The organism is Methylobacterium oxalidis (assembly GCF_007992195.1).
GTDB classification, from domain to species: Bacteria; Pseudomonadota; Alphaproteobacteria; order Rhizobiales; family Beijerinckiaceae; genus Methylobacterium; species Methylobacterium oxalidis.
In genome coordinates this window covers 1-55,409 of the sequence record NZ_BJZU01000061.1, presented here as the reverse complement: position 1 = coordinate 55,409, position 55,409 = coordinate 1, and the positions used below count along the sequence as shown (strand labels likewise).

The window sequence follows — 55,409 nt, the reverse complement described above, 5'->3', positions numbered from 1 at the left end:
GAGCGGCTGATGCGCAACTTCGTGGAGAACCGCATCAAGCCCTACTACCTGCACCACGGCGACCTCGCGCCCGGCACGGGGCACCTGCGCACGGGAATGGCGAAGGGACGCGCGCTGGTGCGCGGCCTGCGGGGCCGCCTCTCGGGCCTCGCCCAGCCCCTCTACGTCCTCGACATTCCCGGCGGCCACGGCAAGGTCCCGGTCGGGCCGGACTACCTGAGCAAGGACGAGGGCGGCTGGCGCGTCACCGACCCGTCCGGCGCCGAGCACGATTACCCGCCCGACCGCGCCGGGGAGTGAGCCGCGCACGGCCCGGCCCGATGAGGCAAGATTTCCCGCTCCCTCTGCAAGTTCACGGGCAAACGATTTGTCAGTAGAGAAACGGTACGTTTCTCGACAAGGCTTCCCGGGCGCGGCCTTTGCTATGGCTCGGAGCCCGTCCGGAGCGTATTCAAGGCAACGTATCGCAGGCCATCGTGTCCGGTCGCCCCTGTCGCGTCGCAGTCCGTTCCTCCGGCGCGCGCCGCAGGAGACGCCGCATCCTCCTCGTCCCGGTTGACCCTCGCCTGCGTCAAGCATGGAGCCCGGTCATGAGCGACGATCTGATGCGCCGTGCCACGGCGGAGTTTTTCGGCACCTTCTGGCTCACCTTCGGCGGCTGCGGCGCCGCGGTCCTCTCCGCCGCCTATCCGGGCCTCGGCATCGGCTTCCTCGGGGTGGCCTTCGCCTTCGGCTTCACGGTGCTGACCATGGCGTACGCGGTCGGCCACATCTCGGGGGGGCACTTCAACCCGGCCGTCACGCTCGGTCTGTGGTCGGCCGGGCGCTGCGCCAACCACCACGTCGTCCCCTACGTCGTGGCGCAGGTCGTCGGCGCAATCGTGGCGGCGGGCGTGCTCTACGCCATCGCATCGGGCAAGCCGGGCTGGATCCCGGAGGGCTTCGCCTCGAACGGCTACGGCGATCTCAGCCCCGGCAAGTACGGGCTCGTCGCCTGCGTGATGACCGAGGTGCTGGCGACGTTCTTCTTCCTGTTCATCATCATCGGGACCACCTCGAAGGGCGCGGCGGTCGGCTTTGCCGGCATCCCGATCGGGCTGACCCTGGTGCTGATCCACCTGATCTCGATTCCCGTCACCAACACCTCGGTGAACCCGGCCCGCAGCACGGGGCCGGCCCTGTTCGCGGGCGGTCCCTACCTGATGCAGCTCTGGCTGTTCTGGCTCGCCCCGATCGCGGGCGCGATCCTGGCCGGGATCGTGGCGCGCTGGCTCTACGAGCCCGCCGACATCGTCGACACGGTGGTCGTGGAGAAGCGGGCGGTGGCCTGAGATCGACCCGCGCGTCACACCGGGTTCCGCTCGCGCGGGCCCCGGAACGTCGGCGGGGGCTTGCGCGCGGGCGCCGTCCATCCGATTCCGGTCTCGCCGCCCTCCGCGGCGGAGACGGGAAGGATAGGGCATGCGCAGGCTCTGGGGCCGGGCCAACTCGGTCAACGTGCAGAAGGTGCTCTGGGCCCTCGACGAGCTCGGGCTGCCCTACGAGCGGGTCGACGCGGGCGGCGCGCACGGCGTCGTGAACGGCACCGCCTACCGCGCGATGAACCCGAACGGCCTCGTGCCGACCCTGCAGGAGGGCGACTTCGTCCTGTGGGAGTCGAACGCGATCCTGCGCTACCTCGCCGCGGCGCATGGCGGTCCGCTCGCTCTGCCCGGGGACGCCCGCGCGCGGGCGCGCATCGACCAGTGGCTCGACTGGCAGGCGACGAGCTTCACGCCGGCCATGCGCGACGCGTTCATCCAGACCTACCGGGTCGCGGAGGCTCAGCGCGACCACGCGGCGGTGACAGCCTCGCTCGCCCGCACGGAGGTTCATGCCGAGACCCTCGACCAGCACCTCGCGGGCCAGCCCTTCGTGGCCGGGGACCGCTTCAGCATCGCCGACATCGCGGTCGGCTGCGCCGCCCACCGCTGGCTGCACATGCCCCATGCCATCGGCGAGCGGCCGGCCCTCTCGCGCTGGTACGCCGGGATCGCGGCGCGGCCCGGAGCGGCCCAGGTGATCGCCGAGCCGATCTCCTGAGCCGGGCCGGCGGCTTGCCGGAGCCCTTCCGCGACCCACCTTGGGCGGCAGGCCCTGGCTGCCGGCGCGGAGACCTCTGACATGCCGATCGACTCGACCCTGCGGGACGCCCTCTCGGCCGTCACGACGGCGAGCCTCGCGCGGGCGCTCGCCCGGCGCGGGCTCGGCGCCTGCCTGCCCCGCGGCCTGCGCCGCCGCACCGGCGGCACCGCGGCGGTCGGCACCGCGGTCACCTTGCGGCTGATCCCGGCCCGCGACCAGGCGGGTCCATCGCTCGCCGAGGCGATCGAGGCGGTGCCGGAGGGCGCGGTCGTGGTGGTCGATGCGGGCGGTCCGGGCAGCGCCCTGCCCTTCGGCCCGATCCTGGCCGAACGCCTGCTGCGCAGGGGCGCAGCCGGCCTCGTCGTCTCCGGCGCGCTCACCCCCGGCAACGCCCTGCCGATCTGGGATTGCGGCGAGGCGCCCGCGCTCGCGGCAGTGAGCCTCGTCCTCGCGGGCACGAACGAGGCCATCGCCTGCGCCGGGGCGGCGGTCCATCCCGGCGACATCGTGGTCGGCGACGGGCACGGCCTCATGATCGTGCCGCCCGGCATCGCGGAGGCCGTCGCCTTCGAGGCCGTGGAGCAGCAGCGCCTCGATCTCTGGCTGCTGCGCGCCGTCGAGAACGGCGGCAGCCTCCAGGGCCTGCTGCCGCCCGACGACGCGGCGCTCGCCCGCTTCCGGGCGGAGACGGACGCCCGCTGAGCGGGCCGACCGAGACGCCCCCGCTCCCAACCTCCGAGCCGCGAGCCGCCGATGTTCTTCCCGCTCTCGAAGGTGATCTTCTTCGCGCTGACGCCCTCGAACTTCCTGATCATCGCCGGGCTCGCGGGAGTCCTGCTGCTCGCCGCCACGCGCTGGCGGCGAACGGGTGCGGGGCTCGCGGGGTTCGGCCTCGGCGGCCTCCTCATCGGCGGCCTCTCGCCCTTGCCCTACCTCGTGCTGGCGCCGCTCGAGGAGCGCTTCCCGGCCTTCGTCGACGACGGGACGCCGCTCGCCGGCATCGTCGTGCTCGGCGGGGGCATCGATTCCGGCCTGTCCGAGGCGAGGCGGCAGATCGTCACGAACGACGCGGGCGAGCGGCCGATCTACCTCGCCGACCTCGCCCGCCGCTATCCGAACCTGCGCCTCGTTTTCTCGGGCGGCAGCGGCAGCCTGAGCCAGGGCCTGTCCGAGGCCGAGTTGGTCGGGCGCATGAGCGAGGTGATCGGGGTGCCCCGCACCCGCCTGATCCTGGAGCACCGCTCCCGCAACACCCGCGAGAACGCGCTCCTCACCGCCGACCTCGTGAAGCCGAAGCCGAGCGAGCGCTGGCTCCTCGTCACCTCCGCCTGGCATATGCCGCGCTCGGTCGGCTGCTTCCGCAAGGCGGGCTTCTCCGTCGTCGCCCACCCGGTCGACTACCGGACGCGGGGCTTCGCGGACGCCCTGCGCTTCAGCAGCTACGCCTCGGACGGCCTGCTCCAGCTCGACCTCGCGGTGAAGGAGTGGGTCGGCCTCCTCGCCTACCGCCTCGCCGGCTACACGGCCGAGGGCTTCCCGGCGCCCGCGGACGCGTCGTCCTCCGAGCCCGCCTCTGGCCCGGCCGCCAGCCGGTAGACCCCGCGGAAATCGTCCGGGTCCGGCACCGGGCGGCCCTTGCGCAGGATCGCGACGCGGCCGGCCTTCATCAGGCGGACGGCGACGCGGCGCACCGGCTGCATCAGCGGCCCCCACCCGTCCGGATGCGGGCCGCCGAGGGCGCGGGCCACTTCCGAGGGGCAGATCGTCTTGCCCGCGCCCCGCTCCGCGACGAGGCGCAGCATCGTCTCGGAGATCGCCTCCTCGCTCGCCCGGGCCTTGAGCCCGTCGCTCTGCGGCTTCGTCATCGGTCTGGCTCCCGGAGGGTGAGCGGATCCTCCGAGAGCAGCGCGCTCCGGATCTCGGAGGCGAACTGGCGCCGCCACATCACGAGGACGACCGCGGTCGTCGTCAGCATCAGGATGATGGGGCTCACGAACCAGCCGAGATAGGCCAGCGCGAAGAAGAAGGCTCGCTGGCCGCGCGCGAAATGGCTGCCGGCGGCGATGTTCATCGCGGCTGCCCGGCGAGCCGACCGCAGCATGTCGGCCTCCGAGGCGGCACTGCCCTTCGGCGGCACCGCGCCGATGAGGATGGCGCCGTAATTGAACAGCCGGTAGGCCCAGGCGAACTTGAAGAAGGCGTAGACGAACACGACCGCGAGGCCCGCCACCTTGATCTCCCAGGTGGTTCGCGTGGTGACCGCCCCGAACGGCAGGGTCTGGAACAGGGTCAGGACGTCGTCGCTGGAGCGCGAGAGCGTCAGCACGCCGCCGAGCGCGATCAGCGACGTCGAGGCGAAGAAGGCGGTGCCGTTCTGCAGCGAGGCGTTGATGGTGGTGTCCACCACGCGGTTGTCGCGCACGATCATCTGCCGCGCCCAGACCTCGCGCTGCGCGTTCATGATCTGGGTCAGGCTGACGAGCCGCCCCCGCAGCCGCCCCACCGAGAGGCCGTAGCCGAACCACGCCAGGATGAAGACGATGAGCGCCGCGAGATCGAGGTGCGAGAAGGCGGCGTCGGAGGTGAGGCTCGTCATGCGGTCCGGTGCCGGGCGGCTCCCCGGTCGATCGCCCTCGGCCTGAGGGCGCGCGGCGTCGGCGTGGGCGTGCGTGTCGGAGCGGATCTGGGACCGCGCCCGATCGAGCGGGATGGGCCTCGGCTCTAGCCCGCCGGACCGCTTCCTGTCGAGGGGCGCGATCCGGCGCTCAGCCCGCGCGGACCTCGAAGCCCGCGAAGGTCTCCGTTCCCGTACGCTCGGTCACCGCGACGTCGTCGACACGCGCGCCGCGCGGGCCGGCCTCGCAGGCCCTCAGCATCGCGCCGACCGCCTCGGCCGGTCCCGAGAAGGTGGCGGCGACGGACCCGTCGTCGCGGTTGCGGACGTGGCCCGTCAGCCCGTGCAGCTGCGCCTGATGCTGCGTCCAGGCGCGGAAACCGACCCCTTGCACGCGGCCGCTGATCACGACGTCGACGGTTCTGGTCTCGCTCAAGCGCTGCTCCCGGGTTTCGCCGGCCGCCTCTCCGCCCGCGCCGGCAGCCGGGCGGGCCGATCACGGCGCCGGCTCCGCGGCGCCGGGCCGTCAGGTAGCACGCGGGCGGGACGATGAGAACGCCGCGGCAAGCGTGGCCGGGACGGCAGGTACCTCCTCGGTCGATCGATGCCTTGCCATGCCGACGTCGATCTCGCAGCTTGGTCGAACGTCGTCGCGACGTCCGTGTGGCAATACTCGGCGTCGACGCGCCGACCGCCCGGGCGGAGCCGGAGGGTCCGTCGTGACTCTCGAGGAGCTGGAAGGGAGCACCGGCCCCATCTTCCCCGCGGGGCGCCAGCTGAGCGTCGGACTGCAGAACGTACTCGACCGGCGCTACTTCACCCGCGCCGCCTTGGAGGACACCGGCGGCACCTACGCGGCCCCGCCGTCCGCGCGAGCGGGCGGCGCCCTCAGGCCGGGCCGCGCAGCCAGCCCCGCATCTCCCTCAGGTAGGCGGCCGGCAGCTGCGCCGCCTCGCCGGCCTGCAGCACGGCATCGAGGTAGCCCGGCCGCGGCATGCCGGGCGCCGTGCTGCGGCCGAGATAGATCAGCGCCCGCTTCACGCCCTCGCGCGTGGTCACGGGCAGCGCGGCCTTGGAGTAGAGGCCCGAGGCGACGCCCTCGTAGCGGTCGAGGGCCGGGATGTCGGCGAGCGCCAGGTCCCAAAGCACGCCCCAGACGGTGCGGGCAGGGTCGCGCACCACCGAGGCGTAGCCCTCCCGCATCACGATGAAGCGGTGCCGGTTGAGCCGCCCCTGCCCCACCAGCCGCGAGGCCGGGCAGCGCAGCGCCATCGCGGCGGCGTCCATGTTGGCGCCGTAGGCGAAGTAGAGCGGCAAGGACTGCCCGAGCCTCAGGCGAACTCCAGGATCACGGCGTCGACCGCGAGGCTGTCACCCTCCTTGGCGTGGATCTTGGAGACGGTCGCGTCGCGCTCGGCGCGCAGCACGTTCTCCATCTTCATCGCCTCGACGATGGCGAGCGGCTCGCCGTTCTTCACCTCCTGGCCGTCCTTGACGAGGATCTGCTTCACGAGGCCCGGCATCGGGCAGAGCACCTGCTTGCCCGAGCCCGACTGCTCCTTCACGGGCATCAGCGCGGCGAGCTCGGCCTCGCGCTTGGTGAAGACGCGGGCCTCGGCCGCCGCGCCCGCGTGCTGGAGCGCGACGCCGTTGAGGAGGCTGCGCACCTGGATCGCGACCCGCTGCCCGCCGATCGTGCCCTGCCAGACCGGCTCGCCCGGCCGCCAGGTGCTCGCGACGGTGAGCGGCGTGCCGTCGGCCTCGGTCACGACGAGGTCGGCGCCGTCCGAATCGACCGTGACCGGGTAGGCCTCGCCCGCCAGGATCACGACGCGGTCGCGCTCGAAGTGGAGGAGGCCCGGATCGCGCATCTGGCCCGAGATGCCGCGCTTGCGCTGGTTGAGCTTGTGATCGATGGCGGCCGCGGCCGCGGCCATCCGGCGGGCGATCTCGCCGCGTGGATCGGGCGCGCTGAAACCCTCGGGGAACTCCTCGGCGATGAAGCCCGTGGAGAGCCGTCCTTCGCGCCAGCGGGGATGGGCCATCAGGGCGGCCAGGAACGGGATGTTGTGGCGGATGCCGTCGATCGCGAAGGCGTCGAGAGCCTCGGCCTGCGCCTCGATCGCCTCGGCGCGGGTCGGGGCCCAGGTCACGAGCTTGGCGATCATCGGATCATAGTGGATCGCGATCTCGCCGCCCTCCTCGACGCCGGTGTCGTTTCGAACGATCGCGCTGCCCCGGCGGCCCTCCTCCGGCGGCTGGTAGGTGGTGAGTCGGCCGATCGAGGGCAGGAAGTTACGGGTCGGATCCTCGGCGTAGACGCGGCTCTCGACCGCCCAGCCGTCCAGCTTCACCTCCGCCTGGGTGAGGGGCAGCTTCTCGCCGGCGGCGACGCGGATCATCAGCTCCACGAGATCGAGCCCGGTGATCATCTCGGTGACCGGGTGCTCCACCTGCAGGCGGGTGTTCATCTCCAGGAAGTAGAAGGACTTGTCCTGGCCCGCCACGAACTCGACGGTGCCGGCCGAGTCGTAGTTCACGGCCCGCGCCAGGGCGACGGCCTGCTCGCCCATCCGGCGGCGGGTCTCCTCGTCGAGAAGCGGCGACGGAGCTTCCTCGATCACCTTCTGGTTGCGGCGCTGGATGGAGCACTCACGCTCACCCAGGTAGACGACGTTGCCGTGCTTGTCGCCGATCACCTGGATCTCGATGTGGCGCGGATCGGTGATGAACTTCTCCACGAACACCCGGTCGTCGCCGAACGACGAGGCGGCCTCGGACTTCGCGCGGGCGAAGCCCTCGGCGACCTCTGCCGCCGAGTGGGCGATGCGCATGCCCTTGCCACCGCCGCCCGCCGACGCCTTGATCATCACGGGATAGCCGATCTCGTCGGCGATCGTCACGGCGTGCTCGGGCGAGTCGATGACGCCGAGGAAGCCCGGCACGGTCGAGACCTTCGCGGCGGAGGCCGCCTTCTTGGACTCGATCTTGTCGCCCATCGCGGCGATCGCGCCCGGGTTCGGGCCGATGAAGACGATGCCGGCCTCGGCCAGCGCCTTCGGGAACGCCTCGCGCTCCGAGAGGAAGCCGTAGCCCGGATGCACCGCCTGCGCGCCCGTCTTCCGGCAGGCGTCGATGATCCTGTCGATCAGCAGGTACGACTGGGCGGCGGGCGCCGGGCCGATATGCACGGCCTCGTCGGCCATCGCGACGTGCACGGCGTCCCGATCCGCGTCAGAATAGACCGCGACGGTCTTGATCCCCAGACGGCGCGCCGTCTTGATGATGCGGCAGGCGATCTCGCCGCGGTTCGCGATCAGAATTTTATCGAACATCGAATACCGTATTCAATTCGAAGGAACTCGGCGGCGAAACCGGCGCTCAAGCTTCGCCCCCGTTAAAGCACTTGCGCGCGTTCTGGAAGGCGACCTTCGTCGGGCAGGCGCGGTTTCCCGCGCCGCCGGCCGCGCCCGCCCGCGATCCCCGGTTCAGGCGGCCCGGTTCCGGCCGGCCCAGTCGGGCGCCGGCGGTGCGGCCGGAGCCGCCACCACGCGGTCGCGGCCGAGCGCCTTGGCCTCGTAGAGCGCCGCGTCGGACCGCTGCAGCAGCGCCTCCGGGCCGCGGAGCTCGAACAGGGCGGGAGCGATGGCGGTCCCGACGCTCACCGTGACGCAGAGTCCCTCGGAGAGCCCGGGATGGGGATGCGCCAGCGCCGCGACGGCGGCGCGAATCCGTTCCGCCGCGGCCGCGAGCGTACTCGGGCTGGCGGCCGGCACCAGCACGACAAATTCCTCTCCGCCGTACCGGGCGGCGAGCGACGGGTCCGGGATCGCGGCCTCGATGGCCCTCGCCACCGCGACGAGGCAGCGGTCGCCCGCGGCGTGGCCGGCGCTGTCGTTGAAGCGCTTGAAATGGTCGACGTCGATCAGGATAGCGCCGATCGTGCCCGCTCGGGCCGCCTGAGCCGCCCAGTTCTGCGCGAGGCGCACCTCGAAGGCGCGGCGGTTCGGCAGACCGGTGAGTCCGTCCGTGTCGGCGAGGACGGCGAGCCGTGCGTTCGCGGCTGTGAGGGCGTCGGCCTGGATCCGGTTGCGGGTGCTCAGGACGAAGGCGTGCTCGAGAACGGTGTTCATGGCCTGCCGGGCCGGAATGAGACAGCCGATCACGAAGCCGAAGAAGATGGTCGCGATGATCGGGACCTTGGCCTCGACCGCCGGGTTGATCAGGCCGAAGGCGAGGAAGAGGGCCAGGATGACGGCGGAGCCGGCGATCGTCCAGACGCGGTCGATCGGGAACACGACGACCGCCGTCGATGTGGCGAACGCGCCGGCCAGGAGGTATCGCTCATGGATCGCTCCGGCGCCCGCGGTGCCGAGGATTCCCGCCACGAGCATCATGGTGGCCACCGTGATCGGCAGTGTCACGCCCTCGATCCAGGCAGCCCGGGGCCGCGACCAGATCCAGGCCAGAGCGGCGTAGCATCCGGGGATCATGACGGCGCGCGTCACGAGGGAGACGGGGAGCAGCGCCGGTTCCATGATGTAGTCGAGCGAGCATGTGACGATGCTGAAGACCGACACCCAGAGCAGCCAGAAGCGGATCGTCCGGCTGCGATGCCGCCAGCTCGCCGCCCGGTAGATCGCGCGCAGGCGGCCCGTCAGCCTGATGTCGCGGACCCGGCCGGCCAGGACCCGGTCGATCTCCGCGAGGAGGCTCTCGCGCTCCGTCGCATCCAGGCCGTCGATGATCGCGTATCGCGAGGCCGCGCCGGACTCGACGCCCGGTCCTCCGATCGCTCCTCGCGCCGCCGCCCCCGCGCCCATCCGATCTCGCCCGGTGCTCACCGAGACTCATTATCGGTTCGGTCCGGCGGAATTCCGTTACGATGCGCGGCCCGACACCCCTGCATTCCCGCGCGGCGTCTCGTTTTTCTGCTCAAGCTTCGGCGGGTTCGAGGTCGCCGAGCGCAGAATTTGGCTTCTGCTGCTGGGCGCGGATGGCGGGCCTCCCGAGCCCGTTCAGGCGGCGAGCAGCGTTCCGGGCACCTCGTCCGGCGAGGTCCGGCCGTTGGCGGCGAGCGCGAAGGCGATCAGGGTCTCGTCGGCCGACTGCGCCTCGCGAACGACCTCGACCGCGATGCGGGCGCCCGTCGCCGTCGGTCCCGTTCCGGCGCCGATCGAGGCCGCGAGCCAGCGCGCCGTCTCGGCGTTCACGTAGCCGGTCGGCCGCTCGCCCCAGACCGCGAGATCGACCACGCAGGCCACGAGGAAGTCGGCGAAGGCGGCGTTCGGCTGCGCGACCGCGCGGTCGAGGGCGATCAGCAGGTCGGCCTCGTCGCGCGTGACGAGGCCGTCCGGCAGGAGTTCGCCACTCAAGGTGGCGAGGTCGGCGGCAGTGATGCGGCCCGCAGCGACGATACGGTTACAGAAATCCTGCAGCGAAGCGTTGCTCATTTCTTGATGCTCCCCCGGCTTTTGCTTGTGCCGGTCTGTGTTCCTGTCTGAAATCGACTATGCGGGAGAGGATCCACTTCGCGGTTAACGGCAAAATCTGAACTGACGTTCAGGTTAAAGCGTGCTCACGAAGCAGCCTTTCGGGATTCTTGCCGCCGAGGCTTCGACATAGCCGGGACGGCGGGTTCCGTGGCACAGTCCGGGCGCGCCCCGCGCAGGCGCGTCGCGAGCGGTCCGCGCAGACGGGGCCGCCGCCGGGAGGACCCGCGTGAGCACCCTTTTCATGAGCCACCCCGCGGCCCTCGACCACGCGATCCCGGAGGGGCACCCCGAGCGGCCGGACCGGATCCGCGCCATCGAGCGGGCGCTGGAGGACGAGCGCTTCGCCGGCCTCGTGCGCGGCCTCGCCCCGAGGGCGGAGCCGGAGGTCGCGACCCTCGTGCACCCGGCGGCCTACGTCGAGGCGATCGTCGCGGCCTCGCCCGCGGAGGGCTACGTGCAGATCGACGCCGACACGCTGATGTCCCCGGGCACGCTCGAGGCGGCCCTGCGCGCGGTCGGCGGCGCGGTGCACGCGGTCGACGCGGTGATGGGCGGCGAGTGCGCCAATGCCTTCGTGGCGATGCGGCCGCCGGGCCACCACGCCGAGCGCGCCACCGCCATGGGCTTCTGCCTGTTCAACCACGCGGCGATCGCGGCGCGTCACGCCCAGAGGGCTCACGGCGCCGAGCGCGTCGCCATCGTCGACTGGGACGTGCATCACGGCAACGGCAGCCAGGACATCTTCTGGGACGACGGCAGCGTCCTCTACGCCTCGACGCACCAGATGCCGCTCTTCCCCGGCAGCGGCGCCGCCTCGGAGCGCGGCACCAAGGGCACGATCGTCAATGTTCCGCTCCGCCCGAACGACGACGGCGCGGTGTTCCGGGAGGCGTTCGAGGCCGGCATCCTGCCGAGGCTGGAGGCGTTCCGGCCGGATCTCGTCGTGATCTCGGCGGGTTTCGACGCCCACCGCCTCGACCCGCTCGCGAACCTGCGCCTCGACGACGCCGATTTCGGCTGGGCGACCCGCAAGCTGATGGACCTCGCCGACCGCCACGCCGGCGGCCGGATCGTCTCGGTGCTGGAGGGCGGCTACAGCCTGGAGGGCCTGGCGCGCTCCGCTGCCGCCCACGTGGACGCGCTGCTCGGGCGGTGAGCCCTCAGGTCTCCAGCGGCTCCTCGCCCAGCATCTCGATCCCGAAGCCCGACAGGCCGACATAGGACCGGGACGAGGAGGACAAGTTGCGGATCGAGACCACGCCGAGGTCGCGCAGGATCTGCGCACCGAGGCCCACCTCGCGCCACTGGCGCACCCGCTGCGCCTCCGTCCCCTCCTCCGCGAAGCGCGAGAGCGGCACCCCGGCCGTGCCGTCGCGCAGGTAGACCAGGACGCCGCGGCCCTCGCGGGCGAAGCGGCGCATGACGCAGTCGATCTGCTTGCCCCCCTCGATCACGTCGGCCACCACATTCGAGCGGTGGAGCCGCACCAGTACGTCGTGCCCGTCGCCGATCCGCCCGTGCACGAAGGCGAACTGCTGGATCGTCTCGAAAGGCGTCGTGTAGGCGTAGCCCGTCATCTCGCCGTGCTCGGTGCGGACTGGGAAGTGTCCGACCCGCTCCACCAGCTTGTCGCGGGCCTGCCGGTAGGCGATCAGGTCGGCCACCGAGACCCGCTTCAGGCCGTGGCGGTCGGCGAAGTCCTCGATCTGCGGGCCCTTCATCACGGTGCCGTCGTCGTTGGCGAGCTCGCAGATCACGCCGACCGGCGGGAGCCCGGCGAGGCGGCAGAGATCCACCGCGGCCTCGGTATGGCCGGAGCGCATCAGCACGCCGCCGTCCTTCGCGATCAGCGGGAAGACGTGGCCGGGCCGCACGAAGTCGGCCGCGCCCATGTTGCCGTTGGCGAGCGCCCGCACGGTATTGCAGCGCTGCTCGGCCGAGATGCCGGTGGTGAGCCCGTGCTTGACGTCGACGGTGACCGTGAAGGCGGTGCCGAGCGGCGCGTCGTTCGAGGCCACCATCGGGTCGAGGCGCAGCCGGCGCGCTTCGCCGAGCGTGATCGGCGCGCAGACGATGCCGCAGGTGTTGCGGATGATGAAGGCCATCTTCTCCGGCGTGCAGAGGGAGGCCGCGACGACGAGGTCGCCCTCGTTCTCGCGGTCGTCGTCGTCGGTGACGACCACGATCTCGCCGCGGCTGAACGCCTCGAGGGCTTCGGTGACGCTGGTATGGGACACGGGGGGTGACTCTTCTTCGGTTCGGGCCTACCGGCGGGCGTCGGGCTCGACGCCGATCTGACCCCGGTGGCGCAGATAGTGGTCGGCGAGCACGCAGGCCATCATCGCCTCGGCCACGGGCACGGCGCGGATGCCGACGCAGGGGTCGTGGCGCCCCTTGGTGACGAGGTCGACCTCGCGGTTGTCCCGGGTCACCGAGCGGCGGGGCGTCAGGATCGAGGAGGTGGGCTTCACGGCGAAGCGGCAGACGATCGGCTGGCCCGACGAGATGCCGCCGAGGATGCCGCCCGCGTGGTTGGCCAGGAAGGCGGGGCGGCCGTCGTTCGAGGCGCGCATCTCGTCGGCGTTCTCCTCGCCGCGGAGGGAGGCCGCCGCGAAGCCGTCGCCGATCTCGACGCCCTTGACGGCGTTGATCGACATCATGGCGGCGGCGAGATCCGCGTCGAGCTTGCCGTAGACCGGCGCGCCGAGGCCCGCGGGCACGCCCTCGGCCACGACCTCGATCACCGCGCCGACCGACGAGCCGTCCTTGCGGATGCCGTCGAGGTAGGTCTCGTAGAAGGCGGCGGCCCGGGCGTCCGGGCAGAAGAAGGGGTTGCGGGCGACCTCCTCCCAGTCCCAGTTCGCGCGGTCGATCCCGTGCGGGCCCATCTGGACGAGGGCGGCGCGGATCGCGACGCCGGCCGGCAGGACCTTGCGGGCGACGGCACCCGCTGCGACCCGCGCCGCGGTCTCGCGCGCCGAGGAGCGCCCGCCGCCGCGATAGTCGCGGATGCCGTACTTGGCGTCGTAGGTGTAGTCGGCGTGGCCCGGCCGGTAGCTGTCGCGGATCTCGGAATAGTCCTTCGAGCGCTGGTCCGTGTTCTCGATCATCAGCGCGATCGGCGTGCCGGTGGTGAGCTGGCGTCCGCCGGTGCGGTCGTCCGCGAAGACGCCGGACAGGATCCGCACCTGATCCGGCTCCCGCCGCTGCGTGGTGAAGCGCGACTGGCCGGGCTTGCGCCGGTCGAGCTCGGCCTGGATCTCGTCGGCCTCGAGCGGCAGGCCGGGCGGGCAGCCATCGACCACGCAGCCGAGGGCGACCCCGTGGCTCTCGCCGAAGGTGGTGACGCGGAAGAGGTGGCCGAACGTGTTGTGGGACATCGCCCGCCCGCTCTAGCGCGGGATCGCGCGGCCCACAAATCCGATCCGCGCCGGGCACCGAAAGCGTATTGCCCGTGCGGCCGGACACGCCCCGGCGCTTTTCCGCGCAACCGTACCTCGACGGCGGCCGCCGGCTCGGGTTCAGGTCCGCCACCGCGCGCCGGAGGCGGCGGCGCGGGAGGGAACCGATGACGCTGCGGGATGTTCTGACGGCCCTCCTCGTCGTCACGCTGCTCGGCGTCAACTTCGTGGCGATCAAGGTGGGGCTCGAGACCCTGCCGCCCCTGCTGCTCACCGCCCTGCGCTTCCTGCTCGCGGCGCTGCCGGGGGTGCTCCTCGTGCGACCGCCGAAGGCGTCGCTCGGCACGGTGGTGGGGTTCGGGTTCTCCCTCGGCGTCGTGCAGTTCGGGCTGCTCTTCCTCGCGATCGCCCTCGGCATGCCCGCCGGCCTGTCCTCGCTCCTGATCCAGATGCAGGTCTTCTTCACGATCGGCCTCGCCTTCGTGGTGTTCGGCGAGCGGCCGGGCGCGCTGCAGATGGCCGGCGGTCTCGTGGCCGCGCTCGGCGTCGCGGTGATCGGCGTGTGGAAGGCGCAGCACGCGCTCCTGACCCCGCTCCTCCTCGTGCTCGGGGCGGCGCTCGCCTGGGCCTGCGCCAACATCATCGTGAAGCGGGCCGGCCGCATCGACATGCTGGCCCTGATGGTCTGGGGCAGCCTCGCGGCGACGCCCCCGCTTCTCGGTCTGTCGCTGCTCGTGGAGGGGCCCGCCGCGATCGCCGAGGGCCTGCGCCGCGCCGACGCCCGCACACTCGCGGCGGTCCTGTTCATCGCCTACCCGACGACGATCCTCGCCTTCGCCCTGTGGAACCGGCTGCTCAGCCGCTACCCGGCCGCCACCGTCACCCCGTTCGCGCTGCTGGTGCCGGTCGTGGGCATCTCCAGCACCAGCGCCCTGCTCGGCGAGCCGTTCGGGCCCGTCGAAGCCGGGGGCGCCGCGCTGATCCTGATCGGCATCGCGCTCAGCGTCTTCGGGGGGCGCAGGCGGGCCGCGCCGCCCGGCTTCATCCCGGCACGGCCGCGAGACCGCCGCGCGCCCTGAGGGCGCGATAGGCCGAGAGGCCCGCGGCCAGATCCTCCGTCAGCCGGCGCTCGTCACCGAGATCGTCCAGCCCGTACGTCAGGCCGAGGATGTGGGCGGCCTCGTAGCCGCCGGGCAAGTCGCCCTCGGTGCCGAGGCGGATCGCCCGCTCCGGCAGGCGCTCCGCGAAGTCGGAGAGCGCGGCGCGCAGGCCATGGCCCGAGGCGCGCAGGGAGGCCTGCGCGCCGGGCCCGTGCTCGCGAATCGCCGCGACCGTGCCCTGGGCGAGGGAGAGGTGCACCGCCTCGCGGTCGGCGGGGAAGAGGTAGACGAGGTAGTAGCCCCGCGTCGCGCTCGTGGTGACGCCGGGGTCGAACACGGCGATCCAGGGCACGGCGGCCCAGCGGGAGCCGCGCCCGGCGCTGCCCTTCACGAGGAGGCCCGCCTGCGGTCCGAGGAGGCGCCGCAACTCGTCCGGCGCGCCGCGGCGGATGACCCAGCCGAGGGGATGGTTCGCCGGCGGTTCGAGCCGGGCGAGCGGGTACTCCTCGGCGATCCGCCGCAGGGCATGACCGAGGCTCACGGTCCGGACTGCGCGGCGATCAGGCCGGCCCCTCGTCGGACGCCGGGACCTCGGACGTGGCGTGATCGCGCCGATGCATGGTCGTCACGGGCCGCCGGCTCCAGACGGGAGATCGTCCGGGCAGGACGGCGAGTCGGATCTGAGATATTTCGGCGCCGGATCACGGCTGCGCCAGCACGCCCCCGCTGATCGGCTGCCTAACGCCCGTGGTCGACGGGAAGGTGATCGGCAGGCCCTTCAGCGAGCGCACGGCGAGGTGCGCGAACGCCTGCGCCTCCAGGTAGGCCGAGGACCAGCCGATCGCGTCGGCGGTCGTGATCTCGGAACGCAGGTGGTAGTGGAGCAGGCGCACCAATTCGCCGTTGCGGGCGCCCCCACCGGCGACGATCCAGCGGGTCGGGATCTCGGGGGCGTGATCGAGGGCGCGGGCGACCGCGCGGGCCGTGAAGGCGGTCAGGGTCGCCGCGCCGTCCTCCGTCGAGAGCTGGCCCGCGAGCTTGTGCGAGAACCAGTTCCGGTCGAGCGACTTCGGCGGCCTGCGCACGAAGAACGGGTGCATCAGGAGCCAGGCGAGGAGCGACTCGTCCGGCCGGCCCCGGGCCGCGGTACGGCCGCCGTCGTCGAGGTTCTTGTTCTCACGCTCCTGCATCCACTCGTCGATGAGGGCGTTTCCGGGCCCCGTGTCGAAGGCGACGATGCTGCCCTTCGAGTCGATCAGAGTCGCGTTGGCGACGCCGCCGATGTTGAGGATGCCGAACGGCCCGTCGAAGCCCGAGGCCTCGGCGAGGGCCTTGTGGAAGATCGGCACGAGCGGCGCCCCCTGCCCGCCCGCCTCGATGTCGGCCCGGCGCAGGTCGGAGACGACGGGGATGCCGAGCCGCCGCGCGAGCGCGGTCCCGTCGCCGATCTGGATGCTGATCCGGTGGTCGGGCCGGTGGATCACGGTCTGGCCGTGGAAGCCGATCACGTCGATGTCGCCGGCCGAGAGGCCGTTCTCGGCGAGGAAGTGCTCCACCGCCTCGGCATGGGCCTTCGTGACGAAGGCTTCCGCCTCCGGCAGGCGGCCGGGCCGGTCGTCGGGCGCCACCACGCTCTCGGCGTCCTTGGTGGCGGCGCGCAGCAGCGCCTTCTCCTCGTCGGAATAGCCGCGGTAGCCGGTCGGCCCGAGCGGCTCCAGGAAGTTGTTGTGGCCCTTGACGACGTGGACGCGCTCCCCGTCCGTCTCGATGAGCGCGATGTCGACGCCGTCGAGGGAGGTGCCGCTCATCAGCCCGATCGCGCGCATCATCGCCATTGCGTTCCGCCCCCGTGCCTTTCCCCCGCCGCCCTGCTAAGAGCGCGGCCATCCGTGCCGAAGCGCAGGAGCTAGCACGCGGGGCGCGATCCTGTCCCGCCCGGGCCGGCTCCCGCCCGGCGCCCCGCGAGACCGAACCGCCGCCATGACGTCCCCGACCCCGAACGCCTCCGAGAGCTTCAGCCCACGATCCGACTTCCTGCGGATCCTGACGGAGCGCGGCTACATCCACCAGGGCTCGGACCTCGCCGGGATCGACGCGTCGGCGCTGGAGGGGCGCCTCACGACCTATGTGGGCTACGACTGCACGGCGGCCTCGCTCCACGTCGGCCACCTCCTCTCGATCATGATGCTGCACTGGCTGCAGGCCACCGGCGGCAAGCCGATCGCGCTGATGGGCGGCGGCACGACGCGGGTCGGCGACCCATCCGGCCGCGACGAGGCCCGCAAGATCCTGACGCTGGAGCAGATCGAGGAGAACAAGGAGGGCATCAAGAAGACCTTCGCGCGCTTCCTCCGGTTCGGCGAGGGGGGCAACGGCGCCCTGATGGTCGACAACGCCGAGTGGCTGACGAAGCTCAACTACATCGAGATGCTGCGCGACATCGGCCGGCACTTCTCGGTCAACCGCATGATGTCGATGGACAGCGTGCGGATGCGGCTGGAGCGCGACCAGGAGCTCTCGTTCCTGGAATTCAACTACATGATCCTCCAGTCCTACGACTTCGTGGAGCTGAACCGCCGCTACGGCTGCATCCTGCAGATGGGCGGCTCGGACCAGTGGGGCAACATCGTCAACGGCATCGATCTCGGCCGCCGCCTCGGCACGCCGCAGCTCTACGGGCTGACCTGCCCGCTGCTGACGACCGCGTCCGGCGCCAAGATGGGCAAGACCGCGGCGGGCGCCGTCTGGCTCGATGCGGGCTTCCTCAGCCCCTACGATTACTGGCAGTTCTGGCGCAACACCGAGGACGCGGACGTCACCCGCTTCCTCAAGCTCTTCACCCTTCTGCCGATGGACGAGATCGCGCGGCTCTCCGCGCTCGCCGGCGCCGAGATCAATGAGGCCAAGAAGGTTCTGGCCACCGAGGCGACCGCGCTGATGCACGGGCGCGACGCGGCCGAGGCCGCCGCCGAGACGGCGCGCAAGACCTTCGTGGAGGGCACGCTCGCGGCCGATCTGCCGACCGTCACCGTCCCTCGGGATCTCCTCGCGGCCGGGCTCGGCGTCCTCACCGCCTTCGGGCCGGAGCACGCGCGGCTCGTCCCCTCGACGAGCGAGGCGCGGCGCCAGATCAAGAACGGCGGCCTGCGGGTGAACGACGTGGCGGTGAGCGACGAGCGCGCCGTGCTGCGGGACAGCGACCTCACGGCGGACGGCGTGATCAAGCTCTCCTTCGGCCGGAAGAAGCACGTCCTGCTGCGCGCGGAGTGATCCGCGGCTAGCGCTCCATCGGCGCGGCCTGCACGCCGTCGGCGAAGGCGTCCGAGCCGCCGCCGGCGCTGAACAGCTTGCGCAGGAAGCCCGGCGCCACCGCCGAGAGGGGGTTCACGCTCACGTCCGGCGCGCCGAGCTTGCCGGCGACGCGGAAGTTGACGGCGAACAGGCCCTCGTTGTGGCCGCCCGCGAGGAGGGGCCCGAACAGGGGCACCTGCGCCACCACGTTGTTGAGCCCGTAGAGTGGCACGAAGGTGCCGTTGATGTCCGTGCGCTCGCGACCCGTGTCCAGATAGCCGCTGAGCGTGAAGCCCATCGCCGCGTTCGAGATCGCGGCGTCCGCGAAGTCGACGCGGCTGCCGGTGCGCACGAAGTTCGCGCGCATCCGGTCGAAGGTGACGTCGCTCGCCTGACCCTGGACCACGCGGCGGCGCCCGCGGGCGTCCGTGACCTCGCTGCTGGCGGGGCCCTGGGCCATGATGCTCGACAGGGCGGGCTCGTTGCGCAGGGCGAAGTTGCGGATGTTCACCGCGCCGGTCTGCGGTCCGTCGTTCATCGAGACGTTGAGGAGCAGCCGGCCGCCGTACATGCGCTTGTAAATGTCGACGAAGCGCAACGTCGCGCCGGCATCGGCCGAGTCGACGTTGAGGACCGGAGCGCCGCGGTCGCCGCGGGCGATGCTCGCCGTGAAGGGGGCGGAACGGAAGCGGCCCTGGAAGCTCGCCTGCCGGACCTCCCGCCCCCGCATCGAGAGCTTGAGGCTCGCGCCCGTCAGCGCCTCCTCGTTGAAGCCGGTCAGGATGTTGAGGGCGAGATCGGCCTCGATCTCCTTCGGGTTCGCGTCCTTCGGACCCTTGCTGTCGGGCCCGGTGAGCGAGCGAAGGAAGGGCCGCGCGTCGGCGACAGCGCCCTTGACGCCGAGCCGGTACCCCGCGCCGCTGCGCTCGAGGGTGACGCGCATCTCGTCGCCGGGCGAGAGTTTGAGGCTGGAGAACTCCGCCCGGTCGATGCCGCCGTCCGCCCCGAGGCTTGCGCCGCCGCGAGCGGAGGCGGCCCCCGCGTCGAGGACGATGTCGCGCAGTTCCGTCGCGTTCCCGGGCCCGCCGTCGATCAGGGTGAAGGAGAGACGGCCCGGCTTGCCGGCGGGCTTCACGAAACCCGGCACCAGCCCGTCGATGCCGGCGCGGCCGAGATCCGCCTCGACCCGAACCGGGGCCTTGCCCGGACCGGGCCGACCGACCGGCACCACGGCACGCACCGCGATCGGCCCCGTGAGCTGGGGCGCGCCGGGCATCCCCTTGCGCACGCGCAGGGCCTCGTCGAGGGTCAGGCCCACGAGCGCCTCGCCGGGTGCGCCGGCCTTCGGCTGGCGCAGGTCGACCGTGATGGGCGAGCCGCCGATCCGCCCGTCGCCCTTCAGCGAGAAGCCGCCGCGGTCGTAGCTCACGGCGAACTTGCCGCTCTCAAGCCGCTCCTTGCCGAACACCTTGTCGACGCTGAGGTCGGTCAGGGCGCCGCTCAGGGTCACCGGCAGGTCGACGAGGTCGGGCAGGTGCTTGAGGTTGAGCGGGAAGTCGATGCGCAGGTCCGCGTTGCCGCGCACTGTCGCCGGATCGAGATCGGTGTTGGCGAGGCTGCGGAACATCTTGGTCTGCAGCAGGGCCGCCAGCGCGTCGGCGCCGCCGCCGAGATGGAGGCCGATCTGCGCCACGACCTTCTCGGGCGTGATCTCGGGGATCACGAAGCTGCCCTCGGTGATGGCGAGGCTGCGTCCGTCCGCCATGCGGATGTCGGCGGTGACCCCGCGGATCGTGGTGGTGCGGCCGGTGATCACGCCGGAGACCCGGCCGCGGGTGAGGGGCGGGGCGTCGGCCGAGACGTTCAGCGTCGCGTCCGAGACGCCGAAGGTGATGCGCACGGCGTTGTCGGGCATGGGGTCGCCCTTGGTGGCCGCCGCGAGCTCGGCGCCCGTCATGTCGACCGCGATGTCGACGCTGTCGACGCGTCCCCCGCGCAGCTCGTCGGCGAGGTAGTTGCGGGTCGGCGGCGCGATGTGCTCCGGCCAGAGGCGGAGCGCGGTGCGCACGTCGGTGTTCGTGGCGGCGACGTGCAGCGTCAGTCCGTCATCGTCGCCCGCCGTACCGATCGTGCCGGTGATGCGGCCGCCGAAGGTGTCGCCGCCCATGGTGAGATCGTCGATCGAGATGCCGCCGCTCCGTCCCGAGAGGCGGGCGTCGAGCGTCGCGATCCGCACCGGCTTGTCGGCGGCGCCCGCCCCCCGCAGCACCGCGTCGCGGCCGGTGAGCGTCGCCGTCCAGGCGGTGTCGGCGCCGGCCGGGCTCTCGGTCCAGGCGCCGGTGAGGCGCACCGCGTTGCCGGCGCCCGCGTAGTCGAGAGCGTCGAGCTTCAGGGCCCGGTTCGCCTCGTCCCAGCTCGCGCTGGCCTGCAGGCTCTCGATCGTGACCGGGTTGAAGTCCTTTTCCTCGATCAGGAAATTGCCGTCGCTCGTGCGCAGCGTCGCCTTCATCGCCTCGATGCGGCCGCCGTCGAGCGCGACGTCGGCCTTGGCCGAGAGCTTCAGGTCGGTGGTGATCGGCAGGCGCGACTGGCCCGAGAGGAGCAGGAGGTCCGTCACCGGCAGGTCGTCGAGAGTGATGATGCCCGTGCGTTTCGTGCCGCCCGCCTCGCGCAAATTGCCGCCGAAGCGCCACTCGCCGTGCGGCCCGTCGATGCGCAGTTCGAAGATGCGCGCGTCCTGGCTGGCGTCGCGGCCGAACAGGCCGTTCACCCGCTCGAACACCGCCCGCTCGCGGGCATCGTCGTCCACGAGGGTGAGCCGGGCATTGGTGATGCGAGCACGGTCGAGGGCGCCGACGACGCCCGCCGAGTCGAGCACTACGCCGAAGATCGAGGCGACGGCGGCCGAGAGCGGCGACACCGTGCCGCGGGCCGGATCGACGCTCGGCAGCGTGTGCGGTTTGGCCTCCCCGGGGTGCGCGGGCTCGGAGGCCGCGAAGGCGATGGAGCCGTCCCGGTGCACGAGGGCTGTCATCTGCAGGTCGCGGAACTCGATCGAGCGCGGCTGCACGGCGAGCCGCATCAGGCTCCAGGTGTCGAGGCTGACGACCGCGAGCGGCGCCCGCACCACGAGCGCGCCCTGCGGATTGCGGATGTCGAGCCCGGCGACGCGGAGCGCTAGCGACCGCTCGCTGTCGAGCTCCAGCGCGGAGTCGCGCAGGCTGATCTTCCAGCCAGGGCCGATCCGGTCGGCGATCGCCGAGGCGACCTGGGCGGAGAGGCCGTCGATCCGCAGCGGCCCGTAGGTCAGGCGGAGGACGGCGACGCCGATACCGAGGCCGAGCAGGAAGACGAGGGAGAGCGCGGTGAGGAGGCACACGCCGCCCCAGCCACGGGCCGGCGGCTTCGATCGAAGTCCCTGGGCCGTATCCTCAACCATTCCTACCTTGACCGCTGGATCGGTTTGCCCGCTCGGCCTAGAGATCGAGGGACATCCGTGTTTCGTGGCCGCCTCGTCGGCGTCTCGCGGATGGCGTTCCTCACCGGACACCCATAATCGGCCGAAAGGAAGGCATGATGGCGCTCGAGACCGGCGATCCCGCCCCCGATTTCGCTTTGCCCGGCGCGGGCGGCGAGACAATCCGGCTCGCCGACCTGAAGGGTCACAAGGTCGTGCTCTACTTCTACCCGAAGGACGACACGAGTGGGTGCACCCTGGAGGCGCAGGGCTTCAACGCGCTCCTCGACGCCTTCGCCGCCGCCAACGCGAAAGTGATCGGGGTCTCGCCGGACTCGGTGAAGAGTCACGACAAGTTCCGGGCGAAGTACGGCCTCACCTTCCCGCTCGCTTCGGACGAGGCCAAGACGATGCTCGAAGCCTACGGCGTCTGGGTCGAGAAGAGCATGTACGGCCGCAAATACATGGGCGTCGAGCGCACCACGGTGCTCGTCGACCGCGAGGGCCGCATCGGCCGGATCTGGACGAAGGTGAAGGTGCCGGGGCATGCCGACGAGGTCCTGCAGGCGGCCCGCGACCTGGCCTGATGGGATTGCCGGAGGGAGGAACTAGGTTCTTCCTCCCAGGCATTGTCGCTCCGTTAACCTTGACCCTGGCTTAATGCCGGCTCGCCTCACGGGTCGGTCCTGATGCCACTCACCACGCGGGCCGCGCCCTCGAATTCGCTCCGCGCCGTCTGGTTCGGCCTCGTGGTCACGACGCTCTGGGCGGCGGGCGCCACCTACGTGCTCGTCTTCCACGACGAGGTGCTGGCCCGATTCGTGGCGCGCCAGGCCGCCATGCAGGCGGCCTACGAGGCGCGCATCGCCGAGCTTCAGACGAGCCTCGATCGCACCAACACTCAGCGCGCCGTCGACCGCGACGGCCTCGAGAGCCGCCTCTCGGCCCTGGCGGAGCGGCAGGCCGGCCTGGAGCGGCGGCAGGCGGCGATCGCCGACCTCACGGGCGAGGCACCACCGAACGCCACCGATTCGATCGCCACGGGATCCCTGCCGGAGCCTCCGCCGGCCGCGCTCGAACTGCGCGGCGCAGAAGGGGCGCTCGGCCGGCGCTCCGCCCGCGATCTCGGGACCCGGCTCGCTGGCCTCGAGCGCGACCTCGACCGGTTCGGCGAGGCACAGTCGCGCGGCCTCGGCCGCCTTGCCGCCCGCGCCGGGCGCGGCGCCGAGCGGCTGCGCGGCCTCGTCGCGCGCACCGGCCTCGATCCGCACCGCTTCGACCGGCCGGCGCCGGGGCTCGGAGGCCCGCTCGTGCCGGTGAGCGGCGACCCCTTCGCGCTCGCCCTCGCTCAGGCGCAGCGGGCGCGCGGCGACGAGGCGCGCCTGCGCCGGATCGCGGCCGACCTGCCGCTGCGGCGGCCGATCCTCGGGGAGTTCAGCCTGTCGAGCGGCTTCGGCACGCGGCTCGACCCGTTCACGCGCGGGCTCGCCCTCCACACCGGTCTCGACCTCAAGGCGGAGTTCGGGGAGCCGGCGCGCGCCACGGCGCCCGGGCGCGTCACCGCCGCGGAGACGGCGGGCGGCTACGGCAACATGGTCGAGATCGACCACGGGCACGGCCTCGTCACCCGCTACGCGCACCTGGCGCGGCTTTCCGTGACGCCGGGCCAGTGGGTCCGAGCGGGCGACGTCGTGGGGCGGGTCGGCTCGACCGGCCGCTCCACGGGCAGCCACCTGCATTACGAGACCCGGATCGACGGGGAGCCCGTCGATCCGCAGCGCTTCCTGAGGGTCGGCGCCGATCTCGACGCCTGGCAGTTCAACGCGCCCTGAGGCGTCAGTCGATGTCGTCGACCGCCTCGGCGCCGCCGTAGACGCGCTGGGCGAGCGACGCCTCCATGAACGGGTCGAGATCGCCGTCGAGCACGTCGTCCGGGCTCGTGGACTGGGTGCCCGTGCGCAGGTCCTTCACCAGCTGGTAGGGCTGCAGCACGTAGGAGCGGATCTGGTGACCCCAGCCGATATCCGTCTTGGCGGCTGCCTCGGCGTTGGCCTTCTCCTCCCGCTTCTTCAGCTCGGCCTCGTACAGGCGGGCGCGCAGCATGTTCCAGGCCGTGGCCCGGTTCTTGTGCTGCGAGCGCTCCTGCTGGCAGGCCACGACGATGCCAGTCGGGATGTGCGTGATGCGCACCGCCGAATCGGTCGTGTTGACGTGCTGGCCCCCGGCGCCGGACGAGCGGTAGGTGTCGATCCGGCAGTCCGATTCCTTGATCTCGATCTCGATCCGGTCATCGATGACCGGGTAGACCCAGACGCTGGCGAAGCTCGTGTGGCGGCGCGCGCTCGAATCGTAGGGCGAGATCCGCACGAGCCGGTGCACGCCGGATTCGGTCTTGAGCCAGCCGTAGGCGTTGTGGCCCTTGATGAGGAGGGTGGCGCCCTTGATGCCGGCCTCCTCGCCTTCGGACCACTCCACGATGTCGACCTTGTACTTCCGGCGCTCGGCCCAGCGGGCGTACATGCGCTGGAGCATGTTGGCCCAGTCCTGGCTCTCCGTGCCGCCGGCGCCCGAATGCACCTCGAGGTAGGTGTCGAACCCGTCGGCCTCGCCGGAGAGCAGGCTTTCGATCTGGCGGCGCGCGGCCTCGGCCTCGACGGCCCGCACGGCCCGCTCGCCCTCCTCGATCGTGCCCTGGTCGTCCTCGGCCTCGCCGAGCTCGATCAGGGTGTGGGCGTCGTCGAGGTCCTGTTCCAGCCGCTTGATGGCGGAGACCGCCTCGTCGAGCTGGGTGCGGTCGCGCATCACCTTCTGCGCGGCCTCGGCGTCGTTCCAGAGTTCCGGGTCCTCCGACGCGGCGTTCAGCTCCGCGAGGCGTTTCTCGACAGTATCCCAGTCAAAGATGCCTCCTCAGCAGTCCGATCGACTGCTTGGCGGCATCCGAGGCTTGCTCGATCTCGGCGCGCATCTGGCGGGTTTCACTCGTGTGGCGAAGTCGGAGGGGCCTGATACCGGCCCGGCGATCCCCTGTAAACGCCGCCTCCCCTGCGACGCCCCGTCCGCGAAACCGCCGCGTGCTCAGGCGTTGGTACCCAACGTTGCAACCTGCGGGAGCATGCGCGCGATGGCGAAGACGGAGACCGACGACGCGAGGGCAGACGACGCCAAGACCTGGGATGCGTTCAACGAGGCCGTCAACATGACGCCGGCGGCGCTGCGCAAGCACCTCGATTCGGAGGCGAGCCAAGCCGTCGGCCAGAAGACCGACGGCGGCGAGTCCACCGGGCACCGGGAGGGACGGCGCATCCTGGAGATCAAGGACAGGAAGAAGGCCGACCTGACCGAGGACGACTACGCCCACATGCGCAAAGTGGTCTCCTACGTGCACCGCCACCTCGCCCAGGGCGGCAGGGCGCGGCAGGACCCGGATTCACCCTGGCGGATGTCGCTGATGAACTGGGGTCACGATCCTATGAAGGATTGAGCCGGCCGGAGCCTCAGCGGGCGACCACCGGCGGCACCGGGGCAGGCACCAGCACGAACACGCGCGGCCGGTGGCGGCGCCCCAGCGTCGTCTCCGTGTCGCTGTCGTAGTAGTAGGCGTTGCCGGTGAGGCCGAAGCCGCCGCCGTTCATCACATGCGGCACCGGCACCGCCGGCACGGCGAGCAGGTCCTGCCGGTAGGGCGGGGCCACCGGCCTGCCGGAATCCGGATCGACCTGCAGCACGGTCGGCCCCTCCCCACCCATGTAGTAGGACGGGACGCCCTGCGCCGAGGCGCCCTGCGGGGCGGCCAGGCAGAGGCCGAGAAGGCTCGCGGCGATGGCGGGTCGGATGTGGCTCACGCGGGGATCTCCGTCGCGGGCGCGGGGCCCGGCTCCCGGGAAGGGCCGGGCGAACCTATGCCCGTCCGCCTTTCCTGTCCGTTTCGGTCCCTCAGCCCTTCGAGCGCAGCACGACCTGCGGCTCGCGGGCGACGGGGGTGCACTTCGTGTCGAAGGCGTTGAGCACGAGGGGCCGGGAGTCGCAGACGTAGCCGACCTCCGGCCCCGGCGCCGGAACCGGATCGCGGGCGATGATCGGGTTCGGCGCACAGGCACCGGCGGCACCGGTGAGCAGGAGGGCGGCGAGCAGGTTCAGGCGGCGCATGCAACCCTCGGAACGCGGGTGTCGAAACAGTCCCGCCGAGCCTTGCGGTCAAGGCCCTCGCCTGACAAGCGCCGATGACCGCACGGTTCCGCTTTGCCGCCGCCTGTCGCCCCGCCGCAACAACGCGCGGCGGGGGTTCGTCCGCGATCCGCGGCGCCCGGATCAGACGGCCTTGGCCATCGGCACGACGTTGTGGAGCGTGCGGTCCGCCGTCTCGAGGAAGCGGCGGACGTTGCGGGCGGCCTGGCGGATGCGCTGCTCGTTCTCGACGAGGGCGATGCGCACGAACTCGTCCCCGTGCTCGCCGAAGCCGATGCCCGGCGCCACAGCGGTATCGGCCTTCTCCACGAGGAGCTTGGAGAACTCCAGGCTGCCGAGATGCTTGAAGCGGTCGGGGATCGGCACCCAGGCGAACATCGAGGCGGAGGGCGCCGGGATCTGCCAGCCGGCCTTGCCGAACGAATCGACCATGACGTCGCGGCGCTTCTTGTAGATCGCACGCATCTCCGCGATGCAGGCGTCCGGCCCGTTGATGGCCGCGGTCGCCGCCACCTGGATCGGCGTGAAGGCGCCGTAATCGAGGTAGGACTTCACGCGGGTCAGCGCCGCGAGCAGGCGCTCGTTGCCGACCGCGAAGCCCATCCGCCAGCCCGCCATCGAGTATGTCTTCGAGAGCGAGGTGAATTCCACGGTGCAGTCCATCGCGCCCGGCACCTGCAGCACGGAGGGCGGGGGCTCGCCGTCGAAGTAGACCTCGGCGTAGGCGAGGTCCGACAGGATGATGATCTCGTGGCGCTTCGCGAAGGCGACGAGGTCCTTGTAGAAATCCAGCGAGGCGACGTAGGCGGTCGGGTTCGAGGGGTAGCAGACGACGAGAGCCACCGGCTTCGGGATCGAGTGCTGCATCGCCTTCTCGACCGCGGGGAAGAAGGCGGGCGTCGGCTCGGCCGGCACGGAGCGGATCACGCCGCCCGCCATCAGGAAGCCGAAGGCGTGGATCGGGTAGCTCGGGTTCGGCACCAGCACCACGTCGCCCGGCGCCGTGATGGCCTGCGCCATGTTGGCGAAACCCTCCTTGGAGCCGAGGGTGGCGACGACCTGCGTGTCCGGGTTCAGGCTCACGCCGAAGCGGCGCTGGTAGTATCCGGCCTGGGCCCGGCGCAGCCCCGCGATGCCCTTCGAGGCGGAGTAGCGATCGGTGCGCGGGCGGCCCGCCGTCTCGACGAGCTTGGCGATGACGTGGCGCGGCGCGTCGAGGTCCGGGTTGCCCATGCCGAGATCGACGATGTCGGCGCCGTTGGCGCGGGCGGCGGCCTTGATCCGGTTCACCTGCTCGAAGACGTAGGGCGGCAGTCTCTTGATGCGGTGGAAATCGGTCATGGTCTTGGCGTTGTCCATCGGCGCGGGTCCCGTGATTCGCGCGTGCGGGTCATCGAATAGCGGGATCGGCCTGTCTACCATCTCGGGGCAGATCCGCCGACCCGGAAAATTCACTCGGCGCCGGCGCCCGGAGCGGCGCCCTGCCCCGTACTCTTGCCGGAGCTCTTGCCAGCGCCCTCGCCAGCGCCCTTGCCGGCCCCTTTGCCCTCCCCTTCCGCGGCGCGCCCGCGCGCCTCGTTGCGGCTGCGGGCGCCCTCGAGCTCGGCCGCGAGCGCCTTCTGGCTCTCCGCCGATTTCGCCCGCACGGGCCGCTGCGGGGCCGAGATGCCGACCGGCAGGTAGTCCCCGCCCCGGCGCGAGGCCGCCACGAAGTCCGGCGTCTCCGGATTCCGCTTCGCCGGCTCGGCGAGCCGCAGCGGGCTCGTGTCCGCGGAGCAGGCGGCCGTCAGCGCCGAAACGAGGAGCGCGACGGCGCTGAGGGCATGTCGGGCTGAGGCCATGTGCGTTCTGTAGCGGTAAACAGATCCGGCGGGGGTGGCGAAAACTTGGGGTGAAGCGTTAATTTGTCGGAAACGAGGCTCCCGGGACTGTAGCGGCGGGCGAGCGTGCCGCCGCGTCCTGAACGCGGCGGAGACAGGGAGAGACAAGCGCGTGACGGAGCATAAGACGCCGGCACAGATGCCCGACTTCGAGGCGCTGTCGCGCAACGCCAGCCAGTTCGTGGAGGAATTCGGCCGCACCGCCGCCACCTACTTCAAGCCGCTCGACGGGGACGGCGTGAAGCCGGGTGCCTCGGACGAGGTCGGCGACGTGGTCCGGACGCTCGGCACGGTGGCCGAGAAATGGCTGTCCGACCCGCAGAAGACGCTGGAGGCGCAGACCGCGCTGAGCGAGGCTTTCGTGAACCTGTGGGGCTCGACCTGGTTTCGGATGCAGGGCGAGAACGCCCCGCCCGTCGCCGTGCCGGAGCCGAGGGACAACCGCTTCGCCCACGCGGAATGGTCGACCAACCCGGTCTTCGACTTCCTGAAGCAGAGCTATCTCATCACCTCCCGCTGGGCGGAGGGGCTCGTGGAGCGGGCCGAGGGAATCGACGAGCACACCCGGCACAAGGCGCAGTTCTACCTGCGGCAGATCGTGGGCGCCCTGTCGCCCTCGAACTTCGTGATGACGAACCCCGAGCTGCTCCGCCACACGCTGGAGGAGGGCGGCGCCAACCTCGTGCGCGGCATGAAGATGCTCGCGGAGGACATCGAGGCGGGCAAGGGCGAACTGCGCGTGCGCCAGACCGACCCGTCCGGCTTCGAGGTCGGCCGGAACGTCGCCGTGACGCCGGGCGAGGTGATCTTCCGCAACGACCTCATGGAATTGATCCAGTACGCGCCCCAGACCGAGACGGTGCTGAAGCGGCCCTTCCTGATCGTGCCGCCCTGGATCAACAAGTTCTACATCCTCGATCTCAACCCCCAGAAGAGCCTCATCAACTGGATGGTCTCGCAGGGGCTGACGGTGTTCTGCATCTCCTGGGTCAACCCGGACGAGCGCCACGCCGACAAGGATTTCGAGAGCTACATGCGGGAGGGCATCGAGGCGGCGATCGACGCGATCGGCATCGCCACGGGCGAGACCGAGGTGGCGGCGGCGGGCTACTGCGTCGGCGGCACGCTGCTCGCCGTGACGCTCGCCATGCAGGCGGCGACCGGCAACCGGCGCATCAGGAGCGCGACGCTCCTCACCACGCAGGTCGATTTCACCCACGCGGGCGACCTGAAGGTCTTCGCCGACGAGGAGCAGATCCAGGGCATCGAGGCGCGCATGAAGCAGCGCGGCTACCTCGACGGCTCGCGCATGGCCAACGCCTTCAACATGCTGCGGCCGAACGACCTGATCTGGTCCTACGTCGTCAACAACTACGTGAAGGGCAAGGCCCCGATGGCCTTCGACCTTCTCTACTGGAATGCCGACGCCACCCGCATGCCCGCGGCCAACCACTCCTTCTACCTGCGCAACTGCTACTTGGAGAACAACCTCTCCAAGGGGAAGATGGTGATCGGCAACGTCCGGCTCGATCTCAAGAAGGTGAAGGTGCCGATCTTCAACCTCGCCACCCGCGAGGACCACATCGCGCCTGCGCGCTCGGTCTTCGAGGGCTCGGCGCGGTTCGGCGGCAAGGTCGATTACGTGCTGGCGGGTTCGGGCCACATCGCGGGCGTCGTGAACCCGCCCGCGAAGCCGAAATACGGCTTCTGGACCGGCGGCCCGGCCACGGGCCGCCTGGAGGACTGGATCGAGGCCGCGACCGAGACCAAGGGCTCGTGGTGGCCCTACTGGTTCGCGTGGCTCGAGAAGCAGGCGCCGGAGCGGGTGCCGGCGCGAAAGCCCGGCGGCGACGCCCTCCCCTCGCTCGGCCCGGCGCCCGGCACCTACGTGCGCATGAAGGCCTGAGGGCGCGAGGCGCGCTCAGCCCCGCGCCACGAGAAAGGCCGGCGGATCGCTCCGCCGGCCCTTCGTTCTCGGATGGGGCGCGGCCCTCAGTACTTGCGCACGAGGGGCGCCGCGGCGACCGGGGCGGCCGGCTCGCCGAAGACGTACCGGAAGCCCACCGAGACGATGTCGGCGCTGCCCTCCGCGACGCCCGCGAAGGTGATCGGGATCGCCGGCGCCGCGATGTAGCGGCTGTCGTAGTCGCGGCCCGGCCCGGCCAGCAGGCGGCCGCGATCCACGAACAGGTGGGAGTAGGCGGCGTTGAGGGTCAGCTTCTCGCTCCAGCGGTAGCTCGCGCCGATCGCCACGTTGATGCGGTCGGCGTCGGGCAGACGGGCCGAGCGGTTGGAGAAGTCGATCGGCGACTGCTCGTAGGAGACGCCGCCGCGCAGCGTCAGTGCCGGCGACCAGTCGTACTCGGCGCCGACCGAGTAGGTGTAGCCGTCCTTGTAGTTCAGCGGCAGGGCCTGGACGGCGGCGCCGGTCACGAGCGAGCGCACCGGGACCACACCGAGCCTCGACCAGTTGTCCCACTCGAAGCCGAAATTGACGCGGGCGACAGGGCTGATCGCCTGGGTGATGCCGAAGCTGAGCTTGTCGGGCGTGTCGAGCACGGCCTTCACGGCCGCCTTCGGCGTGATCAGCGGGTTGATCGGCGGCAGCAGCAGCAGGCCCTCGATGCCGTGGTTGACCGAGGAGCGGTAGCCCACGCCGATCGACGTGCCCGCCCGAGGCGTCACGAGCACGCCCGCCGTGAAGCCGACGCCCCAGGACTCGCCCTTCAGGATGGCGGTCGGCAGGTTGGCGGGCGGGATCAGCGGGCTGAACGGGAAGGCCGATTTCAGGTTGAGCTTGAAGTACTCGAAGGTCGGGCCGGCGGCGACCGAGAGCCACTCGTTGACCTTGTAGCCGATCACCGGGTTGATGTTCAGCGAGAAGATGCGGCTGGAGCGCGCGTAGACCTCGCCGGCCCAGACCGGGTTCGGCTTGGTCACGAGGCCGAAGGGCGCCCCGGTCTGCAGGCCGATCCAGAGCCTGTCGTTCAACTGGTAGGAGGTGGCGCCCGAAGGCACCACGGCGCCCTGGCCGATGTCGCCCGAGTTGCCGAGCGCGGCGAAGCCCGGGCTGGTGCCCGGCTGCGTGCGGATGTCGCCCGACAGGTTGATGAAGGTGAAGTTCTGCTCGCTGATCCAGCCCGGCCGCATCGTCACCGTGGCCGGGTTCCAGAACATGGAGGAGACGCCGCCGGCGCCGGAGGCGGCACCCGCATCCGCGAGGCCCGCCGCGATCGTGCTCTGCTCGCGGATGCCGAACGCACCCGCCGTCGCGTCACCCGCTCCGAGGACGAGCACCGCCCCCGATACACCCGCCAGCGCGAGCGCCCGCACGTTCCCCATCATGTCCGTTCCGCCTTGTTTGTGGCGCTCGACTGCTCCGTCCCCAGAACGGGCGCGACGCCTTAAAACGAAGATTACCGCGCGCCGCGAGACCTCGCAATCCCGCGTTGTGTGCGCTTTCGAACGCAATTATACTACAGAAATACATGACATTACTGAAGATGCTGCTAATCGAGGTGGCGTCTTTTCGCATTCGCGCGATTCGTTCACATCTAAACCTTCTGCACGATTATGCAGGGCGTTTCGCCGAAAGCGCCGGGTCCGGCGTTTTTGTGCAGGTCGTGTGTGGTTCGAGCAACAAACCGGCAACGTGGTCCGACGCGTGATCGCTTGACGGGCGCGACGCGGGAACCACTTGCCGCCGGAAGAGTCAGGGCAGGAGCCTGAAACCCGCCAGGCTGAAACGGTTCGGAGGGCCTCGACGATGAAGCTGGTGCGTCACGGTGAGATCGGGGACGAGAAGCCGGGGCTGATCGACGGAGAGGGCGAATTGCGCGACCTCTCGGGCGTGCTGCGCGACCTGTGCGGGCCGGCCCTCGCCCCGGCCGCACTCGACCGCCTGCGCCTGATCGACCCCGAGACGCTGCCGATGCTGCCGCCGGAGACCCGGCTCGGTCCCTGCGTCGGCGGCACGCGCAATTTCATCGCGGTCGGCCTCAACTACGCCGACCACGCGGAGGAGACCGGCGCGCCGATCCCCTCCGAGCCCATCATCTTCAACAAGGCGCCGTCCTGCCTGTCCGGACCGAACGATCCGGTGATCCTGCCCAAGGGCTCGGCGAAGACGGACTGGGAGGTGGAACTCGCCGTGGTGATCGGCACGCGGGCCTCCTATGTGCACGCCAACGAGGCGCTGAACTACGTGGCCGGAATCTGCGTCTGCAACGATCTCTCGGAGCGGGAGTACCAGTTCGACCGCGGCGGCACCTGGACCAAAGGCAAGGGCTGCCCGACCTTCGGGCCGCTCGGCCCCTGGCTCGTCACCCTCGACGAGGTGCCCGACCTGAAGCGGCTGAACCTCTGGCTCGACGTGAACGGCGAGCGGATGCAGTCGGGCTCGACCGGCACGATGATCTTCGACGTGCCCCAGATCGTCGCCTATCTCTCGCACTTCATGATGCTGGAGCCGGGCGACGTCATCACCACGGGCACGCCGCCCGGCGTCGGCCTCGGACGCAAGCCGCCGCGCTACCTGCAGAGCGGCGACGTGGTGACCCTCGGCATCGACGGCCTCGGCGAGCAGCGTCAGGAGGTGGTGGCCTTCGACGACTGGACCGCCAAGGTCGCGGCGGGCGAGCCCACGAACTGAGGGGCGAAGCGCGGCCGTCGGGCGGGGCCGGCTTGATTTTCCGGCCGAGTTCCGCTGGATGGGGCCATGACGCTCTCTCCGGCTCCCCTGCCCGCTTCCGCGCGCCCCGACATCCGCCACGACTGGACGGTCGCCGAGATCCAGGCCATCCACGACCTGCCGCTCCTCGACCTCGTCTATCGGGCGGCCGCGATGCACCGGGCCCACAACGACCCGGCCGACATCCAGCGGGCGAGCTTGCTCTCGATCAAGACGGGCGGCTGCCCCGAGGATTGCGCCTACTGCCCGCAATCCGCCCACCACAAGGGCGCCGGGCTCGCGCGCGAGCGGCTGATGCCGGTCGACGCCGTGCTGCGCGAGGCGGCGGCCGCCAAGGCGGCGGGCGCGCACCGCTTCTGCATGGGCGCGGCGTGGCGCCAGCCGAAGGACGGGCCTGAGTTCGACGCGGTGCTCGCCATGGTGCGGGGCGTGCGCGGGCTCGGCATGGAAGCCTGCGTGACGCTCGGCATGCTGACGGCCTCCCAGGCGCAGCGGCTCGCCGAGGCCGGGCTCACCTCCTACAACCACAACCTCGATACTGGCCCGGACTTCTACGGGGACATCATCTCGACCCGGACCTACGAGGACCGCCTGCGCACGCTGGAGAACGTGCGCGAGGCCGGCATCGGGGTCTGCTGCGGCGGCATCGTCGGCATGGGCGAGGGCGTGACCGACCGGGCCGCCATGCTGCAGGTGCTGGCCAACCACGCGCCGCATCCCGAGAGCGTGCCGATCAACGCCCTCGTCGCCGTCGAGGGGACGCCCCTGGCGGAGCGGCCCGCGGTCGACCCGCTCGACCTCGTGCGCATGTGCGCCACAGCCCGCATCGTGATGCCGCGCGCCCGCGTGCGCCTCAGCGCCGGCCGTCGGGATCTCACTCGCGAGGCGCAGATCCTCTGCTTCCTGGCCGGCGCCAATTCGATCTTCTACGGCGAGCGCCTGCTCACCACGGCGAACAACGAGACGGACGCGGACGCGGAACTCCTGCGCGACATCGGCGTGCGGGTGCCGGATATCACCCTCGCCGCCGCGGAGTGAGCGCTCGCGGGGGCGCCCTGCTCCGCCTCAGCGCGCCTCCTTCGGACCGGGCACCCAGTCCGGCACGGTGATCCGGAAGCTCGCGCCCGGAACCCCGTCCTCCAGGCGCAATGTGCCGCCGTTGAGCTGGACGAGCTCAGCCGCGATCGCGAGGCCGAGGCCGGTGCCGCCCGCCCGCATCGACCCCTGGAAGGGCGCGAACAGATGGGCCTTGGCCCGCTCCGGCAGGCCGGGGCCGTTGTCCGAGACGCGGATCGTCACGAAGCCCGAGCCGACGCCGCCGTGACGGGTGGCCGTGACCCGCACCTCCGGCGATTCCTGCCCGGCGCCGGCCGCGTCGAGGGCCTGCACGGCGTTGCGCACGAGGTTGGTCAGCGCCCGCGAGAGCTGTTCCGGGTCGGCGCAGATCTGGAGGCCGGGCGGCACCTGCTCGCGCACGTTCACCCGCGACATCGTCGAGAGGCCGGCGAGTTCGGGCAGCTCGGCCAGGATCGGCTGGAGGAGGACGAGGCGGCGCTGCGGGTGCCGCTCGGTCGCGCGTCCGTAGGCGAGGGTCGCCTCGCAGAAGCGGATCGCCCGGCCGAGCGTCGCCACGAGGCGCGGCGCAACGCGCTGCACCGTCGGGTCGGCGGCCCCTTCGAGCCGGTCCACCAGCAGCTGGGCCGTTGTGAGCAGATTCCTCAATTCGTGGTTGATCTTGCTCACGGCGAGACCGAGCTCGGCGAGCCGCCGCTTCTCGCGCAACTCGCCCGCGAGCGCCTGCTCCATGCGGGCGAGCGCCGTCTCGGCATGCCCGATCTCGTCCGTGCGGCGGGAGGGCTCGATCACCCGCTCCAGGCTCTCCGGATCGTCAGCGAAGGCGGTGATGTTGTTGGCAAGCCGGCGCACGGGGGCGACGATCACCCGCTGCAGCACGATGAAGACGAGGCCCGCCGCGGCGCCCGCGATGATCAGCGACGAGAGCAGGAGCCGGATCGAGAAGTCGACGATCGCCGTGCGCAGCGGCGCCTCGTCGATCAGGATCTCGACCACGTCGAAGCCGTCGCGCCCCTGCCCCACCACGCGCAGCGGCTCCTCGCCGGGGGCGATCAGGGTCCGCCAGGAGCCGTGGAACGAGTCCCACCAGGAATCGTCGCGCAGATCGACCGTCTCGACGACGCCCTCCGGCATCGCCTCGTTGGAGAGGAGGCGGCGGGTGCCGCCGCCGCTGACCACGATGGCCCGGGCGCCGACGCCGGCCAGGAGGCGGCGGGACAATTCCTCGGACACCGTCTGGCCAGGGGCGGCATCGAGGACGGTCGCGGCGACCTGCGCGGCCGCGATCCGGTCCGAGAGCCAGCCCAGGCGGTAGCTCGCCACCGCCGGCACGTAGATCAGGATCTCGGCGACGGCGACGAAGGCGACGGTGATCAGGAACAGACGGCCGGACAGGCCGAAATGACGCCCGAGGCCGCGCGCCGATGCGACCTCCGCCGGCGGGCCGAGGATCGGTGCCGTCTCGGTCTCCGAACTCGTACTCACGCCCATCTCGATCCCTGTCGGATCCTGTGTGCCCTCTTGCCTGCTGCCACCCGGAATGCACTGAGATGTGCGCGCCCTGCCGCGGTACACGGGCAATCGACCTACCCCCGCCCGCAAGCAATTGTCAGATCAGCGGGGACCTTCGTACGCGCCCGAAAGCGCGGCGTCGAGAGGCAAGCTCGACGGGAAAACAGCAGAACTGGTTTGAGCGTATTTCTACTGGTAAAACCAGGGGTTGATGGTACGTTTACATCATTTCCTTAGGTTGTATCAGCGTTCGCACGGGCGTCCGACCCGACACGCGAACCGGCTTCACGGCTCGCCGAGTGGATCCTTGGTGCCGAAGCGGCGCCGCAGGACGACCGAGAGGAGCGCGAAGGCCGCGAGGCTCGCCAGTCCCGCCACCATCTTGGGCGTCACGAGGGCCGAGACGGCGAGCGCCTCGTCGCAGGCGAGGCTGCCGGCGGCACGGCAGGCGGCCTTACCGCTCTCATGGGCTGCCACCACGTCCTCGATCGCGGCGCCTGTCGCCGCGTAGACGAAGGCTCCGGGCAGGAGTCCGAGCATGGTCGCGAGGACGAAGGTGCGCAGCCTGACGCCGCAGGCGGCCGGCGCGAGGTTTGTCATCCAGAACGGGAAGATCGGGAGCAGGCGCAGGAAGGCGATGTAGCCGAAGGCGTCGCGCCGGAACCCCTCGGCGAGGCGGCTCAGCCGCGGTCCTGCGACCCGCCGCAGGAGGTCGCCCGCCGGCCCCCGGCCGATCGAGAACACGATCGCCGCCCCCGTGGTCGCGGAGGCGACGGCGAGGAGCGCGCCCGTGACGATGCCGAACAGGAAGCCGCAGATGATCGTCAGCACCAGCGAGGCCGGCACCGAGAGCACGACCGCGCAGACGTATATCAGCCCGGCCGCCACCACGGCGCGGAAGCGGTCCGCCTCGACGAACCCCTGCAGCCAGGCGCGGGAGGCGAGCAGCCTATCGAGGCTCAGGAGGTGATAGGCACCGGACACCAGCATCGCCAGCGAGGCGAGTGCGAGAATCGCCAGCGGCAGCCAGCGCAAAGCGGCTCGGCCGCGCCTGCCCCCGGACGGCTGCGGCGCCACGGCCCTCAGCCGGCTTTACGCATCCGCAGGATCTTGAAGAACCCTCCCGGGAAAGTCGGGGCGACACCGATGAACTCGACGCCGTTGCGGCGCGCCCACGCCTCGATGCGGGTGGCCTTGAAGTCGGAGGACCAGCCGATCTTCGTGCAGAGAGGCGCCACGATCTCCTCGACGCGCGCCACCGGCCCGTCCGTCTGCCCGAAATGGTTCGCGAGCACGATCATGCCGCCGGGCCGCACCACCCGCAGGAACTCCGAGAGCGCGGCCTCCGGGTCCGGCACCAGCGTGATCAGGAACTGCGCCACCACCGCGTCGAAGGATGCGTCGGCGTAGCCGAGGCGGCAGACATCCATCACCTGCAGGCCGCGGACCTGCGTGAGGCGCCGGCGCTGCACCTTGCGGCGGGCCCGCTTCAGCATGTCCTCGGACAGGTCGACGCCGCAGACGAAGGTGCCGGCCGGGTAGTAGCCGAGCGAGAGCCCGGTGCCGACGCCGGCCTCCAGGATGCGCGGTCCGCAGGCCACGGCGGCCTCGACCGCTGCGCGGGCGGCGGGCTCCGTGAGCTTGTCGTAGACCACGTCGTAGACCGGTGCCCAGCGGGCATAGGCCTTGCGCATCAGGGCGGTGCTCGGCCCGGCCGCCTGCGGCTCGCTCAGCATGGTGCTCTCGGCTTCCTGTCTTCGTGGGGATCGGAACTCAGGCCGCGCGGGCGGCGCCTGCCTGCAACGCGTCGATGCGCCGGATGGTGCCGCCGCCGAGAACCCGCGCCCGGGGGTCGTCGTCGGCGTAGATCGCACAGGCCTGCCCCGGCGAGACCCCATCCTCCGGCGTGGCGAGCGTGACCTCGGTGGTGCCGGTCGTGGGGTCGTGGCTGAGCGTGGCCGGCCGCGGCTCCCGGGTCGAGCGCACGCGCACGGCGACCGGCGCGTCGGCGATCTCCGCGAGCGGCCGCTCGCCCAGCCAGTTCACCGCGTCGAGGCGGATCCGGCTGGTGGCGAGCGCGGCGCGCGGTCCCACGACGACGCGCGCGGTCTCCGGCTCCAGGCGGATGACGTAGAGCGGCTCGCCGACCGCGAGGCGCAGGCCGCGGCGCTGGCCGACCGTGTAGTGGATGATGCCGTCGTGCCGGCCGAGTACCCGACCGCCTGCGTCGACGATGTCGCCCGGGCGGGCCGCGTCGGGGCGCAGCCGCGCGATCACGTCGGCGTAGCGTCCCTGCGGCACGAAGCAGATGTCCTGGCTGTCGGGCTTCTCCGCCACCGCGAGGTCGAGCTCGCGCGCGAGGCGGCGGGTCTCGTCCTTCGGCAGCTCGCCGAGGGGGAAGCGCAGGAAGTCGAGCTGCTCCGGCGTCGTCGCGTAGAGGAAATAGCTCTGGTCGCGGGCCGGATCGAGGGCGCGGTACAGGGCGCGGCGGCTCGACCCCGGCGCCGCCGGCCGGCTCGCCACGTAATGGCCCGTGGCGAGGGCGTCGGCGTCGAGGTCGCGCGCGGTGGCGAGGAGGTCGCGGAACTTGATCGAGCGGTTGCACTCGACGCAGGGAATCGGGGTCTCGCCCGCGAGATAGCTCTCGGCGAAGCGGTCGATCACGGCGTCGCGGAAGCGGTCCTCGTAGTCGAGGACATAGTGCGGGATGCCGAGCCGCTCGGCCACGCGGCGGGCGTCGTGGATGTCCTGGCCGGCGCAGCAGGCGCCCTTGCGATGGGTCGCCGCGCCGTGGTCGTAGAGCTGTAGCGTGATGCCGACGACGTCGTAGCCCTGGCGCTTGAGCAGCCCCGCCACCACCGACGAATCGACGCCGCCCGACATGGCGACGACGACGCGCGTCTCGTGAGGGGGCTTCGGAAGGTCGAGCGAGTTCATCGGGCCAGGGTTCGACGGCGGCCGCGGTCCGCCGCTCCGCATGCCGGGATCTATAGTGACTGTCGCCCACAAGTTCCAGGGAGCGGGCGCAAGCCTTCGCATGTCGGGTGGGATCAGGGCGGCAAATCCTGCCCGGCAGGCGGCAGCTTCCGCCCGGACGCGCAGCCCAGGGGCGCAGACACGTGAAGGAAACTCCTTCCTCTGCAGTGGCTTGGCGCCGGAACCACATGGCCTGTCCCTTGCTGATCCCTCGGCAGGGAGTGTGGCATGGGCTTCTCGGCAGCGGATCTGATGGACGTCGTGGCGCGGCGGCCCGCGCAAAGCGCGGCGCAGGACGCGCGCCCGAGCCGGCCCGTCGCGGCCGCGCGCGAGCGCTTCAACCTCGACGTCGCCGAGCGCGAGCGCCCTGCACCGCGCGCCGCATCGGTCCCGGAGCGGCGGGATTCCGGCCGGACCGGCGACGCGGTCGGCGCGGCGCGCAAGGGCCAGGACGCAGCCGCTCCGAGACCGGCCTCGGCAGACCGCGCCCGCGGACCGGCCACGATCGCGCGGACGCGCGGAGAGCCCGCGTCGGAGCCGACGTCTCGCGCGCCTGCCGACACTTCGCGCGACGTATCGGCGGCTGCGCCGCGCACCGATGCGAATCCGTCCGTGGCCGCGGAGGCGGATCAGGCCGCCACGGTGCTGGCGGAGGCGGCCGAGGCTCAGCACGTCGCCGAGGGCGGCGCGCCCGAGGAGGACGAGGAGACGCCGGAGGCGGACGGGGCCGACGAGGGGCAGCCGGCGGGCGGTCTGTTCGCACTATTGGCCATTCTCCAGCCGTCCCCCGCGGCGCCTCCCCGGTTCGCGGCCGGCGCGGCGATGTCGAAGGCTCCGGCCGGGGAGACCCTTGAGGCGCCTCCGGCCGAGGCTGGCGCGCCGGCTTCGGGCCATCCCCAAACGGTCCCCGGCGCGAAGCCGGAGCCCGGCTCTGCCGCCACGGAAGCCGCGGGCGTCAAGGATCCGCGTCGGGCGGGCGACGGCGCCGACCCGGTGCCGGCCGGCACCGAGACGCAGGGGGAGCCGGGCAAGCTCGATTTCGCCGGACAGCTCGCCACGGCGACCCCCCAGGCGCCGCCCGCCGACCCCCAGTCCTTCGTGAAGGAGGGGCCGGCCGTGCCCGGCCTCCAGGCCCAATCCGCGCAGGGCGCGGAGCGGAGCGCGGCCCAGGCGCATTCCCCTCCGGTGCCGATCGGACAGGTTCCGATGACGATCGGCCTGCGATCGCTGTCCGGGTCGAACCAGTTCGAGATCCGCCTCGACCCTGTCGAGCTCGGACGCGTCGACGTGCGGCTGGAAATCGACAAGGAGCGCGGCACCGTGACGACGCACCTCGTCGTCGAGCGCGTCGAGACCCTCGCCCTGCTCCAGCGGGACGCGAACGGGCTTCAGCAGGCCCTCGCCCAGGCCGGCCTCGACCCGAGCGAGGGCGGCATCAACCTGTCGCTGCGCGGGGACGGGCAGCCCGGCTCCGGCGCCGAGCAGCGCGAGGGGCAGCGCCGTGGCGCGCCGCTCCTCGCTGAGACGCCCGAACTGCGGGGCCTCGACGCCGCGCCCCTGCGCAGCCTGAGGGGCCTGACCGGCCTCGACATCCGGATCTGAGGAGACGAGCATGGCCTCCAGCATCGGCAGCACCACGAGCAGCACCGCGTCGAGCGCCAGCACGACGAGGGCCGACGCGCAGCAGATCGCGGGCAACTTCACGCAGTTCCTGACGCTGCTCACGACGCAGCTCAAGAATCAGAACCCGCTCGACCCGATGGACACCAACCAGTTCACGCAGCAACTGGTGCAGTTCGCGCAGGTCGAGCAGCAGCTGAAGGGCAACGACCGGCTCGACTCGATCCTCACGAACGCGAAGGCCGCGAGCAGTGCCTCGGCCACGAGCTTCATCGGTCAGACGGTGACCTCCGACGGCAAGAGCGCGCAGCTCAAGGATGGGGCGGCCAACTGGACGCTCACCCCCGCCCGCGCTGTCACGAAGGCGACGATCACCATCCTCGACGCCAAGGGCAACGTCGTCGGCACCCAGACGAAGGCGCTCACCGCCGGGGCCCAGAGCTTCACCTGGAACGGCCGGAACTCGGCGGGGCTCTCGGCCGCGGAGGGGCAGTACACGATCAAGGTCGACGCCTTCGACGCCACCGGCCAGAGCGTGGCCGTCGACACGGCGGTGAGCGGCAAGGTGACGGGGGTCGATCTCAGCGGGAGCGAGCCGGTCCTGACGGTCGGTGCGGCGCGGGTTCCGGTGTCGAGCGTGCGCTCGATCTCCAACTTGTCCACATAGCTGGGGAAAATCGAATCATATCCGAGGGATGCGCTTCAACATATTTTAAGCGGACGCAAGTAGCGTCGGAGCACGATAGGTCAGTCGAGTGTAGAGCGTATCTGATGACCGAACCGCACCGCCCGAGAGTGAAGTACGTGATCGGGCCCGATGGCAGCCCCCTGACGATCGCCGATCTGCCACCGACCACGACCCGCCGCTGGGTCATCCGCCGCAAGGCCGAGGTCGTGGCCGCCGTCCGCGGCGGCCTCCTCAGCCTGGAGGAGGCCTGCCAGCGCTACACCCTCACCACCGAGGAGTTCCTGAGCTGGCAGTTCTCCATCGACCAGCACGGGCTCGCCGGGCTGCGCACCACGCGCATCCAGCATTACCGCCACTGAGATCGCGACCGGGATCGTCCTGGCGGGCGGCCCCGCTGGACGATCGCGCTGCGAGGCGGCACCGAGGCCGCGCCCGTTCTGGCGGGCGCGGCCTCGGCCGTTTCCGGCGCGGTCCGAGTGGCCCACCGTTAACCGGGCGCTAACCACGAACCGGGCAACTTTTGCCGAGCGAAGGCGGGCCGTCGGCTGCGCGGCTTGGGGTGGGTGCGTCGCGTCGTGAAGCCGGTTCTCGATCTGGTGACGAAGCTGGGGCCAGCGCGGCTCGCCGCGATGGCGGCGGTGACGCTGACCCTCGTCGGCTTCTTCGCCTTCGTGATCCTGCGGGTCTCGCGCCCCGACATGGGCGTCCTCTTCTCCGATCTCTCGATGCAGGATTCGGGCGCGGTGATCCGCGACCTCGATGCCCGCGGCATCCGCTACGAGACCCGGGGCGATGCCGGCCAGACCATCCTCGCGCCCCGTCCCGACCTCGCCCGCCTGCGCATGGACCTCGCCGGCAAGGGCCTGCCGACTCAGGGCGGCGTCGGCTACGAGATCTTCGACAAGGGCGACGCCTTCTCGTCCACGAACTTCGTCCAGAACGTGAATCACCTGCGGGCTCTGGAGGGCGAGCTCGCCCGCTCGATCCGGGCGATCGGCCGGGTCCAGGCGGCCCGCGTCCATCTCGTCCTGCCCGAGCGGCGCCTGTTCGAGCGTGACCGCGAGGCGCCGAGCGCGGCGATCGTGCTGAAGCTGATGGGCGACCTCGACGCCGGGCAGGTGCGCGCCATCCGCCACCTCGCGGCCTCGGCCGTGGAGGGGCTGAAGCCGGAGCGGGTCTCGATCGTGGACGAACGGGGCCGCCTGCTCGCGGACGGCGCCCGCGGCGCCGACGCCCGGACGGGGGCCGATCTCGAGGAGAAGCAGTCGGGCCTCGAGCGGCGGCTGCGCCTGCAGATCGAGGAGATCGTGGCCGGCATCGTGGGCCAGGGCCGGGCGCGGGTGCAGGTGAGCGCCGAGCTCGACATGAACCGCGTCGAGAGCCGCTCCGAGACCTTCGACCCCGAGAGTCGCGTCGTCCGCTCCAGCCAGACCCGCAACGAGAGCTCGCTCACCGGCGGCGCCGAGGGCCAGGTCACGGTCGGCAACGAGCTGCCCGGTGCAAACCAGCAGGACAAGGCCCCTGCGCAGAAGGACCAGACCAACAAGACCGAGGAGACCACGAACTACGAGATCTCCCGCGTGACGAAGACCGAGGTGGTGGAGGGCGGGCGCCTCAAGCGCCTCTCCGTGGCGGTGGCGCTGGACGGGATCTACGCCCCGGGTCCCGACGGCAAGCCCGCCTATCAGGCGCGGCCCGCCGCCGAGATCGAGCGGATCGCGGCCCTGGTCCGCACCGCGGTCGGATTCGACAAGGCCCGCGGCGATCAGGTCGAGGTGGTCAACCTGCGCTTCGCCGAGGCGCCGGCGGTGCCCGAGTTCGTCGAGACGTCCCTGGTGCAGTCGCTCCTCGCGCCGACCAAGGAGGACGTGCTGCGCGTCGTGGAACTCGGGGTGCTCGCGCTTCTCACGCTCATCGTGCTGATGGCGGTGGTGCGCCCGCTCGTCCGCCGCGTGCTGGAGGCCGAGGCGGCGCCCGCCGCCCTCCTGGCGGCCCCGGCACTCGCGGGGGTGGAGGGCCTGCCCGCCGAGATGCCGGCCCTGTCGCGGGACAATCCCACGGCCCGGCTCGTCGAGTTCGCGAAGATCAACGGGCAGGTGCAGGCCGAGACCGTGCAGCGCGTCGTCGACATGGTCCGTGCGAGCCCGACCGAGACCGTCGAGGTGCTGCGCAACTGGATCCAGGAAAACTGAGAGCGGAGCCGGGGTAGAGAGCGATGGCGGGCGGGCCGAACATAGCCAGGGTGATGGAGGGGATCGGCGGGACGGCGTTCGCCGCCATGCCCGGCCCCCAGCGCGCGGCCGCGCTCCTGCTCCTCCTCGGCGAGACCGAGGGCGCGCCGATCTGGCAGATGCTGGAGGAGGAGGAGATCAAGAAGGTCTCCCACGCCATGGTCCAGCTCGGCTCGCTCGACGCCGAGGTGGTCGAGAAGCTGATCGTCGATTTCGTCTCTCGCCTGTCCTCGGGCGGCGGCATCACCTCGAACTTCGAGCGCACCGAATCGCTCCTGCTCAAGATCTTCCCGACCGATCAGGTCTCCGCGATCATGGCGGAGATCAAGGGCGCGTCGGGCAAGCGCGTCTGGGCGAGCCTCACCCAGATCGATCCGGAGATTCTCGCCTCGTTCCTGCGCAACGAGTACCCGCAGACCGTGGCGGTGGTGCTCTCCAAGGTGCGCTCGGACTACGCCGCCAAGGTCCTCACGATCCTTCCCGAGGAATTCGCCATCGACGTCCTCAACCGGATGCTGCGGATGGAGACGGTGCAGAAGGAGGCTCTGCGCCACATCGAGGAGACGCTGCGCGTCGAGTTCGTCTCGACCATCTCGCAGGCGACCCGCCGCGACGCGCACGAACTGATGGCCGACGTGTTCAACGCCTTCGATCGCCAGACGGAAGGTCGCTTCCTGGCCGCTCTCGACCAGGCGAACCGCGGCTCGGCCAAGCGCATCCGCGAGTTGATGTTCACCTTCGAGGACCTGCTCAAGCTCGACCCGGGCAGCGTGCAGACGCTGATGCGCAAGATCGACAACGACACCCTCTGCCGGGCGCTGAAGGGCGCCGACGAGCGGGTGCGCGGCTTCTTCATGAGCCAGATGTCGACGCGCGCCGCCAAGAACCTGACGGACGAGATGGGCTCGATCGGCCCGATCCGCCTGAAGGAGGTGGATGAGGCGCAGGCCAAGATGACCGAGCTCGCCAAGGACCTCGCGGAGAAGGGCGAGATCATGATCGCCAAGAACAGCGCCGAGGAGGAGCTGGTCTATTGAACGCCCGGCCCTTCCTGTTCGACACGGACTTCCGGCGCCCGCAGGCGAGCCCCGCCGCGGCGGCGGCCGCGCAGGAACTCGCCGCGGCCACCGCCGCCGCGCACGCGCGCGGCGTGCAGGAGGGCCGCGCCCAGGCCGAGGCGCAGGCGCAGGGGCGTCTGTCCGACGCCCTCACCCGCCTGAGCCTCGCCGCCGCCGGCCTCCTCGCCCAGGCCGACGCCGAGGCTGCCGAGCGCGAGGCGGAGGCGGTCGCCGTCGCGACGCTCATCGCCACCCGCGTCGCGGGCGAGGCCCTCGAGACGCGCCCGCTCGCCGCGATCGGAGAGGCGGTGCGCGCCGCCCTGCAGCACCTGCGCGGCGTGCCCCACCTCGTGGTGCGCGTGAACGACGCGCTCGTCGACGAGACCGAGAGCCTGATGAAGGGCCTCGCCCGCGAGCGCGGCTACGAGGGCCGGCTCGTCGTTCTCGGCGAGCCGGACCTGCTGCCGGGCGATGCCCGCCTCGAATGGGCCGACGGCGGCATCGTCCGCGACCGCGCCCGCATCGAGACCGCCTGCCTGGAGGCCCTCGGCCTCTCCCCCGCCCCCACGCCCTGACCGCGAAGACGAGAGATGTCCGACGATTTCAATCTGCCGCAGCTCAGCGACGGCGACCCCGGCTTCGACGGGGATTCCATCCGCGAGGCGCCGACCACGGCCAAGAGCGCGGGCGACCTTGAGCAGGTCTTCGACGTGCCCGTCGTGGTCTCGGCCGTGCTCGGCTCATCCCGGATGCCGATCGGCGATCTGCTGCGCCTCGGCCCCGGCGCGGTGCTGGAGCTCGACCGCAAGGTCGGCGAGGCCATCGACATCTTCGTGAACAACCGTCTCGTCGCCCGCGGCGAGGTCGTGCTGGTCGAGGAGCGCCTCGGCGTCACCATGACCGAGATCGTCAAGGGCGATCACTGATCGCGCGCCGGGACGCGCCGCCGTCCCGCCTGCCCTGTGAGAGAACGGAGTGCCCGCCATGCGGCTCCTGATGATCGGACGGCTCAACGGCGAGCTCGTCACCGCCTCGAAGATCGCGATGAGCCGCGGCGCGGCCGTCACCCAGGCCGACGGCGTCGAGCAGGGCCTCGCAACCCTGCGCGCCAAGGGCGCCGACCTCGTGATGATCGATGTCGGCCTCTCGGTGCGCGACCTCGTCGGCGCGCTCAACGAGGAGCGCATCCGCACGCCGGTCGTGGCCTGCGGCGTCGCGGCCGATGCGCGCGCCGCCGTCGCCGCGATCCAGGCGGGGGCCAAGGAGTACATCCCCCTGCCCCCGGACCCGGAGCTGATCGCGGCGGTGCTGGAGGCGGTCGCCGCGGACGGGCGCGCCTTCGTCTGGCGCGACCCGGCCATGGAGCGGGTGGTGAAGCTCGCCGAGCAAATCGCCCGCTCGGAAGCCTCCGTCCTGATCACCGGCGAGAGCGGCACCGGCAAGGAGGTGCTGGCCCGCCACGTCCACGCCCGCTCGAACCGGGCGGCCAAGCCCTTCGTCTCGGTCAATTGCGCGGCGATCCCCGAGGCGCTCCTCGAATCCGAGCTGTTCGGCCACGAGAAGGGCGCCTTCACGGGCGCGGTCGCCCGACGCATCGGCCGCTTCGAGGAGGCGAACGGCGGCACGCTACTCCTCGACGAGATCTCCGAGATGGATGTCCGCCTGCAGTCGAAGCTGCTGCGGGCCCTGCAGGAGCGGGTGATCGACCGGGTCGGCGGATCCGCCCCCGTCAAGGTCGACATCCGGGTGCTCGCCACCTCGAACCGCAACCTTGCCGAGGAGGTCCGCAAGGGCAGCTTCCGCGAGGATCTGTTCTACCGCCTCAACGTGGTCCACCTGCGCCTGCCGGCTCTGCGCGAGCGCCCGGCCGACATCCTGGAGCTCGCCGCGCATTTCTCCAAGAAATACGCCGAGGTGAACGGCCTGCCGGTCCGGCCCCTGAGCCGGGCGGCCCAGACGCTCGTGCGCGAGAACCCCTGGCGCGGCAACGTGCGGGAGCTCGAGAACACGGTGCACCGGGCGGTGCTGCTCGCGAGCGGCGCCGAGATCGGCCCGGAGGCGATCCTGACGCCGGAGGGCGACGCGATCGCGGGAGCGCCCGCCGATCCTGCCGCCCGCGCCGCACAGGTGGCGGAGGCTGCCACCCGCGGCCTCGTCGGGCGCACGGTGGCCCAGGTCGAGTGCGACCTCATCCTCGACACCCTGGATCACTGCCTCGGCAACCGGACCCACGCCGCCAAGATCCTCGGCATCTCGATCCGGACCCTGCGCAACAAGCTCAACGAGTACGTCGAGGCCGGCCTTGAGGTGGCTGAGCCGGGCAGTGCCCGCGCCGCGGCCGCCTATGGGTGATCAGCCGCGGCCCTTCCGATGGGCCGCCGCCTGCGCGACCATCGCCTCGTCGAGCTTGCGCAGGGATTCGTAGCGCGCGATGTCGGCCTCGACGTCGCGGATCGTCTCCTCGACGAGATGCCGCTGGAGCGCCACCCGGGCATCCTCGGGGGCGAGCGTCTCGCGCTCCTGCAGGCGCAGCACCGCCTGGCGCACCACGGCGTAGACCTGCTCACGCTCGGCGCGGCTCATCGCGGGCGTGATCGCGCGGGCGACGAGATCAGCGAAATCGGACATGGCGGCGATCGGGGATCCTGCGCGCGGCCGGGCCGCTCCGGGCCCGCAACGGTGAGGGCGTGGATTTAGCAGATCCACGCTCGCCCGATCCAGCCCGGCGACCGGCCGGCCGCGAGGCGCGGGCGGGCCCGCGCCTAGAGGCGCTGGTCCTTGATGCCGGCGAGCACCAGCGAGACCGAGCTCCAGACCACGAGAAAGCAGAAGAAGGCGATGATCAGGCCGTAGCCGCGTCGCGGATAGAGCGAGTCGGTGGGGATAACCGGCGGCACGAAAGTCGCGAGGTAGATCTGCTGCTTGCTCGCCGAGACCCGGGCCCGGTCGAGGATCGTGTTGGCCGATTCGTTGAGCTTCTCGGCGATGGTGCGCTCGATCAGCAGGCCCTCGTATTCCAAGAGTGCCTGGGTCATGTTCGGCGCGCCCGTCGCGCCGGCGGTCTCGCTGGTCAGCTGGTCCTGCAGCTGCTTCATCTGGTGGTCGATCGCCGCGATGTTGGCGACGAGGACCTGGATCCCGCGCGAGTTCTCGTTGAGGTTCGAGCCGCGCAGGACCTGCAGGTCGTTCTCGGCCTTGAACTTGTCCTTGCGCAGGCTCGTCATCGTGATCAGCGTCGCTTCGGCCGACTTGATCGGGTCGATGATCCCCCAGCGGTTCCGGTAGTGCTGGATCGCGAGATGCGCCTTCTTCAGGCGGTCCTGCGCCTCGGTCGCGTCCTTGAGGGCGTGCTCGACCATGTCGGCCTGCGCGCGCCTCGAGATCGTGTTGATCAGCGCCTCGGACTTCGCCACCACCTGCTTGGCGATGGCGAGGGCGTCCTCCGGCGTGAAGGCGCGGGCCGTCAGGGTGATGACGCCGGAGATCGCGTCGATCTGCGCCTCGACGTGGCGGCGCCAGTAGCGCGTCAGCTCCTCGATCGGCTGGGGCGGATTGTAGCGGGCCCAGAAATCGGCCTCGCTGCGCGAGAACATCTTGGTGACGGCGAGTTCCTTCTCCGCCAGCTCGACCATGGACTGGCTGTGGATGAAGTCGCGGACGATGAAGCTGTCCTGGCTGTTGTGCTTCTGGATGAGGCTCGTGAACTCGCCGAGGTTCACGTCGCCCATCGGCTCGACGTTGCCGCGCACGGCGAACTGCGCCTCGGCGATGTACTGGTCGGAGGCGAACACGAAGAGGTAGACCGCCACGATCGCCGTGGGCAGCAGGACGAACAGGCTGAAGCGGCGGATCAGGACGGGGAGGAGGTTCTCCTCCTTGCGCGGGCGTGGGCGCAGGCCGGGAACGCGCGTCCAGTCCAGCTTCTCTCGCGCCTGCCGCAGGAGGGCGGGAAGCTTGCGGTCGGGGATCGGCTCGATGGTCTCGGCGTTGCGGCGCACCTCGGGCAGCGCGTTGCGCGCCGCCTCGATGATCCCGCGGAGCCGCTCGCCTTGCTTGACCTCGTCGACGTTCATCCGTTCGTTTTCCTGGGGGTCGCGCGCGGTCTCGCGCCCGGGCAGATCGCGTCCAAGATCCGGGTCCAAGATGGGGTCCCAAGTCCCGCTCTTTTCGGCCCTTTTTAAGGCACCCACCCTGCCCGCGGGAAGCTCGGCCGTTCAGGGTGCCCCTTTGCCGCGGCAGGCCCTCGCCGGGCGCGGCGCGGTTGCGCCGCTCCTCCGCCGAGCCTAGGCGAGCCCGCATGAGCGATCCGACCTCCGCCGCCGTACGCCCGAAGTCCCGCACCGCCAAGACCAAGCTCGAGGCGGTCGTCGTCGTGTGCGCGAAATGCGCCAAGCGCCAGAGCCTGGGCAGCCGGGCGGTGCGCGCCCTCCTGAAGCGCGGGCTCAAGCGCGGCCACCCGAAGCGCAAGGTCCGGGTCGTGGAGACGGGGTGCCTCGGCCCCTACCCGAAGCGGGCGCTGGCGGTGGCGACCGGGGCGAGCCTCGCCCGCGGGCGCGTCGTCCTGCTCGATCCCGCCGCCACGCCCGAGGAGGCCGTCGCCGCCCTCCTCCCCGAATTCGGCCCCAAAGCCGGGCTAGCGCCGGCCGCCGAAACGGGCGAGGAACCGAATCCCCTCTCCTGACGACAGCAGCCGGCCCCGGGCCGGGCCCGAGGCGTCCGTCATGCCGGCTCATAGAAGACCCGCTCGCCCTTTGCGTGCCCGGCTCCGCCGGCGGGCGGCGGCGTGCCGATGAGCGCCGGCACCAGCGGCCGGGCCGGCGGCGGGCTTGGGCGCGCATTGCTCCGACGCCTGCCCCTCTTCGGCACGGCCCTCGGCCTCGTGCTGGCGGTCTGGCTCGTCGCCACCAACGACATCGGCGCCGTGGCCTCCGCCTTCGGCCGGATCGGCCTCGCCGGGCTCGCGGCCGTCGTGATGGTGCGGGCCGTCATCGTCCTGCTCTGCGGGCTCGCCTGGGCGCGGCTCCTGTCGGGCCTGAGCCCCGCCGAGACCGGAGCCTTCGTCGTCCTGCGCTACGTGCGCGAGGGCATCAACGTGCTCCTGCCCGTGGCCTCCGTCGGCGGCGACGTGGTGGGCGGGCGCCTCCTCACCTTCTGGGGCGTGACGGGCGCGCTCGCCGCCGCCTCGATCCTCGCCGATCTGCTGATCCAGGCCGGAACCCAGGCCCTGTTCGCCCTCGCGGGCGCCCTGCTGCTCACCCGCCTCGACGGCGAGCCCGCGGCGGCCCTGGCCGGGTGGATGCTGCACGCGCTGGCGGTCGCCGGCCTGGCGCTCGGCGCCTTCTTCGCCATCCAGAGGAGCGGCGCGGCCCGCTTCATCGAGCGTCGCCTCGCGGGCCTCGCCCGGCGCTTCGCCCGGGAAGCCGCGCCCGCCGGCGGCGACGCCGCCGCCGCCGCGAGCGTCCAGGATGCCCTTGACGCCGTCTGGGGCCGGCGGCGCTGGGGTCCCGTCGCGCAGTCCGTCCTGCTCCACCTCGTCGCCTGGGTGCTCGGTGCGGCCGAGATCTGGATCGTGCTCGCCTGCATCGGCGTCGAGGGCGTGACCGTCTCCGAGGCGCTGGTGATCGAGGCGCTGGCGCAGGCGGTGAAGTCGGCCGCCTTCCCGATCCCGAGCGGGCTCGGCGTCCAGGAGAGCGGCTTCGTCGTGGTCGGCGCGCTGTTCGGCATCGACGCGGGCACCGCCATCGCCGTCTCGCTCGCCAAGCGCGTCCCGGACGTGGTGCTGGGCCTGCCCTCGCTCCTGGTCTGGCAGAGCCTGGAGGCCCGCCGCTCGGCGGGGCTCGTCCGATGAGTGCGCCCGCGGCGAGCTTGCCTCGCGGGCGTCCTGCGACCACCGTGCCGGCCGTCATGACGACCCCGAATCGACACCTCCTCCCGCGCACGGCCCGGTGCGCGGGCGCCGCGCTCCTCGTCGTGCCGCTACTCGCCCTCTGTGCCTCGGCCGGACCGGCTTTCGCCCAGAGCGTCACCGTCGACCTCGGGGCGGGCGGGGTGACCGAGCGGGCGCTCCAGCTCGTCGCCCTCATCACGGTCCTGGCGCTGGCGCCCTCCGTCCTCGTGATGGCGACCTCCTTCACGCGAATCGTCGTGGTGCTCTCGATCCTGCGCTCGGCGCTCGGCACGCAGACGGCGCCGCCGACCGCGGTGATCGTCAGCCTCGCGCTGTTCCTGACCGCCTTCGTGATGGCGCCGACCGGGCGGGAGGCCTACCGCGCCGGCATCGAGCCGCTGATCGCCGGCCAGATCACGCAGGGACAGGCGTTCGAGCGCGCCTCCGCCCCCTTCAAGACCTTCATGCTGCGCAACGTGCGGGAGAAGGACCTCAAGCTCTTCCTCGACATGGCCAAGGTGCCGACCCCCTCCGGGCCCGAGGCGGTGGGCCTGGAGATCGTCACCCCGGCCTTCATGATCTCGGAGCTGCGGCGGGCCTTCGAGATCGGGTTCCTGCTCTTCATCCCCTTCCTGATCATCGACCTCGTGGTCGCCTCGGTGCTGATGGCGGTCGGCATGATGATGGTGCCGCCCGCCACCGTGGCGCTGCCGTTCAAGCTGATCTTCTTCGTGCTCGTGGACGGATGGACGCTGGTCGCCGGATCCCTCGTCCAGAGCTACGGAACCTGAGCGGCGATCAGCCCGGCGGCGCGCTCTCCGGGCGGTTCTCGGCGCGGGTACCGGCCTTCTCGGACGGCCTGCCCCGGTCGGGCACGCCGGTGTCGGGGTAGCGCCTGCGGTACTCGGCGAGGAAGGCGGCCAGCGTCTCGGCGCTGGTGGCGCGCTGCGCGATCTCGCGGAAGCCTGGGTTCCGGAGCGCGTTCGCGGCGGTGAGCAGGGCGAAGGTCCGCGCGTCGGCGCTCTCCGACATCGGCCCCGCGAACTTGCCCTTGAGGCGCTCGAGCCCGATCGTCTCGCCCGAGAGATCGTAGGCGATGGCCGCCCGGATCACGTCCGCGCGGGCTGCCTCGTCGAGGGGCTTGCGGCCGCGCCAGATGTCGCCGAGCAGCGCCTCGTGCGCCTCGCCGGCCTCGCGCCAGCGCCGCGCGCCCCACAGGATGTCGGCCCGCAGGCGCTGCGCGTCGGCGGCCGTGTCGCCCTCGATCGTCTCCAGGGCGAGGTCGGTGCGCGAGAGGTCCGACAGGGCGCGGGCCCGGATCAGGCCGCGGGCCCGGCGCAGGTCGCCCGGCAGTTCGGGCAGGTGCGTCGCTTCGAGGACGTCGAGCGCCATGAGGGGCTTGCCGTCCATCAGGCGGATCGCCGCGAGCCTCGCGGCGACGCTTGCTCGCGCCGCCCCGGTCAACCGGTTGTCGACCTGGTGCTGCAGCAGCTCGGCGGCCGAATCGAGAAGATCGAGCCCGACCAGCCGGTCCGCGAGGCGGCGGACGATCTCGTCGCCGCGCCGGCCGATCGGGGCGAAATCCTTGAAGTCGAAGTAGAGCGCCACCGCCTCGATGCCCGGGATCCTGTCCCCGAGCGGGCTCAGGAAGAGGTCGTCGAACAGGGCCTGCGCCTCGGCGTGCAGGCCGCGCGACACCGGCGAGTCGGGGGCCGTCGCGTTGGCGCGCCGTGTGGCCAGGAAGGCGTCGCGGTAGCGGCCGGCATCGGCGTAGAGATGCGCGAGGCCGGCAGTCATGGCCTCCTCCGTCTCTCCGCCGTGCCACGTGATCGCCTCCCGCTCCAGGCGGTCGATCGCCTCCTTGCTGGCGAGCTTGCCGGACGCGTGGGCGAGCAGCGTGCCGCGCAGCGTCGCCGCGACCGCCACGGGCCGCTCGGCTTCCGCGCTGAGGCGCTCGTAGGTCGCGAGCGCCGCCACGGTCTGACCCGTGGCCTCCTCCATCCGGCCGCGCAGGAAGGCGAAGCGGTCGCGCAGGATCGGGGGCGGCGTGAGCCGGCCGACGGAGACGAGGCCGCGGCTGGCGCCTTCGAGGTCGCCGGTCTCGATCGCCGCCTCGATCGTCGCGGCCTTCAGGAGCGCCTGGAGATCCTCCGGATAGCGCTCGAGGATGTCTCCGGTGGCGCGGAAGGCGTTGTCGGCGGCGACCCAGCGGCCGGCCTGGGCTTCGGCGAACCCGCGCCAGAGGGCGGCCTCCGGGTCCTGCGCCAGGTTCTCGGCGGCGAGCGTGCGCCGAGCCGCCGCCAGCCGCCCGAGGCGGGCCTCGGCGAGGCCGGCGAGGATCGGGATCTCGCGCTGGCCGGCGATCACCGGGTCGTCGGCGCCGGCTGCGGCGAGGACGGCCAGGGCCTCCGGGTCGAGGCCGTTGGCCAGCATGGCGCGGGCGAGGTCGAGGCGGGGCGGGCCGCGCATGGCGCTCGTCGCCTCGGTGATCGCCCGCGTCAGCTCGCGGAGCGTCTCGCGCACGTCCCCGCGCCGGGCCATCTCCCAGGGTCCGCGCTCGATCGCCAGCGCGCCGGCCCTGCCGAGCGGCGCCTCCGGCTCCCGCATCACGGTCGAGACGGCGAGCCCGCCCTCGCGCCCGATGCTGACGCCGTCGAGGTCCGGGCGCACCGCGAGGTCGTCGGCCTGCGCTGCCACCGCCACGCCGAGGCGGCTCGGCAGCAGCTCGAAATCCACGAAGCGCTGGCGCTTGGCGACGCCCGCCAGGCGCCGCGCCCGGCTCGTCACCACGGCCACCCGCTCGCCGTCGAGGTCGAGCCAGGTGGCGCTGCCCGGGGCGGGCAACTTCAGGCCGACGCCGAAACGCCCGCCCGGTCCGGGCGCGCGGGTCGCGGTGAGGCTGTCGCCCGGGCTCAGGGTGTCGCCCGTCACGAGCTCCCAGCCCCCGGCGCCCCGCGCCGGCCCGACCGGAAGGAGGTCGATCAGGCGGCCGGCCGGCACGACGAAGCTGAGGGCGACCACGCCGCCCGTTCGCGCCGGCGGGCCGACCGGCCGCAGGCCGATCCGCTCGGCATCGGCGGCCGTGACCGGCTCGTCCGTCTCGAAGACGAGGGTGGCGACGCCCGCGCGCTCGAACAGGGCCGCGGGCGGGGTGCTGCGGAAGGAGAAGACGAGGCCGTCACCGGCCGCCCGCTCCGGCGCCGACGCGGCCGGATCCGGCGCCGGTCCAGCCCCAACCCGAACCGCCGGAGCCGGCTTCACGTCGGGCGGCGCGGACGGTTCCGCGGCGCCGGGGACCGTCGGAACGGGGCTCGCGGCCTGCCGGGGTGTCGGGGTCCGCAGGCTCAGGTCGATCGTGAGCCCGTCGTCGTCCCGCTCGGTCGTCAGCAGGTAGCCCTCGCCCGGCGTGACGAGAAGGGAGGCTCCGCCCTCGTCCTCCTCGGCGACGACGTTCGCCGCCGCGGGCTTGGTGCGGCCCCGGATCTCGGCCGCCTCGATGCGCCAGGGACCGGCGACGCGGATGCGGGTCGCGGCTCCGGCCGGCTCGGCGGAGGTCGCCGTGCCGGGCGGCAGGCGCATCGCGAGGCGGGTCAGGCTCGGCAGGTGGGCCACCTCGACGGGCAGCGCCTTCCGTGGGGGCACGGGCGTCGCGGCCTTGAGGGCTGCCTCCGCGCGCTGCACGCGCTTGGCGAGCTCGGTGACCACCTCCGGCGGCAGCGGCGGCGGCAGGCCCGCCCAGCCCTCTGGAAGCAGGTCCACGAAGACCTGCTCGCCGGCCTCCTGCACGTTGACGCGGTAGGGCTTCTGGAGAGCGAGACGCAGGCCGGTGCCGTCGGGATCGCGCCGCACCGTCGTCACGAAAGCCGGCATCTCGGCGGCGAGGCGCTCGGGCGCCCCCTGCACCCGCTCGCCGAAGCTCAGCACCAGCACGGTGCCCATCAGCTTCGCCTTGACGGAAACCGGCGCGTCGAAGGTCAGCGCGATGCGGCCGTAGCGCTCGAGCTGGCTTCCCTTGGCCGCGAGGAGGCGAGCGGCCTCTGCGGCGCCGCCCTGGAGCCAGAGGGCGAGTCCGAGGCAGGCCAGAGCCGTGCGGCGACGCCTCCGCCGCCCTGTTGCGAGACCAGCCGCCATCGTGAAACGCCACACCCGAGAGCGGCGGGCGCCCCGGCCGGGGCGCTGCGCCTGTACGTCACTTCGGGGTCGGATTGTGCCCGGACAGGGCTAATGGCCGCTTAATTGCGGACCCGTCCGGTTCTCACTTCCTCACGATGAGGCCCGGAATCGCCTTGCCGGCCTCGCCGAAGGTCTCCACGGCGCGCTTGCAGCTCGCCTCCGCATCCTTCTGGTAGATCTCCGTATAGGCTCTCGCGCGCAGATGCAGATCACCCTGGTTCAGCTCGGCGGGATCGACGCCGAGCCGGGTCACCGCCATCCGGAGCTTGTCCGGGTCGCCCTTCAGGTCCGGGCACGACGCGTCGACGAAGGCGACCAGTCCCGCGAGCTTCGCGGCGTTGTTGCGCTGCCGCTCGGCCGGACTCGGCGCTCCCGGAGGCCCCTCCTGCGCCGTGAGCGGCGTGACGAGAGAGGCGACGAGCCCCGTCAGGATCATCCCACGCACCGTCCCGTGCATCATGGCCGCCCTCGCTCCTCGCCCGTCCGATCGATCCGTACCGATGCTCAGCCGCTGAATGCGATCACGCGCGCGAAGGCTGCGGCGAAGCCGGCGAGCGGCACCGTGATCACGGTCGGCTCCTGGCCCTCGGGCCGCGGGGCGGTGATCGTCAGCTTCTCGGCGGTCTTCATCGAGTCGGTGGCGAGCGTCGGGAAACTGATCGGCACGAGACATCCTTCCGAGCCGCAGGCGAGGTAGGGGGCGCCCTTGCCGAGCACCGTCTCGTCGAGCTTGAACGAGACGCCGGGCTCGATCGAGACGCCGAACGGCATCAGGATCAGCCCTTCCGAGCGCCCGTCCTTCGGGGCCTTCAGCTCGATGGCGAACTGGCGTCGTCCCGTCTTCCGGTCGCCCTGGCTCTGCATGACCATGCAGCTCGTGTTCGCGCTCTCGCGGCTGCAGTTGACGGTCCAGTTGTCGTAGGTCTCGCTCACCGCCGTCGCGCCGGCCGGCCAGACGGCGGCAGCGCTCGGCGCCGGCGCCGGCGGTGCGGCTTCGGCCGGCTTCGGGGCCGGCTTGCGGGGCTGGGGCTTCGGCTTCGGCTTCGCCGCGGGTGCCGCGCTCTCGGGGGCGGGTGCATCCTCCTGCGCGCGGCCCGCGCCGGCCGTCGCGAATGGGCCGAGGATGATCGTGCCGATCAGGGCGAAGGTGCGGATCGCGCGGATCTGCGTCATGCGGCTGTGTCCCCAAGCGCGGCGCAGTCGGCGTCGCGGCTCGGAGAAGCCGCCTAAAGGCCCCTGGCCCGCGATGCAATCGCGGGCACCCGAGTTTGTTGTCGCGCTCCGGCCCGGCCTCAGCGGAAGGCGGCGTCGACGCCGCTGCTCCGCGCCTGGGCACAGCGGCGCGCGAAGGCCGCCTCGTGTTCGCGCCGAACCGCGCGGACGATCGCGGCGGCCAGGGTCAGGACGCCGGGGTCGCGGTCGAGAGGCTCCTCGACCGGGCGGGAGATGTTCGAGACGAGGACCGCGAGCATGGCAGGACTCCGAGAGCGTGCATGCGGGCGTTTCCAGAGCCGTTCGACCGAGGCGCGGCTTCATGTTGCATTGCAAAATGACCGGTGTGGACTATGCGTGCAATGCAGCATTCCGCGCGGCGGCCATGCGGCCGGCTCATGCTCCGGCAACGCCCTCTTCACAATTGCCGGCGGTCCGGCGGTTGACCCCGGGGACGCGAGGGGCCAGTGAGCGCGTCGCTCATTCGTCATGTCCGCTGCTTATGGACGCCGCTTCGCCGCACGGAGCGACAGGAGAGGAAGGATTCCCCGCCCGATGACCGACCAGCCGAACCAGCACCCCGTCCACGGCCGCATCAGCGGTCCCATCGTGATGATCGGGTTCGGCTCGATCGGCCGCGGCACCCTGCCCCTGATCGAGCGCCACTTCGCCTACGACAAGGCGCGCTTCACCGTGATCGACCCGTCCGACAAGGACCGGGCGCTTGCCGAGAGGCACGGG

At 71.7% G+C, this 55,409-nt stretch carries 54 protein-coding genes (1 of these 54 running past the window's edge); 26 read left to right on the top strand and 28 right to left on the bottom strand.

The features are described from left to right. From MOX02_RS15285 to MOX02_RS15265, 5 genes are all read left to right on the top strand, one after another. A protein-coding gene (locus tag MOX02_RS15285; RefSeq protein WP_147026649.1) for a lysine-2,3-aminomutase-like protein crosses the window boundary here: on the top strand, positions 1-300 show its 3' end. Its footprint begins 753 nt before the window's first position; only the last 300 of its 1,053 coding nucleotides appear in the window; its start codon lies off the left edge, out of view; its stop codon occupies positions 298-300. A gap of 290 nt (positions 301-590) precedes the next feature. Further along, on the top strand, positions 591-1,331 hold the full coding sequence (gene aqpZ / locus MOX02_RS15280; protein WP_147026648.1) for an aquaporin Z: 741 nt from the start codon (positions 591-593) through the stop codon (positions 1,329-1,331). A gap of 130 nt (positions 1,332-1,461) precedes the next feature. After that, positions 1,462-2,082, top strand: a complete 621-nt coding sequence (locus MOX02_RS15275) for a glutathione S-transferase family protein (protein ID WP_147026647.1) — start codon at positions 1,462-1,464, stop codon at positions 2,080-2,082. Positions 2,083-2,163: 81 nt separating this feature from the next. Continuing rightward, positions 2,164-2,826 (top strand): RraA family protein, encoded by a 663-nt coding sequence (locus MOX02_RS15270; protein WP_147026646.1) that lies wholly within the window; start codon positions 2,164-2,166, stop codon positions 2,824-2,826. A 51-nt stretch (positions 2,827-2,877) separates the two neighbouring features. Next, entirely contained in the window at positions 2,878-3,720 is an 843-nt protein-coding gene (locus MOX02_RS15265) for a YdcF family protein (RefSeq protein WP_147026645.1), read from the top strand. On the opposite strand, the gene MOX02_RS15260 is transcribed toward MOX02_RS15265, so the two are convergent. The 7 genes from MOX02_RS15260 to MOX02_RS15230 form a co-directional block, all read right to left on the bottom strand. Beyond that, on the bottom strand, positions 3,642-3,989 hold the full coding sequence (locus MOX02_RS15260) for a DUF3253 domain-containing protein (RefSeq protein WP_147026644.1): 348 nt from the start codon (positions 3,987-3,989) through the stop codon (positions 3,642-3,644). The two genes, MOX02_RS15265 and MOX02_RS15260, sit on opposite strands and share 79 nt — an antisense overlap. Then, positions 3,986-4,720 (bottom strand): DUF599 domain-containing protein, encoded by a 735-nt coding sequence (locus MOX02_RS15255; protein WP_147026643.1) that lies wholly within the window; start codon positions 4,718-4,720, stop codon positions 3,986-3,988. Before MOX02_RS15255 ends, MOX02_RS15260 begins: the two co-directional genes overlap by 4 nt. Positions 4,721-4,889: 169 nt before the next feature. Then, positions 4,890-5,174, bottom strand: a complete 285-nt coding sequence (locus tag MOX02_RS15250) for an acylphosphatase (protein ID WP_147026642.1) — start codon at positions 5,172-5,174, stop codon at positions 4,890-4,892. A 452-nt stretch (positions 5,175-5,626) separates the two neighbouring features. After that, positions 5,627-6,055 (bottom strand): gamma-glutamylcyclotransferase family protein, encoded by a 429-nt coding sequence (locus MOX02_RS15245; protein ID WP_147026641.1) that lies wholly within the window; start codon positions 6,053-6,055, stop codon positions 5,627-5,629. A 14-nt stretch (positions 6,056-6,069) separates the two neighbouring features. Beyond that, a complete protein-coding gene (locus tag MOX02_RS15240) occupies positions 6,070-8,073 on the bottom strand; it encodes an acetyl-CoA carboxylase biotin carboxylase subunit (protein ID WP_147026640.1) in 2,004 nt (667 codons plus the stop codon). A 153-nt stretch (positions 8,074-8,226) separates the two neighbouring features. Further along, complete coding sequence (locus tag MOX02_RS15235; protein WP_147026639.1) at positions 8,227-9,582, bottom strand: GGDEF domain-containing protein; 1,356 nt, start codon at positions 9,580-9,582, stop codon at positions 8,227-8,229. 174 nt (positions 9,583-9,756) lie between these two features. Continuing rightward, on the bottom strand, positions 9,757-10,191 hold the full coding sequence (locus MOX02_RS15230; protein WP_147026638.1) for a hypothetical protein: 435 nt from the start codon (positions 10,189-10,191) through the stop codon (positions 9,757-9,759). 268 nt (positions 10,192-10,459) lie between these two features. On the opposite strand from MOX02_RS15230, the gene MOX02_RS15225 reads away from it, so the two are divergent. After that, entirely contained in the window at positions 10,460-11,389 is a 930-nt protein-coding gene (locus tag MOX02_RS15225; protein ID WP_147026637.1) for a histone deacetylase family protein, read from the top strand. Positions 11,390-11,393: 4 nt separating this feature from the next. Here the strand turns inward: MOX02_RS15225 and ribB are convergent, their stop codons facing one another. Together ribB and aroC are read right to left on the bottom strand one after the other, a co-directional pair. Then, positions 11,394-12,470 (bottom strand): 3,4-dihydroxy-2-butanone-4-phosphate synthase, encoded by a 1,077-nt coding sequence (gene ribB, locus MOX02_RS15220; protein WP_147026636.1) that lies wholly within the window; start codon positions 12,468-12,470, stop codon positions 11,394-11,396. A 27-nt stretch (positions 12,471-12,497) separates the two neighbouring features. Further along, positions 12,498-13,613, bottom strand: a complete 1,116-nt coding sequence (gene aroC / locus MOX02_RS15215; protein ID WP_147026635.1) for a chorismate synthase — start codon at positions 13,611-13,613, stop codon at positions 12,498-12,500. Positions 13,614-13,801: 188 nt separating this feature from the next. Between aroC and MOX02_RS15210 the strand changes: the two genes are divergently transcribed. Beyond that, on the top strand, positions 13,802-14,713 hold the full coding sequence (locus MOX02_RS15210; protein WP_147026634.1) for an EamA family transporter: 912 nt from the start codon (positions 13,802-13,804) through the stop codon (positions 14,711-14,713). On the opposite strand, the gene MOX02_RS15205 is transcribed toward MOX02_RS15210, so the two are convergent. Together MOX02_RS15205 and MOX02_RS15200 are read right to left on the bottom strand one after the other, a co-directional pair. Further along, positions 14,676-15,275, bottom strand: a complete 600-nt coding sequence (locus tag MOX02_RS15205) for a DUF3578 domain-containing protein (protein WP_147026633.1) — start codon at positions 15,273-15,275, stop codon at positions 14,676-14,678. The genes MOX02_RS15210 and MOX02_RS15205 overlap by 38 nt on opposite strands. A 160-nt stretch (positions 15,276-15,435) precedes the next feature. After that, on the bottom strand, positions 15,436-16,569 hold the full coding sequence (locus tag MOX02_RS15200; RefSeq protein ID WP_147026632.1) for an anhydro-N-acetylmuramic acid kinase: 1,134 nt from the start codon (positions 16,567-16,569) through the stop codon (positions 15,436-15,438). 145 nt (positions 16,570-16,714) lie between these two features. On the opposite strand from MOX02_RS15200, the gene tyrS reads away from it, so the two are divergent. Beyond that, positions 16,715-18,004, top strand: a complete 1,290-nt coding sequence (tyrS, locus tag MOX02_RS15195; protein ID WP_147026631.1) for a tyrosine--tRNA ligase — start codon at positions 16,715-16,717, stop codon at positions 18,002-18,004. Positions 18,005-18,011: 7 nt separating this feature from the next. Here the strand turns inward: tyrS and MOX02_RS15190 are convergent, their stop codons facing one another. Next, the gene (locus tag MOX02_RS15190; protein ID WP_147026630.1) at positions 18,012-21,464 is read right to left on the bottom strand and encodes a YhdP family protein; all 3,453 of its coding nucleotides are present in this window, start codon (positions 21,462-21,464) and stop codon (positions 18,012-18,014) included. Between the two features lie 137 nt (positions 21,465-21,601). Between MOX02_RS15190 and MOX02_RS15185 the strand changes: the two genes are divergently transcribed. Beyond that, positions 21,602-22,069, top strand: coding sequence for a peroxiredoxin (locus tag MOX02_RS15185; protein ID WP_147026629.1), 468 nt, complete (start codon positions 21,602-21,604; stop codon positions 22,067-22,069). A gap of 102 nt (positions 22,070-22,171) precedes the next feature. Beyond that, entirely contained in the window at positions 22,172-23,314 is a 1,143-nt protein-coding gene (locus tag MOX02_RS15180; protein WP_147026628.1) for a M23 family metallopeptidase, read from the top strand. A 4-nt stretch (positions 23,315-23,318) separates the two neighbouring features. Here MOX02_RS15180 and prfB read toward each other — a convergent pair. Then, positions 23,319-24,447, bottom strand: a protein-coding gene (gene prfB, locus MOX02_RS15175) for a peptide chain release factor 2 (protein ID WP_147026627.1) whose coding sequence is annotated in 2 segments (ribosomal slippage) — positions 23,319-24,377 and positions 24,379-24,447 — 1,128 coding nt in all. Because the reading frame shifts where the segments join, the coding sequence is not laid out codon by codon here. Positions 24,448-24,603: 156 nt separating this feature from the next. Between prfB and MOX02_RS15170 the strand changes: the two genes are divergently transcribed. Beyond that, the gene (locus MOX02_RS15170; protein WP_147026626.1) at positions 24,604-24,963 is read left to right on the top strand and encodes a DUF3140 domain-containing protein; all 360 of its coding nucleotides are present in this window, start codon (positions 24,604-24,606) and stop codon (positions 24,961-24,963) included. Between the two features lie 13 nt (positions 24,964-24,976). Here MOX02_RS15170 and MOX02_RS15165 read toward each other — a convergent pair whose 3' ends face one another. The 4 genes from MOX02_RS15165 to MOX02_RS15150 all read right to left on the bottom strand — a co-directional run bounded on the left by MOX02_RS15165 (position 24,977) and on the right by MOX02_RS15150 (position 27,508). Next, positions 24,977-25,324 carry a hypothetical protein gene (locus tag MOX02_RS15165; RefSeq protein WP_238179453.1) on the bottom strand — a complete coding sequence of 116 codons (348 nt, stop codon included), beginning with the start codon at positions 25,322-25,324 and terminating at the stop codon, positions 24,977-24,979. A gap of 91 nt (positions 25,325-25,415) precedes the next feature. After that, on the bottom strand, positions 25,416-25,628 hold the full coding sequence (locus MOX02_RS15160) for a hypothetical protein (RefSeq protein ID WP_147026625.1): 213 nt from the start codon (positions 25,626-25,628) through the stop codon (positions 25,416-25,418). A gap of 162 nt (positions 25,629-25,790) precedes the next feature. Further along, entirely contained in the window at positions 25,791-27,008 is a 1,218-nt protein-coding gene (locus MOX02_RS15155) for an LL-diaminopimelate aminotransferase (RefSeq protein WP_147026675.1), read from the bottom strand. A 110-nt stretch (positions 27,009-27,118) separates the two neighbouring features. Then, positions 27,119-27,508 carry a hypothetical protein gene (locus MOX02_RS15150; RefSeq protein ID WP_238179455.1) on the bottom strand — a complete coding sequence of 130 codons (390 nt, stop codon included), beginning with the start codon at positions 27,506-27,508 and terminating at the stop codon, positions 27,119-27,121. Between the two features lie 178 nt (positions 27,509-27,686). Here MOX02_RS15150 and MOX02_RS15145 point away from each other — a divergent pair, with 178 nt between their 5' ends. Next, positions 27,687-29,453, top strand: coding sequence for a PHA/PHB synthase family protein (locus tag MOX02_RS15145; RefSeq protein WP_147026674.1), 1,767 nt, complete (start codon positions 27,687-27,689; stop codon positions 29,451-29,453). Positions 29,454-29,539: 86 nt separating this feature from the next. On the opposite strand, the gene MOX02_RS15140 is transcribed toward MOX02_RS15145, so the two are convergent. Beyond that, positions 29,540-30,892, bottom strand: coding sequence for an OmpP1/FadL family transporter (locus tag MOX02_RS15140; RefSeq protein WP_147026624.1), 1,353 nt, complete (start codon positions 30,890-30,892; stop codon positions 29,540-29,542). Positions 30,893-31,313: 421 nt separating this feature from the next. Between MOX02_RS15140 and MOX02_RS15135 the strand changes: the two genes are divergently transcribed. Beyond that, entirely contained in the window at positions 31,314-32,198 is an 885-nt protein-coding gene (locus MOX02_RS15135; protein WP_147026623.1) for a fumarylacetoacetate hydrolase family protein, read from the top strand. A gap of 66 nt (positions 32,199-32,264) precedes the next feature. Then, the gene (gene bioB, locus MOX02_RS15130; protein WP_147026622.1) at positions 32,265-33,275 is read left to right on the top strand and encodes a biotin synthase BioB; all 1,011 of its coding nucleotides are present in this window, start codon (positions 32,265-32,267) and stop codon (positions 33,273-33,275) included. A 27-nt stretch (positions 33,276-33,302) separates the two neighbouring features. Here bioB and MOX02_RS15125 read toward each other — a convergent pair whose 3' ends face one another. The 4 genes from MOX02_RS15125 to mnmA all read right to left on the bottom strand — a co-directional run bounded on the left by MOX02_RS15125 (position 33,303) and on the right by mnmA (position 37,760). Further along, complete coding sequence (locus MOX02_RS15125; RefSeq protein WP_147026621.1) at positions 33,303-34,802, bottom strand: sensor histidine kinase; 1,500 nt, start codon at positions 34,800-34,802, stop codon at positions 33,303-33,305. 306 nt (positions 34,803-35,108) lie between these two features. After that, positions 35,109-35,813 (bottom strand): TVP38/TMEM64 family protein, encoded by a 705-nt coding sequence (locus tag MOX02_RS15120; protein ID WP_147026673.1) that lies wholly within the window; start codon positions 35,811-35,813, stop codon positions 35,109-35,111. Between the two features lie 92 nt (positions 35,814-35,905). Continuing rightward, the gene (locus MOX02_RS15115; RefSeq protein WP_147026620.1) at positions 35,906-36,559 is read right to left on the bottom strand and encodes a methyltransferase domain-containing protein; all 654 of its coding nucleotides are present in this window, start codon (positions 36,557-36,559) and stop codon (positions 35,906-35,908) included. 37 nt (positions 36,560-36,596) lie between these two features. Beyond that, on the bottom strand, positions 36,597-37,760 hold the full coding sequence (gene mnmA / locus MOX02_RS15110) for a tRNA 2-thiouridine(34) synthase MnmA (RefSeq protein WP_147026619.1): 1,164 nt from the start codon (positions 37,758-37,760) through the stop codon (positions 36,597-36,599). 267 nt (positions 37,761-38,027) lie between these two features. On the opposite strand from mnmA, the gene MOX02_RS32185 reads away from it, so the two are divergent. From MOX02_RS32185 to flbD, 8 genes are all read left to right on the top strand, one after another. After that, the gene (locus MOX02_RS32185; protein ID WP_238179457.1) at positions 38,028-39,401 is read left to right on the top strand and encodes a flagellar hook-length control protein FliK; all 1,374 of its coding nucleotides are present in this window, start codon (positions 38,028-38,030) and stop codon (positions 39,399-39,401) included. Positions 39,402-39,411: 10 nt separating this feature from the next. After that, a complete protein-coding gene (locus tag MOX02_RS15100; protein WP_147026618.1) occupies positions 39,412-40,086 on the top strand; it encodes a flagellar hook assembly protein FlgD in 675 nt (224 codons plus the stop codon). 104 nt (positions 40,087-40,190) lie between these two features. After that, positions 40,191-40,466: a CtrA inhibitor SciP gene (gene sciP / locus MOX02_RS15095; protein WP_055885701.1), complete on the top strand. Its 276-nt coding sequence runs from the start codon at positions 40,191-40,193 to the stop codon at positions 40,464-40,466. A 216-nt stretch (positions 40,467-40,682) separates the two neighbouring features. Continuing rightward, complete coding sequence (gene fliF / locus MOX02_RS15090; protein ID WP_147026617.1) at positions 40,683-42,299, top strand: flagellar basal-body MS-ring/collar protein FliF; 1,617 nt, start codon at positions 40,683-40,685, stop codon at positions 42,297-42,299. Positions 42,300-42,322: 23 nt separating this feature from the next. Further along, positions 42,323-43,375, top strand: a complete 1,053-nt coding sequence (locus tag MOX02_RS15085; RefSeq protein ID WP_147026616.1) for a flagellar motor switch protein FliG — start codon at positions 42,323-42,325, stop codon at positions 43,373-43,375. Next, positions 43,372-43,971 carry a FliH/SctL family protein gene (locus MOX02_RS15080; protein ID WP_147026615.1) on the top strand — a complete coding sequence of 200 codons (600 nt, stop codon included), beginning with the start codon at positions 43,372-43,374 and terminating at the stop codon, positions 43,969-43,971. Before MOX02_RS15085 ends, MOX02_RS15080 begins: the two co-directional genes overlap by 4 nt. 15 nt (positions 43,972-43,986) lie before the next feature. Continuing rightward, positions 43,987-44,322 carry a flagellar motor switch protein FliN gene (gene fliN / locus MOX02_RS15075; protein WP_147026614.1) on the top strand — a complete coding sequence of 112 codons (336 nt, stop codon included), beginning with the start codon at positions 43,987-43,989 and terminating at the stop codon, positions 44,320-44,322. A gap of 58 nt (positions 44,323-44,380) precedes the next feature. Continuing rightward, the gene (gene flbD / locus MOX02_RS15070; RefSeq protein WP_147026613.1) at positions 44,381-45,748 is read left to right on the top strand and encodes a sigma-54-dependent transcriptional regulator FlbD; all 1,368 of its coding nucleotides are present in this window, start codon (positions 44,381-44,383) and stop codon (positions 45,746-45,748) included. On the opposite strand, the gene MOX02_RS15065 is transcribed toward flbD, so the two are convergent. Together MOX02_RS15065 and MOX02_RS15060 are read right to left on the bottom strand one after the other, a co-directional pair. After that, complete coding sequence (locus tag MOX02_RS15065; protein ID WP_147026612.1) at positions 45,749-46,024, bottom strand: hypothetical protein; 276 nt, start codon at positions 46,022-46,024, stop codon at positions 45,749-45,751. Positions 46,025-46,158: 134 nt separating this feature from the next. Beyond that, positions 46,159-47,469, bottom strand: a complete 1,311-nt coding sequence (locus MOX02_RS15060; RefSeq protein ID WP_147026611.1) for a KpsE/RkpR family capsule polysaccharide export protein — start codon at positions 47,467-47,469, stop codon at positions 46,159-46,161. Between the two features lie 224 nt (positions 47,470-47,693). Between MOX02_RS15060 and MOX02_RS15055 the strand changes: the two genes are divergently transcribed. The 3 genes from MOX02_RS15055 (at position 47,694) to fliP (ending at position 50,074) form a co-directional block, all read left to right on the top strand. Further along, positions 47,694-48,077, top strand: coding sequence for a hypothetical protein (locus tag MOX02_RS15055; protein ID WP_238179459.1), 384 nt, complete (start codon positions 47,694-47,696; stop codon positions 48,075-48,077). Positions 48,078-48,185: 108 nt separating this feature from the next. Further along, positions 48,186-49,244, top strand: coding sequence for a lysylphosphatidylglycerol synthase domain-containing protein (locus MOX02_RS15050; RefSeq protein ID WP_147026610.1), 1,059 nt, complete (start codon positions 48,186-48,188; stop codon positions 49,242-49,244). A gap of 56 nt (positions 49,245-49,300) precedes the next feature. Then, positions 49,301-50,074, top strand: coding sequence for a flagellar type III secretion system pore protein FliP (fliP, locus tag MOX02_RS15045; protein WP_238179461.1), 774 nt, complete (start codon positions 49,301-49,303; stop codon positions 50,072-50,074). 7 nt (positions 50,075-50,081) lie between these two features. Here fliP and MOX02_RS15040 read toward each other — a convergent pair whose 3' ends face one another. The 4 genes from MOX02_RS15040 to MOX02_RS15025 form a co-directional block, all read right to left on the bottom strand. Next, the gene (locus MOX02_RS15040) at positions 50,082-53,414 is read right to left on the bottom strand and encodes a hypothetical protein (protein WP_147026609.1); all 3,333 of its coding nucleotides are present in this window, start codon (positions 53,412-53,414) and stop codon (positions 50,082-50,084) included. Positions 53,415-53,538: 124 nt separating this feature from the next. Beyond that, complete coding sequence (locus MOX02_RS15035) at positions 53,539-53,916, bottom strand: hypothetical protein (RefSeq protein WP_174804931.1); 378 nt, start codon at positions 53,914-53,916, stop codon at positions 53,539-53,541. A 44-nt stretch (positions 53,917-53,960) separates the two neighbouring features. Beyond that, complete coding sequence (locus MOX02_RS15030) at positions 53,961-54,629, bottom strand: invasion associated locus B family protein (RefSeq protein WP_147026608.1); 669 nt, start codon at positions 54,627-54,629, stop codon at positions 53,961-53,963. A 119-nt stretch (positions 54,630-54,748) separates the two neighbouring features. Beyond that, positions 54,749-54,928, bottom strand: a complete 180-nt coding sequence (locus MOX02_RS15025; protein ID WP_147026607.1) for a hypothetical protein — start codon at positions 54,926-54,928, stop codon at positions 54,749-54,751. A 295-nt stretch (positions 54,929-55,223) separates the two neighbouring features. Between MOX02_RS15025 and MOX02_RS15020 the strand changes: the two genes are divergently transcribed. Continuing rightward, on the top strand, positions 55,224-55,409 hold a 186-nt coding region (locus tag MOX02_RS15020; RefSeq protein ID WP_174804930.1), incomplete at its 3' end, for a saccharopine dehydrogenase NADP-binding domain-containing protein.

Bases quoted from the DNA above. Each gene is read 5' to 3' on its own strand.
- aqpZ (WP_147026648.1), top strand. From the start codon at position 591: ATGAGCGACGATCTGATGCGCCGTGCCACGGCGGAGTTTTTCGGCACC.
- MOX02_RS15275 (WP_147026647.1), top strand. From the start codon at position 1,462: ATGCGCAGGCTCTGGGGCCGGGCCAACTCGGTCAACGTGCAGAAGGTG.
- MOX02_RS15270 (WP_147026646.1), top strand. From the start codon at position 2,164: ATGCCGATCGACTCGACCCTGCGGGACGCCCTCTCGGCCGTCACGACG.
- MOX02_RS15265 (WP_147026645.1), top strand. From the start codon at position 2,878: ATGTTCTTCCCGCTCTCGAAGGTGATCTTCTTCGCGCTGACGCCCTCG.
- MOX02_RS15260 (WP_147026644.1), bottom strand. From the start codon at position 3,989: ATGACGAAGCCGCAGAGCGACGGGCTCAAGGCCCGGGCGAGCGAGGAG.
- MOX02_RS15255 (WP_147026643.1), bottom strand. From the start codon at position 4,720: ATGACGAGCCTCACCTCCGACGCCGCCTTCTCGCACCTCGATCTCGCG.
- MOX02_RS15240 (WP_147026640.1), bottom strand. From the start codon at position 8,073: ATGTTCGATAAAATTCTGATCGCGAACCGCGGCGAGATCGCCTGCCGC.
- MOX02_RS15230 (WP_147026638.1), bottom strand. From the start codon at position 10,191: ATGAGCAACGCTTCGCTGCAGGATTTCTGTAACCGTATCGTCGCTGCG.
- aroC (WP_147026635.1), bottom strand. From the start codon at position 13,613: ATGTCCCACAACACGTTCGGCCACCTCTTCCGCGTCACCACCTTCGGC.
- MOX02_RS15210 (WP_147026634.1), top strand. From the start codon at position 13,802: ATGACGCTGCGGGATGTTCTGACGGCCCTCCTCGTCGTCACGCTGCTC.
- MOX02_RS15200 (WP_147026632.1), bottom strand. From the start codon at position 16,569: ATGGCGATGATGCGCGCGATCGGGCTGATGAGCGGCACCTCCCTCGAC.
- tyrS (WP_147026631.1), top strand. From the start codon at position 16,715: ATGACGTCCCCGACCCCGAACGCCTCCGAGAGCTTCAGCCCACGATCC.
- MOX02_RS15190 (WP_147026630.1), bottom strand. From the start codon at position 21,464: ATGGTTGAGGATACGGCCCAGGGACTTCGATCGAAGCCGCCGGCCCGT.
- MOX02_RS15185 (WP_147026629.1), top strand. From the start codon at position 21,602: ATGGCGCTCGAGACCGGCGATCCCGCCCCCGATTTCGCTTTGCCCGGC.
- MOX02_RS15180 (WP_147026628.1), top strand. From the start codon at position 22,172: ATGCCACTCACCACGCGGGCCGCGCCCTCGAATTCGCTCCGCGCCGTC.
- MOX02_RS15170 (WP_147026626.1), top strand. From the start codon at position 24,604: ATGGCGAAGACGGAGACCGACGACGCGAGGGCAGACGACGCCAAGACC.
- MOX02_RS15160 (WP_147026625.1), bottom strand. From the start codon at position 25,628: ATGCGCCGCCTGAACCTGCTCGCCGCCCTCCTGCTCACCGGTGCCGCC.
- MOX02_RS15155 (WP_147026675.1), bottom strand. From the start codon at position 27,008: ATGACCGATTTCCACCGCATCAAGAGACTGCCGCCCTACGTCTTCGAG.
- MOX02_RS15150 (WP_238179455.1), bottom strand. From the start codon at position 27,508: ATGGCCTCAGCCCGACATGCCCTCAGCGCCGTCGCGCTCCTCGTTTCG.
- MOX02_RS15145 (WP_147026674.1), top strand. From the start codon at position 27,687: ATGCCCGACTTCGAGGCGCTGTCGCGCAACGCCAGCCAGTTCGTGGAG.
- MOX02_RS15140 (WP_147026624.1), bottom strand. From the start codon at position 30,892: ATGATGGGGAACGTGCGGGCGCTCGCGCTGGCGGGTGTATCGGGGGCG.
- MOX02_RS15135 (WP_147026623.1), top strand. From the start codon at position 31,314: ATGAAGCTGGTGCGTCACGGTGAGATCGGGGACGAGAAGCCGGGGCTG.
- bioB (WP_147026622.1), top strand. From the start codon at position 32,265: ATGACGCTCTCTCCGGCTCCCCTGCCCGCTTCCGCGCGCCCCGACATC.
- MOX02_RS15125 (WP_147026621.1), bottom strand. From the start codon at position 34,802: ATGGGCGTGAGTACGAGTTCGGAGACCGAGACGGCACCGATCCTCGGC.
- MOX02_RS15120 (WP_147026673.1), bottom strand. From the start codon at position 35,813: ATGCTGGTGTCCGGTGCCTATCACCTCCTGAGCCTCGATAGGCTGCTC.
- MOX02_RS15115 (WP_147026620.1), bottom strand. From the start codon at position 36,559: ATGCTGAGCGAGCCGCAGGCGGCCGGGCCGAGCACCGCCCTGATGCGC.
- mnmA (WP_147026619.1), bottom strand. From the start codon at position 37,760: ATGAACTCGCTCGACCTTCCGAAGCCCCCTCACGAGACGCGCGTCGTC.
- MOX02_RS32185 (WP_238179457.1), top strand. From the start codon at position 38,028: ATGGGCTTCTCGGCAGCGGATCTGATGGACGTCGTGGCGCGGCGGCCC.
- MOX02_RS15100 (WP_147026618.1), top strand. From the start codon at position 39,412: ATGGCCTCCAGCATCGGCAGCACCACGAGCAGCACCGCGTCGAGCGCC.
- sciP (WP_055885701.1), top strand. From the start codon at position 40,191: ATGACCGAACCGCACCGCCCGAGAGTGAAGTACGTGATCGGGCCCGAT.
- MOX02_RS15085 (WP_147026616.1), top strand. From the start codon at position 42,323: ATGGCGGGCGGGCCGAACATAGCCAGGGTGATGGAGGGGATCGGCGGG.
- fliN (WP_147026614.1), top strand. From the start codon at position 43,987: ATGTCCGACGATTTCAATCTGCCGCAGCTCAGCGACGGCGACCCCGGC.
- flbD (WP_147026613.1), top strand. From the start codon at position 44,381: ATGCGGCTCCTGATGATCGGACGGCTCAACGGCGAGCTCGTCACCGCC.
- MOX02_RS15065 (WP_147026612.1), bottom strand. From the start codon at position 46,024: ATGTCCGATTTCGCTGATCTCGTCGCCCGCGCGATCACGCCCGCGATG.
- MOX02_RS15060 (WP_147026611.1), bottom strand. From the start codon at position 47,469: ATGAACGTCGACGAGGTCAAGCAAGGCGAGCGGCTCCGCGGGATCATC.
- MOX02_RS15055 (WP_238179459.1), top strand. From the start codon at position 47,694: ATGAGCGATCCGACCTCCGCCGCCGTACGCCCGAAGTCCCGCACCGCC.
- MOX02_RS15050 (WP_147026610.1), top strand. From the start codon at position 48,186: ATGAGCGCCGGCACCAGCGGCCGGGCCGGCGGCGGGCTTGGGCGCGCA.
- fliP (WP_238179461.1), top strand. From the start codon at position 49,301: ATGACGACCCCGAATCGACACCTCCTCCCGCGCACGGCCCGGTGCGCG.
- MOX02_RS15040 (WP_147026609.1), bottom strand. From the start codon at position 53,414: ATGGCGGCTGGTCTCGCAACAGGGCGGCGGAGGCGTCGCCGCACGGCT.
- MOX02_RS15035 (WP_174804931.1), bottom strand. From the start codon at position 53,916: ATGATGCACGGGACGGTGCGTGGGATGATCCTGACGGGGCTCGTCGCC.
- MOX02_RS15030 (WP_147026608.1), bottom strand. From the start codon at position 54,629: ATGACGCAGATCCGCGCGATCCGCACCTTCGCCCTGATCGGCACGATC.
- MOX02_RS15025 (WP_147026607.1), bottom strand. From the start codon at position 54,928: ATGCTCGCGGTCCTCGTCTCGAACATCTCCCGCCCGGTCGAGGAGCCT.